The organism is Sphingobacterium sp. GVS05A (assembly GCF_019969845.1).
Taxonomy (GTDB): domain Bacteria; phylum Bacteroidota; class Bacteroidia; order Sphingobacteriales; family Sphingobacteriaceae; genus Sphingobacterium.
On sequence record NZ_JAHXYR010000004.1, the window covers coordinates 576,715 to 633,653 of the forward strand.

Here is a 56,939-nt window from a genome sequence, read left to right on the forward strand (position 1 = left end):
TTTAATCGTTATCAGGCCGGCCATACCGCATTGATGGGCGCCATGAGTACATTTCGGTCGCGTAGTATCCTACGTGAACTCGGTAAGGTATATGGTCTTCCCAAAGCAGAGATCGACCGACTGGTGCACGAGCCGGAGCATATGCTCAATAAAAATGAAGTGACCAATACCATTTTGAGCGTGTATAACCGCATGGCCGATTTTCCTAATCAACGAACCATTCATGCCAGTGGGATACTGATTTCCGAGGAACCGTTGGCATGCTATTCTGCCATGGACAATCCACCCAAAGGACTACCCACCATGCAGTTTGATATGTATGTTGCCGAAGATATCGGTTTTGAAAAATTTGATATCCTTTCCCAGCGCGGTATCGGCCATATTAAAGATTGCCGTACCATCGTTCGGGAGAACCTGGGCGTTGTCATTGACACCGACAATCCAAAGCGCTTTTTCGAGGACGACAATATTGCCGCACAGCTCAGATCCGCCAATACCATCGGCTGCTTCTATGTCGAAAGCCCGGCCATGCGACAGCTCCTCACTAAGCTACGCTGTGACGACTACCTGACCTTGGTGGCAGCCTCATCCATTATCCGGCCTGGTGTAGCCAGTTCAGGCATGATGGGTGAATACATCCGTCGCCATCACGATCCCAGCACGGTAGTCTATCCACATCCTGTATTCAAGGAACAGCTTGAAGAAACCTATGGCGTTATGGTGTATCAGGAGGATGTAATGAAAATCGCCAATGCCTATGGTGGACTTGATATGGCCGATGCGGATGTGCTACGACGTATGATGTCGGGTAAATATCGCAGCAAGGATCATCTGATTGAGATCGAGGACAAGTTCTTTTCCAACTGCAAAACCAAAGGCTATGATGAAAAAATCAGCCGGGAGATCTGGCGGCAGATGGAAAGCTTTGCCGGATACTCGTTTAACAAGGCACACTCGGCATCTTATGCAGTAGAGAGTTACCAGAGCCTGTTTCTCAAGACCTATTATCCCTTGGAGTTTATGGTTGCGGTGCTCAACAATTATGGCGGTTTTTACAATCGTAAGGTCTATGTCAATGAAGCGCGTGTATCCGGTGGAACGATCTGCCTGCCCTGTGTCAATCGGTCGGTTTTCAATACCTCGATTCAGGGAAAGGATATCTATCTCGGTTTTGACTGTTTGCAGAATCTGGAGGGAAAATTAGCCCATAGGATTATCTCCGAGCGCGAGCGCGATGGTATCTATCAGAGTTTGCAAGACTTTGTCAAAAGGACTCACGCGGGACTTGAGCAGGTCGTTATTTTGATCCGTGTCGGTGCTTTGCGGTTTACGGGGATAGGGAAGAAGGAGTTGCTGTGGGAGGCACACTTGTTGATGAGTAGACACAAGCCCGCTGTGGTAGGTATGGCCCTATTTGAGACCGAGAGCCGCAAACCAATTCTTCCTGCTTTGGAAGAAGATATCCTGGAGGACTATTACGATGAGATGGAGCTGATTGGTTTTTGTGTGACGGGGACGCTCTTTGACCTTGCCAAAAGCGATTACCGTGGAGATATGCCATCTAGGGAACTTCATCTTCATGAAGGTCAAATTGTGCGCGTTGTTGGCGATTTTGTCTGTGAGAAATTTGTGAAGACCAAGCATGGCGACCAGATGAAATTCGGAACCTTCCTGGACGCTGGAGGGCATTTCTTTGACACCGTACATTTCCCACAAACGCTTGTAAAATATCCCCTAAGAGGAGCAGGCATCTATCTGGTCGAGGGCAAGGTCATTGTCGAATATGGATGTCCCTCCATTGAAGTTGTCCGCTGTGCGAAGATGCCTTTAAAACCCGATCCGAGGAGTGAGTAAAATAGCTTAGGTTAATTCATTGCTCCCCACCCTAGCGTTTTGTATTTAATACATTTGCGATTTTCTTGTTAATAGCTGATTCCTCTGCCAGATAAAAAATCCTTGTCAAAATTTGAATGACAAGGATTAATTTCTGATCAAATCTTATATTAATCAATGGTAATGTTATTGATTGCTCTTTCGAGTGATGTCTCCATTATTCCGGGAATTGAAAGACCTTCTGCGCGGAAAACACTGATGTCAGAAACACCGTAAAAGCTAAAGATATTTTTTATGTAAGGAATATTGGAATCGTATATTTGGTAAGGGCCTTCCGAATAGATATTTCCAGAGGTAAAAGCAACGTAAAGCTTCTTGTTGTTTAACAAGCCCTTTGGCCCATTTTCATCATATTTGAAGGTATATCCTGCCCTTGAAGTAAAATCGAAATAGGCTCTCAGGGTTGCGGGAACTGAAAAATTGTACATTGGAGAATCAATGACAATAATATCCGCTTCCTTTAATTCCGAAATTAAGCCTTCCGAATATTTGCTGATTGATTGCTGTTCTTCAGAATGATTTTCAGCGGGTGTAAAAAACGTATTTATATGCACCTCTTCTAAAAGTGGAACTTTACTTTTTGTAAGATCGCGTTCTTTTACAATGCTATCCGAATACTTTTCCTGAATTTTTTGAATAACAGCAATTCCTAATTTTCTACTTGCAGATACCTCCGCTCTTGGACTTGAAATAATGTGAAGTATGTTTTTCATTTTTCTTTGTTAAAATTTCTTTAACAAAATTATGTATATTAGCTTATCAAAAGTTAGTAGTAATCAAAAGGTTAGTAGTAACCTTTAGGTTAGTTTAATGTCGAACCCCATGGAAAATACAATTCATTTAGAGGAGCCCATCACAGCTACAAAATGTTCCGAAAATCTTTCCTCTGTTGAGGATGCAATTTATGTTATCGGCGGAAAATGGAAATTAAAGATTATTATTGTTCTGCAGGAAAACGGGAATATCAGATTTAATGAGCTTCAAAGAAATATTAAGGGCATCTCGGCGCGAGTGCTTTCAAATGAACTGAAAGACCTTGAATTAAACGGTTTTGTCAAAAGAGTTGTACATGCTGAGCAAATACCAGTGGTCGTAGAGTATATTTCCACAGATTACAGCAGAACCCTTAAAAGCGTTATTATAGCACTTTCGGATTGGGGAAAAATGCATAAACGAAATATTCGGACAGAAACATTTTTAAGTCAATAAAAATTAAACTGTCAGCTCATGATGAATATTTCTATGATGAAGTTGTTTTTGATTTTTGCTTTTCAAGACCGACCTCCTGTCTGTGAGGCTGTATACGATCCGAAAAGAAAATAGTAATGAGCTTTGACAAGATCATCCTACAGAAACAGGATGCTATATTTTTGTCTGCACAAACTCGCCTTTTTCACTGACAACTTTATTACCCCACTCTGTAATAGCCTCCAAAACCGGAACAAATGATTGACCAAAATCGGTTAATTTATAAATGACTTTTATAGGAGGTTTTTCTCCATATACCTCCCTGGACACTAACCCATCTTTTTCCAGTTGTTTCAACTGCAGGCTCAATGTCATTTCTGTAACGGATGGCATTTCTTTACGAATTTCACTATACCTTTTGGCCTCATCCTTTAAATGATACAGAATAACCGCTTTCCATTTTCCACCCACTAAATCCATTGTCAAACTCACCGTACAAGGGTAGCTCTTCTCATTCAGTTTTACATAATCACTGGTACATTCAATTTTCATTTTGTTTTTTTTTTGCAGCTATCTATTTTGATAGTTATTGCAAATCTACTTTGCTAAAATTAGTTTTGCAACTATAAAAATTATAGTCAATTAAAATTACGAACAATGATATCAAAATTAAAAAGACAAGACGCTTTGGAGCACGATGATCGACCAATAATCACCGTCCTTGGTGTTCTAGGTAAACAAGGTTTGAGCGCCGCTCGTTCACTTGTGGAAAGTGGACTTTATCGGGTACGAGGCATTACCCGCAGGGTCAATTCAGCAGAAGCGATTAAGCTGGCGGAGCAGGGAGTGGAACTAGTGAATCTGCCTCTTGATCTTGGTTATAAAAAGGCTTTTGTAGAAGCATTTAGGGGGTCTTATGGTGTTTTCTTGATGACGCCAAACATTGCCCCACCAGCTACCCACGAATTTGAATTGGGTAAAGAGTTGGCGGATGCTGCTGTGGAAGCTGGTGTACAGCATATCATTTTCAGCAGTTTGGAAAACGTGGATAAAATATCAGACGGAAAATTGTTTGCCCCTCATTTTACAGATAAGGCCAGGGTTGAAGAATATATCCGAACGCTGCCCGTGACAAGCTCGTTTATTTACATGGCTTTCTTTTTTACAAATCTGCTTGAATTTTATACGCCCCAAGTAAAAGGAGATAGCCTTGTGTTCCCGATTTATTTACCCGAAGATTTTCAGGCACCATTTGTTGATCCGCTTACAGCTACCGGAGTAGCAGTTCTGGAAATATTTTCCAATCCTGTTGAATATTCAGGTAAGGCCCTTCCAGTCGTAGGAGATATGATCTCCCCTGGGGAAATAGTGGAAACTTTCACAAAGGTTACAGGCAAAAAAGCTGAGTATGCCTCGGCATATACAAAGGAGGACATGCTTAAGCACTTTCCAGAATTTGGGATAAATGATGATCTGGTGCGAGAGATTTTGGAGATGGCCAGTTACGCTATTGAGTATGGGTATTACGGTAAGGGGCGTGACCTGGAATGGAGTAGACAGGTAAATCCTCAAAGCCTTACTTGGGAGCAGTTTCTTCGCAATACAGGTTGGAAAGGTCAAAAACTTTTATTTTGATAGCCCAACATCTTTTACAGACCTGCTGCTACACATCTTTACGGAAATAGTTATGCATATATTCGCAAGGATATTCCGTTTTTTGCTTAGTAGGGCCGTTTTATGATTTTGAAAAACAATCTATTAATAACAATCCTATGACAAGCTTAAAATCAAAAATTGACTCATCTTGAATGTAGTTTATTTTAGCTGACTAGGACGCATGCCAAATTGTTTTTGAAAGGCAGTTGAAAAAGCTTGTGTGCTACCATATCCATATTTTAACGCAATTGTGCTGATTGAATCAACATTATTCTTCTGCAATTCCTCAAAGGCTTTAGTCAAAACTGATTGATGGTAAAATTTAATAACAGAAATATTATAAATCGCCTGAAATCCTGTTGTCAATTTGAAACGGTTCAAACCAATTGTTTTGCATAGATCGTTAATAGAAAGTTGTAATATCTGATCTAGGTTTTGCAACAGCTTTCTTACTTCCTGTAGTTTTTGAATATCTAATGCGCTAAACTTCAATTCTTGATGCTTAATTGATGAAATAGCATTTAGGTAATGTGCCATTATCTCATATAATTTACATTCCATAAATACCCGTCTAAAATTACCTTTGAGCCTACATTCCAATATTTGTTTGATGATGACAGTTATGTTCTTAGAAATATCAAAGATAATCCCCTTAACAGTTTTGGAAAAGACGGCATCAATACATTTTCTCTTTTCGGTCTTCTGATTTACATCGAAAAATTTGTCAACAACATTCAAAAAGTCCTCTTTGTTGAATATGATGGTTACCTGTTCGAATTTTTTTCCTTTCTCAGCTATGAAAAAAGAGTCTTCCCCCTGTGGATTATACATAAAGCTTTGCTGTGTACTTATTTTGGAGGTCGTTGTATGATCCCATTCATGAGCGATATTTCCCTTTAGACTGATCGTCAGTAAAATATTATTGTTATAATATTGATTGTACTGCATCTTATAGGTCTCCAGTGGAAAACCGGATAAATAGGCTAAAGTAACATTGGGTACAAGAGGAATAAGAGCAGTCTGTCCTTTACCAAGTATGGGGGCTCTAAACTTTAATATTTCGTCTTCGCAATTTTGGCGTATAATCTCTTCAAATGGCTGCTCTCTCAATTCCTTGATAACAATAGGAGCTTTCATATCAATAATTTATTGAATGAAGATACAAAAAAATAATGCGTTTCGATGCAAAAATAATGCGTTTTGATGAACATCTTTCCGATAGTTGCGCTCTAAATTTGCTATGAATAAGGAGAAGTTTCCAATTGTGAATTAAATGATAACGAGTATTTATTCCCGCGATTTTCTGACAGTAAATTTTACCGATAAAATAAAAATTATGAAACATGTTACATTGCAACCAGGTCAAGAATCCGGACTGTTCGGTCCTGGTATTTTAAGGATCGATTTCGATCCAATGGGCGCCGGGCAGACCGGCTATTATGAAATCCACTATTATGGAGATAATGATAAACCGAATGGACAGTATTTAACAGGTAAAGTCAAGGGGAAGTTAGGCTCTGAATATACATTAAATTATAAATTAAAATTCAAAGTAAAAAATACCGGACAAAACACTGTAATTGGCTTTAAATAAGATCTATCATGATCTGAATAGCTCAATTCGAGAAATATAAAAAACTGTTACAAAAAGGGATGCCGAAAACTACATAGAGTAGGCTGAATTTATTAATAAAATAATATGCCAACAAATTTAATTCAGGCTGGTACAGTCAATAAAACCATTGACATCAGCACAAAGAAAAAAGATCAAATGACTGCAGCACTGGTAGAATCAAATACTACTGTGACAACGAAGGTAAATCTTAAATTTTCCGATCATAGCAATAAAAGTACCTACAAAGCTTTTAATCTCACGAAAAATCAGGCGCATTCGGTTGTAGGTATTCCTGTAGGAGCGGTAGCATATAGCGTGACTGTTACTGGTGAAGATATCAATATAGCCTGGGCCTAAGTCGCTCTACTGACCAATGAGAATTTTATAAAGACAATATTTACAAACTAAAAAAGATCATCATGGCAAGAAAAGTAAAAATGACGGTAAATAATAATACCGGTAAGGTGTTGACGTTAAAACCTACTACACCAAAACATGGAAAATTCACCACAGATCCTCCAGGTACAATTGAATCTGCCGGAAGTTGGACCTGTACCACACGAACAGGAGGGACATTTGGCCCCGAAGGTACAGTTATTTATCAGACTGATGGTGGAAAAATAACCATTGAGTTCTATTACAATCATCCTATGAACCACAGTAAGAGCTCATATAGAGTGACGGTAAGTCCGTCTGATTCCATTGGATACGATGTCAAAGGCAGTTTTGAAGGGCATGACCAGGATATAACGTTTGAATTATATCTGATTTGAGCGAATAATCTATAAGGTTATGGAAAGTTTAATCAACAAGATGTCGGAGAGGGATTCAATAAATACAGCTACTTGGATGGAAGGACTCGATCCTAAGCTACTATTGAATGGGATTATCATGCCCGGGAGTCACGATGCAGGGATGTCCCAAACGAATCATTGCGGCGCCGGGGCCGATTTAAGTAAAGGAATAGTACAAACACAAGCATTGGATATGCTAGGGCAATTAGCGGCAGGCGCACGCTACTTGGATGTTCGTGTTGATTATGATCACGGCAGGCTGGTAAGCTATCATAGAACAGGGGATGCTGGATGTAACGGACAGCCGCTAGTCGATATGATAGAACAAGCGATTACTTTTATTGATGCCCACCCCTCGGAAACCTGTATCTTAAAATTTTCTCATATCCGTACGAATCGTAATAATGAGCGGGAAATAAAAGATCGGATAGATCAGTTTTTGGCCAATAGCCAATACCGGAAGTATTTCTATAACAATAGGCATTACGATGTCAATTTAGCACAAATAAGCCTGGGAACATGTAGTGGTAAGATTATCCTGGTCTTTGATTATCCCGAACATATCAGTGCGCGAAGTGGACGGTTTCGCTATTATGATGAAGATAAGAGCATTGATTCAGATCATGGGGAAATCGGTTCTTGTGATCCAAATATTAGGGTATATGATTCGTACTCAAATACAGTCTCACTCGAAAAAATGAAGCAGGATCAGTTGGCTAAATTGATTACTTACGGCGGTCTAAATAAGAATTATCTCTTTTTATTGTCGTGGACATTGACGCCAGATAGTGGCACATTCTTGACTAGTTCTATTAAAAATCTGGCAAAAGAAGCTAATCGAGCCCTGGAGCAGCTTTCCAGCGGATATTTTAGACAAGCCCACATTCCCAAACCCAATATCGCCTACATTGACTATGTGAATGAACAAACAGCGAGAAGCATCATTTCGCTTAATTTTCTTTAAACAGCTATTCTTTAAATATTTAATTGTAAAGGTCTCATGGAAAAATCTGAAACAAGTAATCCCTTGTATGGGGTGACAATTGGCTCAATTATTTATTCTCAAAGTGGGAAATTTAGTCCAAGTGTAATTCGGGCGCCCATCAGTAGAATGATTGCACAGCAGCAGTCCGAAAAATATATGTCTGGTGAAAGTAGTTATTTGTATTCTGAAAGGATGAATCAAGGTGCATTTGGCATTTCTGGTGCATATGGGGCTTCTGGAATGAGTTTGGTCAGATCATCGTTATCTGCTTATGTGGGAGCATCAGCAGCCACTACGGGTAGGTCTGTTGTCGTTCATTATAGTGCGATAGCTATTGGGGGTATAGAATATGTTAATTTTGAGGATCTTACAGCAAGCGATCTTATTGCCAGTCTGAATGGCGCATGTCAGGAAGGTGCGCGAGCGGTATTAACCGCCTATAATAATGTGGTCAAGTATGCCGCAGAATCAAAACGTGATATACGAACAGCATTAAAGGAGACCGATGCGCAATCGTTACAGTTGAAAGAACTGGTCAATATATGGGTTGAAGCCTCAGAAGATTTTGCACATGACTTTGGCGATGGTTTAGTCGTTGGTGTAATCTGGGGTGCGCTCGGAGGAGTAACCATGAAAATGACCTCTCAAAGCGAATCCGAGTCTTGGCAGTACGGTGGTTCTGCTGATTTTTCCTATGCAAATGCATTTGCCTCAGTCGCTGTACAAGCGACTTATGATGGAAGTCAATCGCATGGTAAGGCGAAGGTCGATGTGGTTAGCAAAGGCTTTTCCTGGGGCACCGTCCTCGATGCTCAAGTAAAAGAATGGCTAGATAAAGTGAATGATAAATCATTCAGTGAGCTCGCCGATGTGAATGTTATTGAGAAGGCTCCTAAAATGGAAATTAGTCGTGGTGCACCGACGATACCCGAATTTCACAAACCCGAGGTCGACGAGGAAATTGAAAAGGAGGTGGAGAAGATAGCAAATTTGGATGACCTCAAAGAAATGGCGGAAGCATCAGCTTATAACAAAACATTAAGAACAAATCCAAAGCTCTCCTTTGACGAGTTTATCAATAATGCTGAGAAACTGGCAAATACAGAAAAATTGAAAGACCTTCAACAAAAAATACGGGCAAATGATATTGATACGTTGAATTTTTCCAACAAAAACAAAGCGAAGAAAGCACATTTCATGGCCTCGAATATGTCAAAATCTCCAGATATTTTACATGCTGGCCAGGAGGTGAGTACCGAGGGATACGTTCCTTTAGGTGCCTGGATTAGCCATTGGTCTGAGCTTTTCCCCTGGATGGCACAGGGGTATTATAACAGTATCGATGGCATTGAGGGTGAAGAGGTCATCCGATTACGTGTCATGCTACAGGATTATCAGACGCTTAGTCGCATGTATTACATCGCTCACAATGCTGGCATTGTTGACTTTAAGCGAAAAGATCCTTCCCATGTCAACGTTTCAACTTTGGGCCTCGGAGATGCCTTTGCCAATGCTGCTGCTCAAGTCCAAAAGGCCATAGAAACTTCTGAATTTGGTAATATACAGAAGATCTACACGGACTTAAGCGAGGCCACAAAAAACATTTATAAGCTATGGAATGAGGTGTCATTTCTTAGGAGTTGTGAGTTGGGGCTGGGGCTAATCAAAGATAATAAAACGATAGGTGCTGCGCTGAAAAATACAGATCAGAAAAGCGTGGGCACCCGGCAGGCATATACATTGACTGACTGTGATTTTGAAGGGAAAAACTACACAGCCTTCAGCCGTGCTTATAAAGTACTGCCCTTATTGACCCCCGACGGCGATATTTTGGCTTTCGGCCCCGAGCAAGGCGCTTTAAGCTCGATATATGATAACGAAATTGTTTTTACCAAACCTGGGCGAACAAAATATCTGATATTCAGTTACGATAAAAGTGCTAGAGAATTATTCCATCAGGATTATCATATTAAACTTTATCCAATTCCATTCTCTGCTGCCGAGAATGTTTCAGCATGGAAAGGGATGTCTTTAAGTACTAATGTAGGTTCTATAAGAAGTTTAAACTCGGCGTTAGCTTCATTGAATGATCAATTGGAGAAGCTTCGGGCATGGACCTTCAGTAGCATGAGTTGGAGCAAAAAATGGAATGGCACAAAATTATATAGGCAACACCGTATAAAAAAACAATACCTAGGAATTATTGATGAAATAGAAAACATATTTGACTAGCAGCTCTTTTTTATAAAGCCAATTGGATCAGTCGAAGCTATTAAACGTTATTCACTAAGGATAGGATTCGATTTTTTGAAAAAGAGATTGGGCCGGTTACATGTAAGGGGAAAGCTCCGGTAAATTAAAAACTCAATGGTACAGCCATTGAGTTTTTAATTTTATATATTCTTTTGTCTGTATCTATGTTCACTACAGCCATCAAAGCTTCTGAAAATATACACAGAAAACTGCGAATACCTACGAATGACAACTTATCTCCAGCGAATTATAATTCGTTTAATTTCCTAGAGATTTTACAGCTAAATTTAAGCGTAAAATAAAGTTTGAGTCTTCAATGATTACATTGGCATATTAGAATACGGCAAAACCTGTTTGAAGAAAAATGGCAAGCCTTTAAATGGAAATTATATCATAAAATTTAATCCGGCATTGATGAACAAAAGAACTTGCTTTTCAAAAAAATAAAATGATGAAAAAATGGTAATCTCTATAGTAATAATTTTAGTAGTCTATGTAGCTATACAAACCTGGTCTGTTATTAATTTATCACCAAGTTTATTATGGAATAGAGCCAAGTATAAAAAGTTTGCCGAGTTGCAAGAAAAATTGCAATGGGATAATTTTTTGATGTATAGAGTAACACACGTAGTAACGATGGTATTAGGTGTTTCCCTGAAAGGAATTTTTTTCTTATTTCACGAAAATAAGAAGCAGGGCATGTATATTATTAAAAATATTGGGAATTAATAGCAGTATTTTATGAAAAAATATCTGTTCCTTTTGCTGAAGACATAAAAGAAACCGATTTTTATAAATTGTTGTAAAATCAAATGCATGAAAAAGATTAAAAAGTTCCTTTTACCGGTTATCATCTTATGCCTAATAACCCTCGTTGTTGTTTTGGTAATCAACAGCAATGTAATGGCCGAGACGGAAAAGCTGATTTTCACTGAACTTAAAGATGTGCCAAAAACCAAGGTAGTCATTATTTTTGGCGCGGGAATAAACGGTGATCAGCCAAGTAGGTATTTAAAAGATCGGCTGGATGCTGGGATTTCGCTATACAAAAATAATAAAGTGGATAAAATATTACTATCAGGAGATAATGGGAGGGATGAATACGATGAGCTAACGGTAATGAAGTTATATTGTCAGAAAAACGGGGTCGATACCACAAAAATTTACATTGACTATGCTGGGTTTGATAGCTACTCGACTATGTACCGTGCAAAATATATCTTTCATGTTGATACAGCAATCTTGGTATCTCAGAAATACCACCTAAATAGATGTATTTATCTAGGTGATAAATTTGGTATAAAATCATTTGGTTATAGTGCAGATAGGGGCGTTTATCCGGGTTATAAATACTATGCATTTCGGGAAAAACTATCCGTCACCAAAGCCGTTTTGGATATTATAAGAGGCAGAAAACCAAAGTATCTAGGTGAACCGGTTGATGTAAATGGAAAATCAAATTATACGAAAGAATAGCTTATGAGATACCTTCTTTTCTTCGCATCACTTATGTTTTTAGGTTGTAATCCTATCCCTAAAAAAGATAAACACCCAGATGTGCCTCAACTGATTGAGTTGCTAGAAGATAAAAGCAAGTTCAGAAAAGTTACTGATATGACTGGCTTAAGTAGTCTAGTTTTTTTAAACGACGATAGAATACTTTTAAAGCCCGACAACAGTAACTCGCCCGTAAAGATTATTGATGTAGATAAAAATATACTTTTTGAAAAGATTTACGATTGGGAAAAGCCATTTTACATCGATAAACAAGGAAATCTATATTTCAACGGCAAGAAGTTTTTCTATCCAGATTATGGAAAACAAGAAGATTTTAAAACGGTGGTTATTGCAGATAACCTGCGCAAAAAATCAGAAGAATTGAAAGATCTGAACGATAGCTTGCAGATGAACGCTTTAAATAAATATGAGGTAGAAATGCTGAAACCGTATGGGCTCAAACCTTGTCCCTACACGATCGTGAACACAGAGCACTGCGATGTGTTTAAAGTAATCAACCAGACCTTGGTCGTTAGACAAACAGATCTTTTTAAAAGCGAACTTGATATAGCAAAAACTGAAATCCCTAAATTCGATGACGATGTTTTGATTGGTTGGCGCAATGGCAAACTGCCCAGTCCAGATTATTTGGCTTATTATGAACTGAAAAAACAACGCTTTAAGTGCGATGATATGACAATGCCCAAAACCGTAACATTAAAAGGCAAACAGTACTTTTTTGCTCCTAGTTTGGGTTTGTACCAAATCTTATTTTAATGTAGTCAATTAAAATCAAGTACTATTGAAAGTCTTTGCGACTGACACTATTTCAACTTGTTTACATCAAGAGTTTTGGGTGTTTTTTTCTAATTTATCCAATTCTTCTCTTACACACTTCTTTAATTACTTTCTGTTATGAGCTACATGAAAGTGTAGAGCATCCTGCGGTGTCATCATAGCTGGACGGGCGCTTTACCGAAAATTCCGGAAATAGTTCTTGGTATGGATTTTCTAAAGCCTGAGTTAGTTTGAGTAGCATCTCTGTTTTCCCATTACTAATTTCTTCAATACACTGGTAAAGCAGGTAGTTTCTCAGTATAAATTTAGGATTTGTCGTTTTCATTAATTCCAGGGATTCTTCCTTTGAAATTGTATTTGAATGCAGACGGGATTGGTACTGTTCAATGAAGTCTGCAAGTTTTCCGAGCCTTTCTTCATTTAAAATAGTATACGCTATCGGGCTGAAATGTTCCATTAGATCCGTATCTGGAGTTATTTTTTCTAATTGATTGAAGAATAGAGTATGATCAAATTCCAACTCCTGCATTAAGCCCTGCCAGTTGGTGAAAAAGTCTTCATCCTCTTTTCTGAGCCCATCAAATCCGAATTTTTTGCACAGCATTTTGTCATGGGCCTCCCAAAAATAAACACCAAAATTATTTAGTGTGTTTTCCAGGAATTTTTCATCATTGATTATTGGCTGAAGAGCATTTGCAAGTTTCCAGAGGTTCCAATGTGATATCTGTCCCTGCTTTCCAAATGCATATCTTCTTCCCGGAAGATCCGTTGTATTCGGAGTGAAATTTAAATTATATTCATCCATCATGGAATAGGGACCATAATCAATCGTTAAACCTAAGATCGACATATTGTCTGTGTTCATTACGCCATGAACAAAACCTACTCTGAACCATTCTACCATTAAGTCTGCCGTCCGGGTACATACTTTTTCAAAAAAATCTTTATATTTCTGATGATCGGATGAAACAATTTCGGGGAAGTAATTTTCAATCGTAAAATCAAGCAGATCCTGCAATAGTTTGTGTTCACCTTGAGCAAACATCAATTCAAAATGCCCGAAACGAAGGAAGCTTTCAGCTGTTCTTATGACTACAGCTCCTTTTTCATATTGTGGATTGCCATTATACATGATATCCCGAATAACATCTTCTCCAGTAAAGGCCAGGCTCAAAGCTCTGGTAGTGGGTATGCTTAAGTGATACATGGCTTCACTCATCAGGTATTCGCGTACAGAAGATCGCAATACAGCCCTTCCGTCGGCACGCCTTGAATAGGGAGTTGCACCAGCTCCTTTCCATTGGATCTCTGTTTTCTTACCTGCTGAATTGGTAATTTCCCCAGCGAGAATAGCCCTTCCATCCCCCAGCTGTCCTGCCCAGTTGCCAAATTGATGTCCTGCGTAAGCTGTCGCGTAGGTCTCAATATTGTCGGGAAGCTGAGATCCCACCAGAAAATTAAGATCCTTTTCTTCAAATGTTCCCAGCCCTATTTCCTTAGAAAGAGCCTCGTTAAAAGCAATTAATTGAGGATGATCAAATCCGGCAGGTTTAATCGTAGCAAATAAAACTTTTGGTGTGTTTCTCTGCATAGGATTATTGGAAAAATCTCCGGGAAATTTTTTGAGGAAAGGTTGTCCGATGTGTTCGATATTCATACCCCAAAGATATTAATTATAAAAGATAAGATCCTCCAAATTGTAGAAAGGTGAATTTTTAATATAATAGCCGGCAACCCACCGGCTATTATATTAAAAAATGAATGAGAATGTTTTTCTAAAAATTCTTGTTCGCTACATCCCACCACAGTCGTGTACCACCGTTATCAGGGCCTCCTAATAACTGTATAGCGGCAGTAACGGATTGATTATTACTATCATACTCGCGTTGCGGATAAGGCATACGGCGGATGCCTGGAATTGAAGGTATGGTATTTCCACTGAAATTTACAATGTTAGGAAACAGAATGGGATAACCTGTACGGCGGTATTCTGCCCAGGCTTCATCGCCATCCGGAAACATGGCGATCCATTTTTGTGTTATAATGCGTTCAAGTTTTCTGTTGTTTGAATCTCCGTCCTCCCAGCGGATAGTCATCGTGCTCAAATAAGGAGAGCCAATAGCGACGTTATTTTCACCAGCTTTAATAGCTTTTGGGTCAACATACGCTTTGGGTTTGCTCGTACTGTTATTTTTATAAGCTGTAACCTGGCTGCTTAGTCCATACATTTCGAAGGAACGGTCTATACCTGTTTCATAGTTGGTTTTTGCTGTTCCTGCATTGGACCAGCCGCGCAGTGCTGCTTCTGCTTTCAAAAACCAGCTTTCAGCAGCGATCATTAACTGCATCTGATTCGGAAAAGCCCGGAGCTTGGAATAATTTTCATAACGGCTTTTGCCATCTATATTAATACCTGAGCGGATGCCTTTATACTGCCCAGCTACCAGGGGATCCGCTGCCGGGTCAAATAACTTTGCCATGCGCGGATCATCATAACCACCCAGTATAGATTCTATGGGTGCACTCATGCGTGTATCACCCCATGCGCCAGTGATGGTATTTAAGGGGTGATCCGTACTGAGCCCAATAATGCAGTTGTCGGCGTTTACCTCGAGTAGTCCACCATTGGTAGGATTGAGTGCTTTTTCACCCTCCGTTTTTGCGATATTGGGTGCTATCGCAACGATACGTATGGCCAGCCGTAGACGCAGTGTATTTGCATAGCGTAGCCAGCGCTTATAATTATCCGCGGTATAAGCCATATCAGACTTGGCCATTGCTGCGGATTTTGGATTATTCTGGATATCTTTTAAGATCGTTGTCGCCGTATCTAGGTCTAAAAAGAAGTTTTTGTATGCATTTTCCTGCGAATCGTAATCGATCTGTCCATTTTCATTGAGCACATTATATTTGCTATAAATAATGGGGCCAACTTTGTCACTGGTCCGATGCATAGCGGATACTTTCAAAAGTTTGGCAAAAGCGAAAATATCCTGAAGCCGTTTATCTTGACGGGTGTCGCGTTCTACACGGAAAAGCGGATTCATAGCTTTGATGTAGCGATCTACAAAAATAGCTTGATACCAGCCTGGTACTAGGCTATAGGTGACGTTATTCGCGTTTCCGACGAAGGGAGTTGGGGGAGTAAGGTATCCCGCATAGGTGTCACTGCAGAGGTTATTGGCCAACTGATATTCACCGACGTTTTCGGGAATAATATCACGTTGTGCCTGGGCCAAAAAGGAGGCGACTAGTGCATAGTCAGCATTTGCTTCTTCGTCCGTTACCCCTGCAGGATTCGTGTTTAATTCAGTGAAGTTTTTGGTACAGCCCGTTAGCAAGGAGGTAGCGAGCAAGATGCAGATTAATCTGCTATAAACGAAAAATTTGATTGTGTTGTCCATGATCTACGTTATTAAAAGGATACCTTGAGATTTAAACCATAACTGCGAGTCGTTGGAAGGGCAAAGCTATCGTAGCCCTGGCCTCCGACACCCGTGGTTGTATTGAGTTCAGGATCATAAGGAGCATCGTTGCGAAAGAAAAATAAGTTCCGTCCTGTCAGTGATATGGAGGCTTGCTTGATGCCTTGCCATTTAATCGGAAGCTTGTAACTTAATGCAATTTCACGCATCCGAATATTGGTGGCACTGTAAAGCTGACCTTCGATGATACCATCACGGTTGCCTATGGCACTGTAGTAAGCCTGTGCCGGAAGAAGGCCTTCCCAAGCTGTGCCATCCATTTTAACAGCTGCAATGTCAACACCGCCGCGATCCCTTGCTGCTGCGCTTTCTTCGCTTACACCAAAGGAATTGAGGTAGCCGTCCGTTATACTGATTACTTTTCCGCCGAATCGGCCGTCTATCGTAAAGCTCAGACCAAAATCTTTGTAAGTAACATTATTGGTCCATCCCACAATGGCTTTAGGCGTATTATTGCCGATATATCCCGCAGGAGCGATCTGTGGCCGACCATTGTCATCAACGATAATTGTCCCGTTTTGATCGCGCTTAAACATAGGAGCCCAGAAATCACCAAAGGAACCGCCAAGACGGAGGACATTGAAATTTCCGCCCAAAGGGTACGTATTCCCCAGGTTGGGGGCCAATTTGACTATCTTGTTGCGATTGGCGGTAAAATTAAATCCCGTGTTCCAGTTAAAATGTTCTTTTTTGATAGCAGTCACGCCCAAAGCTGCTTCAATACCTTTATTTTCAACATTTCCAGCATTCAAAAATACGGTCGTGTTAACAACACCCACGGGTCCCTGATACTCAAAATACTGATCTCTGGTATTGGTTTTGTAAAGTGCAATATCCAGATTGACACGGTCTTTCCAAAAGCGGCCTTCATAACCTAATTCGACACTTTTGCTAATTTCTGGTTTCAGTGGTATTCCTCTATAAGGTCCTGATACATTTGGTGTTAAGATGCCTGTGTTTAAGGTGTTTACAGGGATTGTACTATAGGCGGCAACATCGTTCCCCACTTGAGCAAAGGATAGACGGAGCTTACTGTAGGTAATGAAGCTTGGCAATTTGAATAATTCATTCAGTACGGTTGATACACCTGCCGACCAATAAAAATAGCCCTTATGTTCCTGGGGAGTATTAGCCAGTGTAGAAGCCCAGTCATTTCTAGCCGTTAAATCGAGATAAACTTTTTCGTGGTAGCCCAAATTTGCTGAAGCAAATAAAGACTGGATCTGCCGACGTGAAATAGTTTCAGTCGCTGACTGCATAGGAGCATCACGATAGATATTACTCATCAGAAACTTATTGGCTACGGCGAGCCTAGCCAGGTCTAAAACGGTACCATTTGAACGTAAATCATTGATTGAGGTACCCGCTGTAAAATTTAAATCAAGCTGTTCGGCCCATTGTTTATTACCGGTTAGTAATAGATCACCATATAAGGCCGTGCTTTCGCTTCGATCGGTATTGTAACGGCCATTGTCGCCAAGTTTACCATCGATCGGTAGACCTGACAATACGCCCTGTGTTCCCGCATATATGCGGCGTTCCCAATGATCCCAGCGCTTGTTCAAGGTTCCGCGGGCACTTACAGATAGCCAGTCTGTCAAGACATAACGGAATTGCGCCTGTCCAATAATATTATCCCTTTTTTGATCCGTAGGAATGCGATTGAGCACCCAATAAGGATTTTGCTGATGATGTGTTCCGGTCAGTTTAGCGTCTGCATTGATATTCCACCAATCCTGCAAATAGAAGTTGCGGCTTTCGGAGAAATATTCGAAATTTTTGTACTTATCAAAATCCTGTCCTCTCGGAAACAGGTATAAGCCGGCTATCGGGCTGAAGTATAGACCTGAGGAAGGGCGGTTATGTATATTCTGACGCGAATACATCAGACTTCCATCAAAGAAGAGTTTATCGTCAAAGAAATTCATCGAATTTCGAAAGGTGGCGCTGTGCTGCTTAAACGTATTGGTCGGCAAAATTCCCTTGTTGCTTGTATTCGCATATGAAAAATAATTCTGTACGCGATTGGTTCCGCCACTCAGTGCCAAGGTATTGATAAAGGTTGTTCCAGTATTGTAGAAATCTTTTACTGGGTCAGCGAAAGTACCTTTTTCACCCCAGCTTTCCTCGCTCGAAGGAGTGGTCTGCCCATAGCGGTATTGCAATTTGGGTAGGTAAAACGCCTTGTCAGCCGTGAAACCACTGGAGAGATCAATTTTCAAGTTTCCTTCAGCCCCCTTTTTTGTGGTGATCATAATTGCACCATTGGCCCCCTGGCTTCCGTATAATGCAGAGGCCGATGCACCTTTCAGGACATTGATGCTTGCGATGTCATCCGCATTCAAGGTACTCAGGATATCACCACGGTCTGTAGCTCCGCCGAAGGCGCCATCGTTGCCACTACCATTTGTATTTGTGATCGGGAGACCATCAATGACATACAAAGGCTGGTTGTTGCGGTTTGATTTAAATCCGCGCAGCACAATATTCACGGATCCACCCATGCCTGACGAACTGCGGTTGATCTGCACACCCGAGACTTTACCTGTCAGGTTGTTCATGGGATTGACATCCTTTACTTTGGTCAGTTCGTCACCTTTTACGACCTGCGTCGAGTAGGTCAGACTTTTGGCTTTTCGCTGAATACCTAGTGCCGTGACCACGACCGTCTCCAAGGAAGACGATTTGCTCGTCATTTTGATGCTGATGTCGTTTTCTTGTGCCGTTATGGTACGCCTTGCATCTTCATAACCAACCAGTGTAACCAATAGCTTGACTGCTCCCTGTGGTACATTTAACGTAAATTTCCCCTGATCGTCGGTTGAGGTTCCGACGTTGGTCGATTCAAGGCGGACAGTTGCACCTCCCAAGGGTGCATTTGTGGCGAGGTCAACAAGGCTTCCTTTTAGCGTGCGTTGTTGGCCATAGGCTAATGGGATGATCACTAGCCATAAAAGTAAAAAAGACAAGATTTTACTCATAATCATGTAATTAAAAATTGGTTAAAAATTGTGTTTGACCTAAGTAGATGAAGATGCAAACGCCGACAAGCCGAATCAATTTTAGCATTGTTTACATAAATGTAAAGAAAAAGTTACGAAATAAAAAAGACTTTTTTTGAAAAATTTTTACACGTTAAAAGTAATTGATAATCAATTATATATAAGTATTTTTGCTGTTGAGAGCATCCTCTCAAGTAACTAACCCGATATCTTAGGGAGTCTTTCAATGGTAAATTCAGAGGCAAATGCTTGTGCAGAAACCCACAACTATTTCGATTGCCGAAATGAATGGAGATTCAATGTCAGAAGTGGTTCGGGTTAAGCGCCATAAGATTATTGGCGAAATAAATTCGAGCGAAATTATCTAACGGGATTAGACAGCATATATCAGGAATTACGTAAAGTTTAAGAGAGGACTAACTTAAAAACGCCAGGTAAAAAAATAAGACCTTCCAAATTATTGAAAGGTCTTGTATGTTCAGCTTTTCATTGCTATTGCTCTAAATAGCTTGAATTTGTCTAATCATTTGATTGGTAAATCCCCATTCGTTGTCATACCAGGCCATCACTTTCACAAGATCACCATCGACAACTCTTGTCATTTCCAGATCAACTGTCGCTGCAAACGGACTTTTGATGATATCGGTAGACACCAGTGGTTCGTCTGTTACCGTTAGCACCTTTTTATAGCGATCAGTTTTGGATTCATCGATCAAAATTTGGTTTATCTCTTCGATCGTTGTGTTTCTTTCGGCAATAAAAGTAATATCGGATATTGATCCGACCGGGACAGGTACCCGAACAGCTATGCCGTCAAACTTTCCGGCGTATTGCGGAAGTGCTTTTGTAGTCGCTATTGCAGCACCGGTAGCGGCAGGAGCAAGGTTAATTCCCGCAGCCCTTCCCATACGTGGTTCTTTTTTTGAAGGAGCATCTACAAGTGCCTGTGAAGCAGTATAACCGTGTGTGGTATTCAGAATTGCTTTTTTGATTCCTATCTTTCTTCCTAATATTTCGATGATCGGGCTGATATTGTTCGTCGTGCAGCTTGCGCATGAAAAAACAGAAACCTTTCCATCTTCAGTATTTACACCATGGACAACAGTAGGCGTATCTTTGGTTGGGCCTGAGATGACTACAAATTTTGCTCCGGACGTTAAATGTTTTTCAGCATCGGCTTTGTTCGTGAAAATACCCGTACTTTCGATGATGATATCAGCTTGAATATCTTTCCAGGGTAATTTTTCAATTTCTCTTATGCTTGTATATTTAACAGCCTTTCCATCGACTACAAGTATATCTCCCTCGATGCGTACATCTTTTTCATATTTACCATAATTACTGTCATATTTGAGCAGGTAGGCGGCGTTTTCGATACTCATCAGATCATTGATTCCGACAACCTCCAGATCGGCAGTTTCTGTTATTATTTTTAAAGCGGCACGTCCGATGCGGCCAAATCCATTAATAGCTATCTTTTTCATAACATTTCTTTTAATTCTGTTTATATTTTTTTCTATTTGATGTACTGTCTAAGTTCTTCTATTTTCCGATAAAAAAGATTGACATTGGTCAAGAAATTCCCTTTGTTAATGTCACTTAGTAGTTTTTACTGATTATTAAACTGTCCATAGTTTTATGGCTAGGGTGATGGAAGTATTGGAAAGTCGCTGTTCAGGAAAAACCAGATAGCTTCAGCTATTCGCAACTGTGATCTTTCATAATAATGTAAGTTTAAGAAATAAATGGGATGCCGAGAGTATCCGAAGTAGTCATGTATTGCTGTTGATAACCGTACTATTAACCTTAGTGGGTGTTCATTGTTTCAATAATAATTGAAGTTTTTATGTTTTCATCTGCTGAGTTTGTGAAAGAATTAATTAAAAGGTTTCAGCAACCAAAGATGATATGCTTGGTGAAGATTTTGCCTTTTCAATCACCCTACAGATGGGAGGTACAAAGATTTATCCAAAATCTACATAAGCACGGAATATTAGTTAATATTTAATGTCTCTCCATTTAATGCTAATATCGCTATAGAAGCAGTCCCCATCAGCTGCACATTGAGTAAGGATGATATCTCAATACGCGTATGCTTTGACAGGCGATTGATGCTGAATTCGACGACAGCGGCCTGAATCTGAGGTAGCAGTATCTGTCCGATTCTTGCACCATGTCCGCTAATAATTACTTTTTCCGGATTGACAATATGTATTAGAGTAGCAATACCCTTTCCTAGCATATAGCCAATCCGAGAGAAGGAATTAATCGCCAGTTGGTCACCATCTATAGCAGCTTCCATCAATTGGGCAATTGTGATTTTTCGTTCCCGTTGGTACAGCTTGCCAAGTATTGATACCTCTCCGGCATCAAGTTTTAAACTGGCACACTCAATCGCAGCTAGAAGAGATGCTTCAACCTCGAGGCATCCCTTTTTTCCACATGAACACAGTTTATTTTGATCCGACAGCGGAATGTGACTAAACTCTCCAGCGAATCCAACACTACCTCTAAATAGTTCATTTTTTAAAATCATGCCCATGCCGACTCCCCAATTGAGATTGATGACCAATGCGTTTTCAGTATCCTTGGCTTTGCCAAAATTATGCTCCGCAATGGCGATAGCTGCAGAATCATTTTCGATATAAGCAGGACGTTTCAGATGCTGCTGAATTATATCTCTTATATTAAAAAGAGGATGTTGTTCACAATAGGATGTATTTATACCTTTGGCCGAATTAACGAAACCTGGCATAGTAATTCCCACAATTAGTATTCTTGCAGCCAATTGATCCGCTAAATAATGATCAATTCGTTCTAAAATTCTTACATGTAGATTGCTGTCCAATTGTAGGTTTATTGTTTCCTGTGAGGATTCTTTTATGATGTTATTTGAAAGATCCAATAAAGTGATGGTGAAGCTATATTGATCAATGGTAATAGCCAATATAAGAGGTAGATCCCTTCCGTTCAACGAATAATTAGTTGCTCTACGTCCTCCGGTTGATGGTGCAAGGCCTTCACAAGTGATGATTTTTTTTTCAAGAAGATACTGGATACTATTGGTGGTATTAGGTATACTTTTCCCTATTTTTTTGCTGAGTTCAGCGATAGACAGTGTACCTGAAAAATAGAGTGTTTTAACGATGACCTGATATAATGGATTCATATTTAGCTTTAGGTAAGTGACTGTATATTGCATTGAATACCTATATGGTTTGAAATGCGCATGACTATGATTAAATTCTAGTTCGGCGAACAAATTACGCTGTAGGCAATAGTAAATACGAGTCTGTTTATATTCGGTATAACGTAGATCTCATTATGGGAGAAGACAGGTAAGACTATTTTTAGGGGGCTCAGCAACATAAATAAAGTAAGTTTTAGCAGCTTGTTGAACTATTAAAAGAATCCTTCAAACTTATTTTATCCGAGGTCAACTATAATGCCAACGTCAAAAGGCCAATTTAAAGCATGTTTCCTTTATTTTCTCATATAAGATGTCCGAAAACGGACATTAATACTTTTGAATCGTACGATAATGGTACACAACTCCAGGCAATACAATTAATATCAAAGCTAGCCAGTTGTATATTACCAAAAGAGAGGGGAAGCTCAAAAGGCGTTTTAGATCCGAAAAATTTCTAAATGAGAAATTCCCATAATTGTGTACATTGCGTCTTATAACCTATAAAAATCAATAGATGAATTTAAGAGAAGCAAGAGTGTCGGATATTCCACAGATGCAAGTAGTTAGAAATGCTGTAAAGGAAAATCCATTATCGGATCCAGGTCTAGTAACTGATCAGGACTGTGAAGATTTTATAATGAAAAGAGGCAAAGGATGGGTGTTTGAAATTAACAATAACATTGTTGGTTTTTCAATAGTGGATCTGGCTGAGCATAATATTTGGGCATTATTTGTACATCCGGAATATGATAAACGGGGAATAGGGAAACAGCTACACGATATTATGCTGGACTGGTACTTTAATCAAACAGCGCATACAGTATGGCTGGGAACCGCACCCGGTACGCGAGCAGAACGTTTTTACCGAAAAGCCGGGTGGAAGGAAATCGGAACTCATGGTAAAGATGAAATCAAATTCGAAATGCCTTTTGAAAAATGGAAGGATTCGGCGGTTTAAAGGTTTTGGTCAGTTCGTAGCTATTCCAACTCAATGAACAAAAAGCGCCGCTTTAAACCAAGTGGCGCTTTCTATTATTTATTTGAGAAGCTAATCTTCCCTTATCGCAGTTTCGTCTTTTAAGATCAGGTCTGCAATTTCATCTTTCCGTTTGAAGCTTACGCGCTCGTGCTGCTGCATGTAGCGGATAATCTGTTCGATGGTATTCACCATTTGCGGTGTTCCGCCAATTCTGTCATGAAAACTGATCGACAGCTGCCTGCGTTTGGTTTCAGCTTCTTGATAAAGTTGATCAAATTCCATTTTAACCTGCCGTGCAAATTGATCGGTTGAATAATGTTCACCAGCAATCAATTGGATATCGTTGCAGCGAAGTGTGTAAGGTATTACAGCAAAGTCCTTGTCTTTTACTTTGATTATAAAAGGCTCATCCCTGCTCAGATCATCAATATGATATTTGAAACCCAACTCCTGTAGAATATTTAGCGTATTCTCGCCACGTCGCAACCAGTTGGCGTTATAACCCACGGGACGAACTCCAGTTGACTGCATAATGGCTTCTATGCCATCCTGTATAAATTTCTTTTCCTCCTCATAAGGCAGATTATATTGTTTGCTCCAGTTCATCCCATGTGCTGCCGCTTCGTGACCTCTTTCGACAATTTCTTTCGCCAGTTGCGGGTTGTTGAGTACAGCAGAACCGACCATATGTGACGTAACTTTGACTCCAAGCTTGTCCCAGATATCAAGCATTCTGGGAATACCTTCCTTATAGCCGTATTGGTACCAGGTTTCGGCAGGAAGATCTTTAAAGCCCTTGTCCATGTTTTGTGGGAATGGGCTTTCTGCATTGTCGGGCTGTCCGCCAGATTCAAACTGCATGGAAATAGAGACGATCAAGCGGGAACCGTCGGACCATTTGGAATTAGGTTTTACGGGAGATTTGTCTTGGAGATTACCTTGGCTATTTGTAAAGGGCAATATGCTCAACGTACCAAGGGCTCCGGTTTGTTTAATAAATGTGCGTCTTGTGGTCATGGATTAAATTATTATAGATTGAAAAGTTTATCTAAAGCCCAAGAGTTGCTCTGGACAAATTGTAGCAGCAGGGCAAAGAAAGCAAGGTGCAGTAACTGAGAGGGAATGGCTTCCCAGTTCTCAATCATGGCTGTACCAAAAAGCAGGATCAGCAATACTCCTGCTCCCATGATTAGTGCAGGTTTTGTAAACAAACCAATCAATAGACACAGGCCCACTGTGGATTCTGCCACAGGTAACACATAGCTAAACGGTAGTACCATAGCCTTTGGCAAAAGGGATTTTTCAAAACTGGCGATCATCCATTGACTGAAAGTGTTTAATTTCGGCAGCCGTACAAGACCGTGTCCAAACATACTGATGGCAATGCCCAGCCGAAGGAGTAAGAAAACTGTTGTATCCATTATCTTATTTTAATTTGATGATTCAAAATTGCATCAATCTACTGTCTGAAATCGGTATCTTTGGAGGTATTATCGGTAAAAAACTAGGATGAAGTTAAAAACATTGCATAGGCCTTTTGAAATCGAGCTGCTCACATTAGATGAGTATACTGCCGTTCCTCATAAAAATACCTATTTCGAAATGGTTTTTATTTTGGAAGGAAGTGGTGTTCAGATTATCAATGAGCATGAGCTTCCTTATGACAGCGATAAGCTTTTTTTAGTTTTTCCACAGGATTCGCACTCCTTTCGTATAGGATTAACAACGCGCTTCTTCTTTATTCGATTTAATGAAAGCTACTTAAAAACTCAGCATAGAGAATGGGTACAGAAGCTTGAATACATCTTTTACAATCATGACCATTTGCCTGGCTGTATTCTTAAAACAGTTACTGATAAGCCAATGGTAAGAGCCTTGGCTGAGGCCCTGTTAAGGGAACAGCAAAATGGAGGGCCCCATCATCAGGAAGTTATCCAACAGTTGCTGAACACTGTCATCTCCATCGCTGCAAGAAATATTGCATCCGTTCAAACGGCATATCCTTATCAACCATCTCATCCATTGTCAATGCTTGGATATGTACATCAAAATATTAAACGGCCAGAGGCACTAAAGATCGAGGAGCTAGCTTCCTATTTTCATTTGTCGCCAAACTATGTGGGGGAGTATTTTAAAAAGGAGACGGGGGAAAGTCTGCAAAAGTATATCCGCAGTTACAGGCTCCACATGATTGAAGCAGCCCTTATACATACAAACAAGCGAATTAGCGAAATCACGCTAGACTTTGGATTTACGGATACCAGCCACCTCAACAAGATATTCCATCAAGAATATGGGGTAAGTCCCACAACTTTTAGGAAAAGACTACTCGAAAAAAATGGGCATTTATAAATCCATGTGAAACCCTTGCCTTATTGTAGATATCAGACTTTTTGGTCTCTCACGCGTACAGCTTATATCCCTTGTTTTCCTCCGATAGTCTCCTTAGCACCATTCTTTTGCTATAGATATCAAAACAAAAGAATAGAGCAAATCAATAAAATTCCATTGTTCACGTTAGCCTCCCTATTTCAATAAAAAGCCCCATTTGATCATCTCGATAATTAAAAAGTGAAATATAGCCTTATTTAACTGCATGAGATTTAGAGAAGCAAAAATTGAAAATATAGCACTAATTCAGATGGTAAGAAATTCTGTAAAGGAAAATATCAGGCAGCACGGCTAGTGATTTATTGTATTAAATCAGTTTCACAACAGGCCCAAAACATTGAATAAAATGGGATTTTGATCATCAAATCGCCAGTTTAGATAAAGGTTGGTTTCAACCTTGGTCTCAATAAAACGGATTCCAGGAATGGAATGATGAATATAAGAATCCGGCAAAACCGAAATTCCGATACCTTTGCGAACGAGTGCAATGATTGCTGAACCAAATTCGGAATAGACATGGGTATTCGGAACAGCATCAAATGACCTAAATAATTGCTGAACAGTATCACTATAGCTACTGCCTTCATCTTTGATAGGCAGAATGAACTTTTGCGATTCCAGTGATTCTTTGGTTAAATCTTTCAAGTTCCTATAAGGATGATCTTCAGGGACAACTATTGCCAAATGGTCTGTATATATTTGCTTTGATTGAATATTATCAATTTTATTGATATCTCTAGTAATGAGCAGATCGACTTTATAGTTCTTTAAAAGATTTTGTTGGTCTTCATAGCGTACCTGAACCAACTCCACTTTCAATAAGGGAAATGACAAAATGATCTTACTCAGTATTTCTGGCATAATAGAAGCGGAAATTGAGTCCGGGTGAGCAATTACAATTGTTCCCGTTTCTCCTAACTGTATTTGGAGGGCATGCTGATGAAGAAATTCGAGCCTATTGAGCTCAACTTCCCATTTATCTTTTAAAAATTTGCCGGCTGGTGTAAGCTTGACATTTCTTTTGGTACGTTCAAACAATTGGATACCCAGAAGCGTTTCTAAAGACTGAATTTGACGGCTGAGGGCGGATTGGGTGATATTCATAGTTGCTGCTGCATTCCAAAAATGGAGCTCACGGGCTACGGCTAAAAAATACTTTATTTGTTGCAGATCCATAGTAATGCAATTTACGAATTAGTAGATGAGAATATAGCATTTTTTTGCATTAAAATGGCCTTTAATTTTGCAAAACTTAATGGAGGTTATTTAGGTGTGCCGTTTAAGATAAGAAACTAACTATCTATATATTTTAATTACTTGAAAATGGGAATTATTGAAATTAAAAGAGTAACTGTTGATGATATTGCGGAGCTTCAGAAGATTGGGAGAGAGACATTTTTGGAAACCTTTTCCGAAAGCAACAATGAAGAGAATATGGCAAGTTATCTTTCTGAGAGCTTTTCAGAAATAAAGCTGATCAAAGAGCTAAATAATGCAGGGTCAGAATTCTACTTTGCTGTAGATAATAATACTGTAATTGGTTATCTTAAATTAAATACAGGAAAATACCAAACAGAGATTCAAGATGATAAGGCCTTGGAAATAGAAAGGATTTATGTTTTACGTGCATTTCATGGTAAAAAGGTAGGGCAGATACTCTATGAGAAAGCACTTCAAATAGCCGAAGTTTTGGGGCTTTCTTTTATTTGGTTGGGTGTATGGGAAAAAAATCTACGGGCAATACAGTTTTATGAGAAGAACGGATTTGTTGCATTTGACAAGCATATCTTTAAGTTGGGAGATGATGAGCAGACCGATATCATGATGAAAAAGGAACTGATCAAATAATGAATTTTAAAAGTGATATTTTTAAATTCGAAGATCAAAAGGAAAAGTCGTTATTTAAAAAAGGTGATCAGTGTGTAAAAGAAGACTAGACAGACATTCAAGATGAAATTAAAAGAAAGAAAAAATTGCCCAATGATTGATATATTCAAAAATTACCTGTCCTTAACAGGAGCACTCTCAGCAGAGGAGGTTAACTTTTCTGTGAATTTCTTCAAGCCGATCAGCTTGAAGAAGGGCGATTTTTTTATTCGTGAGGGGGATATTTGCCGTTATATTGGATTTATTGCTAGGGGTGCTGTAAAGGCATACGCTATCGACAAAGAAGGAAAAGAAAATATAACCTGTTTCAAGTTTGAAAATGAATTTGCCACCTCGTTTCCGGAATTTGTGGCGCAGGCAAAATCCAGAAGGAGTATCAGGGTTATAGAAGATGGCATAATCTATGGAATAAGCTATCCAGACTATCTGCATCTGCTTGGTGAGGTTGCCACCTGGAATGATATTATAAAATCGGTGATGGAGCGGGAGTATAGTCAAAAGGAGCTCTACCTGCTTAATTATAATAATAAGTCGGCTGTGGATAAATACCGTCATGTCTTGATGAACGAACCGATGCTCGTCCGTCGTATAGCGACACAAGATCTGGCATCGTATCTGAGCATCACGCAACGTTCGCTTACTCGGGCCAAGGGCCAATTGCATAGACACAAGGAATTATAGGACAAATGTCCTTATTCGTTTCTGACCAGCGATGTAGATTTGCACAAAAAAATATGTTACGTCACATTGCTCCCGAGGTGGTTCAGATTCCACTGATGCCACGAAACAGTATTAACTGTTATATTATCGAAGGTGTATTGATAGACTCCGGAATACGGAGCTCGTATACCACTGTAAAGAAAGCCCTTGAGGAAATACCCGTTTACCAGCATCTTCTTACGCATGCGCATGCGGATCACCAGGGCTGTAGCGATCAGATATGCAAAGAGTTCTCTATACCCTTGCTCTGTCATCCCGCCGAAGTTTTTAGGACCGAAACGGGTATGGTAACCAAGGATTATCCAAGGCCACAACATTGGATAGCAAAGCTTCAACAAAAGTATTGGGCGGGTCAGGGACATCAAGTCCAAATGACAATTGTTGAAAATGATAAGATTGGAAACTTTCAGGTCATTGAGACACCCGGACATTCGGCAGGTCACATCTCCTTATTCCGTGAGCGAGATGGTGTACTTATCATTGGAGATGTGGCGACAAATATGAATTTGCTCACAACTGCGACAGGTCTACGGCTTCCGCCAAATCTATTCACCACAGATCAGCAGCGCAACATCAAATCGCTCCAGAAGCTGGCAAAACTGAATCCTTCCATTATCTGTTTCGGTCACGGACCGGTTATGCGCAATATAGATCGGAAGTTTGAGCAATTTGTGGCTAAATGCAGTAAGCTTTAATGTCAAATTCGTTGGTGAAAAAATTGCAAATCGTATCGAATTTTAAGAAATACAAATTCTCAAAAAGAATGTAATCTGCATATTGTTTACATTCTTCAATTGGGTTACCCGTTTAGTAAACTTCATCATAAGCATTTAATTTCATCATTTATCATTCAATAACTTTACTGAGAGGACTTTTTGGCATCTCCAACATACCACTTGTTTTCCTCAGATAGCGCCATCGTCAACGATGCTTTTGCTATACACATAAAATCAAAAAAATATGGCAAATCAATTTTTAATTAAAGAGACGATGGAAGTTATGGGCGACCTATCCATTATTGAAATCAATGGATTAACGTTATCTGTCGTATCTGTGCTTGGATTTTAGTTCAGATATTTTTTCGGCCGAAACCTCAAGATCACCCAGTGATTTATAACAATCTTTTTCTTTGGCGGGATCATTCAATATTCTGGCAAGTTCGGCCCTTATGATAAAGGCTTCCGCGTACTGTATGCCTTTATCTTCTTGATTTAGGTGTTTTTTAAGAGCATTATCGAGTGTCTTGGCAGCCGCCAGGTAGTCTTCTTTAAAATCCTTCAGTTTTAGTGCAATGGCAATTGACTTTCCCAACTCAGTTGCGTCCTTTTGTCTAGTAAATTCATAATCGGCTTCATCTTCGGGCCCCTGTTGTATAAATATTACAGAATTCCCGGAAGGATCAGTTACAGTAAAACGTGTTCCCGCAGGTTTCATTCTTGAAATCCTAGGTAGATCCGTTGAAGGAATACGTCCAAGATGACGATTAAAGGCTCCGCAAAACTCCTGATAAACTTTCTGAACATCGTTTATGATAATAAGACAACCGTTACCTGGCGTCGAAATCTCTATATTCTTACTATAATGGAAATGCAGATGGGATCCCTCGCGTTCCAAAACCGCATATTTATACGGACGATCCTGTCTAAACGTAATTTTAAATCCTAGTGTTTCCCAAAAGGTAAGTGTTGCGTCTATAAAGACATATTTCAATATCGGGATCGCCGCCCATGTACTGTGTTTCATTGCTTTTAGTTTAGGTTTCAAAAGTATAAGTATAAAATGACTTCTTTCTTTTACATACTTTTTTCACAGTAAAGGACAGATGACTGTTGTTTAAAATATATTGGATAAATTTGATTTATGCGGGAATTTACACACGACAGGAAACTTTATTATAGTCCGGTTGAATTTACCTTTTCACATATTGGAGGTACCTGGAAGATACCTATACTGCTAAGTCTAGTGCATGGCCCCCTGAGATATGGGGACCTAAAGAGCACGATCCCACGCATAACAGATAAGATGCTGCATACCCAGCTGAGAGAGTTGGAACAAAAAAAGATGATCAGCCGGACAGTATTTCGCGAAAAACCTCCGCGGGTAGAATATACATTAACAGATCGTTCCCGCCATGCATTACCTGTAATTCAGATCCTGAAGGAATATGGCGAATTATTGATTTCACTGGAAGCGGACAATATCTATTGGTAGTCTTATATGTAAAATTCCACTTTTGTTAGGCATGGTCATAAGCTATGTTCAAGCGCCTTTCTTCCACTTAATTTCAACGCCCTCAATCATTCCAATATATTTCTCGATATGATCCTTAGTCAGTGGCGTATTGTCGTCTAGGTGATATTCAATTTTTTTGCAAACTGGTCAGTGGATAGATGCAGCATAACAAGTGTTGACAAAAATATGCCAAATACCATCTTTCTTTACGCTTACATGAATAAGGGCGTCGATGCAGAGCTTTTAATTACTCCGTGTGCTAATTCCCAATCGCCCTGTGATCGCCTAAAAAACACCTTTTATCATATATCCTGCCTAAACGTAAAATTTTACAAATATTGCTCACATAAATACAATACCATAAACTCATATTTTCGAAAAGAAGCTATTTCAGTGAATTAGAGATAGCTTCTTTGCTTTAAAGTTGCGCAATGCTGATTTGATTTTCATGGACAGGAATAGTCCGCCCTTTTAAAAAGTTAGTATTGCTGCTGAATTTCTCAAATTCAGGATTTTTATGAAAACTGGAAACTTATCATTTCCATAAAGCCGCTAGTTGGGTGGACGTAAATTTCGTTTTCTCCATATAATTTTTTCTCCATTTCCTGTGTCGAATCAGAGGTTATTATATCGCCTTTAAAAATTGGATTAATCCGGTGATATCAAATTTATGATAGACCATGATTGGCCAGCCTAAGCCTTGTTCTAGGGAACGGAGCATGAGGCGGGATTTCTCCCGATTGCTTTCATGAATGGTTTCAAATGGTAAAACGTAATCTAGTATGACCACTTTCTTTCCATCAGCAGCGGCTAATTTTTCAAGCAGTGTACTGAACTTATCCCGGCTGATGTAATAGACAAAACCTTCCAATAGGAATATTGTTGGACTTGATGAATGATGGCCCAATCTTTTTAATTCATCCAACAAGGAGTCAATATCGGTAGCATCATGAGTGATCAGCTTCACTTTATCCCGATCACCAATCAGTTCTGTTTAGAGCGATCTTTTTTCATCCATAAATTCAATATCAACTTCAAAGATCGTTTCAATTTGGTGGCCGTATTGCTCTAGTAGATAGAGTGAAATAGGGTCAAGACCTGCGCCTAAAATGCGTTGAAGGATATCCAAAGAATATTAAAATATCCAAATGAATTCGAAGTTTAAGAGATGTCTGTTAGATTGTTGGAAGTGTTCCGCCATCAATGACAAATTCAGTTCCCGTCAAATAGCTAGCTCTGGGTGAAACCAGAAACCCTACCAATTCAGCAACCTCTTCCGGAAAGGCTGGTCTGCCGTAAGGAATTCCTCCTAGGGCATTTTTATCCGGTTCTTCCAGTGGATTTCTTGGCGTAATGATCACCTTTGCGCCAGCGTATTTTAAACGTTCGGCTATAGCTTTTCCAGCTCCCTTTGTACCCTGTTACCACTGCCACCTTATCAATAAGCTCGTTCTGATAATCTAAATTGTTACTCATCTTTTTCTTATTTTGTTGTTTGTCTATTCAATCCGTTATTGGCGAAAATATCTATTTCCTTGTACAAATTTGCGGAGTATCATATGATCTCACAAGTACGGAGTTACGATTCAAATAGGGATAAATTATTCCCCTATTGTACATATGCGGGCAGTGATATACCTTTGTTTTATGTATGAGAGAAAAACTATGCCCAATCTTACATGTGGACTAGACCTTATTGGTGAGGTTTTATATGGTAAGTGGAAAATGCGATTGCTTTGGTTCATTAACCAAGGCCACCTACGTCCGAGCGCACTTCAGCGCAAAATACCGGACGCATCTCGACGAGTGCTCAATATTCAACTTAAAGAACTTGAAGAACATGAACTTATTTCGAGAACGGTTTATCCTGTAGTTCCTCCCAAGGTAGAATACAAGTTGACTGAATTTGGTCAGTCTTTAATTCCTATAATTGGTGCTTTAGGAATGTGGGGAGATAAATATGAAGAAAAATTGCGGACTGTAATCATTCGCACATTGAAAAGTGTGTAAATTTTTATCTTTCATCTGTTTTCCACTCCAACTTAAATTTAAATCAGCATATCTTATTTCATTTTAAATTCCGTAGGTCTCATGTTGGTCAGCAGATAAAAGTTATTGCTAAAAGCAGATATATTTGAATAGCCAATCTCGTACGCAATCTCGGTCATATTCAAATCTGTATCGTTGATTAATTCCATCGCCTTAATAATCCGTAGCATTTTTAAGTACTGAACAAATGTAATGTGCAGTTTGGTTTGGAATAATCGGGTCAAACTACGCACACTCATTCCCGATTGCTGAGCAATAATATCTAAGCTTAGATTTTCATTTAACCTATTTCTAAAACTGTCGATTATGGCATTGAGCCTTTGATCGTCTGTTGTAGGAAGTTGTATGGAAAATTTTTTGAGATTTTCTTTTGATAATATGCCTTTAAGCGTGCTTAAAAATTCAAATTCCCATGAACCTTTGCAATAATCACCTTGCCACTTCTCACTAAATGAGAGCATTTCTGCCAAAAGCTTGCTCACCGGATAAATGCCCAATTCCTCATAAAAATTACCAGCTCTTTCTTCCGGAAAATAGATATTGATAATATATAGATCCTGCGTGTTGAACATCAGGTTGTGCCGATAACTTTTTGGTATCCAGATATAATGATTAGACGGAATATATAAATCCTTTTCGTCTGTCTGCAAATAAGCAATCCCGCCATAAACCAATAACAACTGAGCTTTATTGTGCTGATGAGCAGGCAAACGCTGTTCCATCTGCTGTCGCATCACCAGTATTGAATCGGGATTTTGATCAACAATATTTATTAACCGGCTAAGAATTTCCATATGGCCAAATTTAACAAATATTAGGCTAATTATATAAAACATCAGCTTGCTATGATGGATAATTTTGCCATGTAAATAATAGTAAAGTCATTATGAAACATAATATCATAAAACCTGACAAAGATTTTGAACTTGAAACACAAGCCAAAAAATCTGATAATAAATCATATCATTCAGATGAAGAAATTGATCGAGCTAACATCTTCTGGTTTGCTTATGGGTATAACTATGCTTTTATGCCAATGGTAGATTTAACCTTTGCCTTTGATGAATTGAAAAAGATAGTAGAACCATGGCTAGCAAAAAGAAAGAAATATATAAAGAAAACTGATGAAACAATATAAAATGGCTCCGATTTTGGGCTTATTGTTAGCCCTATTGATACAGTCTCTCTATGCCCAGCAAGCAGCTAATGCACACGTATTAAGCTTGGAAGAAATTTGGAAAGTTGCCGAAACAAATAACCATCAACTGAAACTATCCGACCTAAATCTTCAGCAAAGTAGTTTAGAAATATTGGAGGCAAAAGACCGTTTGTTGCCGGAACTTTCTGTTGGTGGAGATGTAAAAATCAATTCCAAATTCTTGATCTATGACAATGGACTATTCTCTTCTCCACAGGATGTGCCTGTAAAAGGTTATGGGTACGGAGTGGGCTACAACTTGAGCTTCAATCTTTACAATGGTGGTAAGGACAAAAGAAACATTGTCATAAAAAAGGAAGAAGAGATACGCACGCAATATGAAGTTGATCTACAAAAGCACAGCGTAAAATACAATGTTGCAGTTGCATATTTTGATTTGTACAAGTTTCTGCATTTCCATGATTTTCTTGATGCAGAAATTGAAGCAGAAAAGAAACAATTGGAACTCGTGGAAAGCCTGCATAAAAACGGCACTGTGCTAAAAAGTGATGTACTGAGAACCTCTGTAAAATTATCGCGACTGGAGCTCAGCCTTTCTGATGTTGCGAAGAAGATTGAAATCGCTAAGCAACGGCTCAATATCCTGATGGGGCGCGAAAATGATGCTGAGCTGGCAATAAAACACCAAGATACAATTGAATTAAAAGCTATCACAGAAGGCGACTACTACGATTATGTAGATATCGCTTTCAACAAATCGCCAGAGTACAAGATAATCCATAGTGATATTAAATTGAGCGAGCTGAACATCAAGCAGATAAAAGCCACACGATGGCCCAAAGTCTCCTTGTATTCGAATTACAATTACACTTATCCGCAGATTTCATTCTATCCGTATTCGAATGATTTATGGGGATTTGGTCAGACAGGGATTAAAGTCCAGTTTTCTATCGATAATCTATACAAAAGCAAACATTCTATCGCTCATGCCCAAGTGGTCAGCAATCAGGTAAAAGAAAAAGCAAACATTAAAAAAGATGAAATCTATCTTCAGGTTAAAGAAGCTTATTTGCTGCAGCAACAGGCTTTGGAGAGCATGGAAACAGCGGAGCAAAATATCATTAAAACCGCCGAAACTGTTCGTGTTATCAGAAGTAGCTACTTAAACCAAGAATCACTTCTTACCGATCTTTTGGAAGCCGAAAATGCTTTATTGGAAGCTAAATTTAATCTGACAACAGCACAAACAAACGTCAAACTTACGCATATCAGGCTATTTGCAATTATCGGGATTCTTTAATACAAAATATCATGAACAAAAATAAAACAGATAAAATTGTTGTAAGCCTAACCCAATGGTTTGGTATCGCATTATTCATCGGAATCATTATTTGGGGAGCTAGTTATTTCTTAAAAGGATATCGCTATGAACAGACCAACGACGCCCAGATTGATGCCTATCTTTCCCCCATAAATGCAAAAGTAGGGGGCTATATCCGTAAAATATATTATAAGGACAATCAGCAGGTCAAAAAAGGCGATACCCTTGTGGTGATTGAATTGGATGAGTACGGGCTGAAAAAAAATGCTGCGTCGGCAGAACTCATGAGCTCACAGGTCAAATTACCGATCTTGGCTGCCAGCGAAGAAACGCAGATTAAAAGCATTGAAGTCATAAAGGCCAAATTGATAGGTGCTAAAGCGAGATTGAACCAGCAACAAAAAGAATTCGACCGGTATAAAAATCTACTGGCAGACGAATCTACCACACAACAAAAATTTGACAACGTCAGTGCTTCTTTATCCATCACACAATCAGATTATGATCAGACAAAAGCTTCTTTACAAGTCGCCGAATCCAAACTAAAGGATTTCAAGGTACAGCGTGATGCCATACAGGCAGAAATAAAGATCAAAGAAATACTTCTTGAAAGACAGGACTTGGACATTAGATATACCGTTATCACTGCACCTTTTGATGGACAAATTGGTAAAAAGACCATTCAGGCGGGACAACTGATACAACCCGGACAGACATTGGCCTTCTTGCTGAACAAAACCGAAGAAAAATGGGTAATGGCAAATTTTAAGGAAACACAGATTGGTAAATTCAAAATCGGGCAAGCGGTATCTATTGAAGTCGATGCCTTTTCGAATGAAAAATTTACGGGTACAATCGAGTCCCTTTCGCCAACCACAGGTTCCCGTTATTCGCTACTTCCACCAGATAATGCTACAGGTAATTTTGTAAAAATCATCCAACGTATTCCTGTTCGGATTAAACTTACCGATACGCCCGAAAAATTAACTAAGCTCTCTGCCGGAATGAATGCAAATGTTTACGTTTTAAAAGATTAATGATGCAAGCACATAAAATACCAATTTTCAAATCCTGGGTATCAGAATGGATGGCCAGATCCATCATATTTGCTATCCTGATGACCTCCCTGTTTAGTTTTGCTTTTTACGGAAGTCCGGTTGCTACAATGGGCTTTTACGGAATACAACCTACCGATGTACAATATGGTATGGTCGTTATTTACGGTTCTACAGTAGCTTTCCTGGCACTGGATTTTAGAATCGTAAAATATTTTGCAGCAAGGGAATATCTACTGCTAGCATTTGCAGTAAATGCAATATGTTCTGTGGCCTGTTTTTACTTCAGAGATTGGACATTATTTGTTTTCTGCCAGTTTTTGCAGGGTATTACCTGTGCGTTGATGTCGGGAATTGTTTTGCAGCTTATTTTTCCACGGTTACAGTCTGTACGTGCCCGTGTGATTGCTTATAGCCTTCTTTATGGCAGTATACAAATAGCTGTGCCATTTTACTCCATCTATACCAATGTAGTCATTTATTTCTTTGATTTCAACTGGGTATTCTTCGGATTTATTATCGTAGTCATTATGCTGACAAGTGTTGTTTTACTTTCCATGAACAGTAGAGCCCGGTTTACCAAAAAGATACCACTTTATCAGGTGGATTGGATGGGCTATTTATTTTATGTGTCTTTTATCTTGATATTAGGATACATCCTTGTGTATGGACGACAATTGGGATGGTTTGATAGTTCACTGATCATTACTCTAAGTTTAGTTAATCTAATCATTCTTTCTCTTTTTATTATCAGAGCATTAAAACTTAAACGACCATTAATCAATTTACAGATCTTTGAGGCAAAGAATTTTGTTATAGGGCTTTTGCTTCTTTTTACCTTTTATATCCTTAAAGGAAGTACAGGGCTAGCCTATGGTTATCTTGAAGCGATTTTAGGAAACCATCCACTGAGTACCATTCCGGTATGGACAGCTGTAATTTTTGGAACTACACTAAGTATGTTTATTACTTCCCGATTTGTATTGATGGGTTATAACCTGATCAGGATGATTATTGTTGGTTTTGGGTTGATGGCAGTATATTATGCCTACATGATACTATTTGTGTCTGTACAGGGCGAAACAATCGATTTCCTTCTACCTATGTTTATTTATGGCGTGGCAACAGGTGTATTGTTTGTTCCGATTGTTTCATTTACTGCATCATCAGCACCGCCTCAAATAGCTTTAAATGCTTCACTTGTAGGGATATTAGCTAGGTTCACTGGATTTACAGCTAGTCTGGCACTTAATAACGAACTTCAATTATTTGCAAAATCATCAGTAAGGGAAAAGGTTCGGGAATCACTCACCGAAACGAACTCTCAATTGCCTGTCACGTTACTGGATATTCAAAACCAATACATAAATGTAGGTAGTGATATTTATACATCAAAAACAGTATCCTCAGACTATTTTAATCAAATGGTAGGCCATCAAATACTGGCTCGTGCTACTAGAGATTATTATGATTTGATGTTAACAGGTTTGATTTTTGTCATCATTATTTTATTCCTCCTGCCTCAAATTCAACATGTTGTTTTGAGATTAAGGAAAGCAAATATTCCTTATTAAAGTTTCAATTTGACACTTTTTGAATTGAAAAGCACTACTTTTTATAATCATTTCGGACGGTAAGAATATTAGGTAAATAAAAAAATGGCGATAGAATTACATCGCTGTTACACACAAGATTACGCAACCGATTTCGTTTGAAAGAAATTTTCTGATCTCAAATTTTATGAATAATTTGTTGCAATGATGCATTTTAACAGCAGTCAGACTTGTAAACTAATTTTTACTATAACCAGTAATTATGATAAAAGCCACATTATGTGCGACCTTATTGAGTATCCTATTAAGCAGCTCCTGTTCTAAAAGTACCAGACCCGATTTAAAACTGAGGCCATACCGCAGCCAAGTACAAAGCGACAAAGATTTGCCCAATTTGAGCTTGTCGGGAAGTAATGCTGCACCGTCGCAACACCTAGTTTATAGGTTTAAGAATGACGCTGTTTTGAAGATGCATAAGATTAAAATCACCAATACTGCGAAGACCGAATACTTTTCCGTACACAATTATCACGGAGGGTATGCTGGATTGCAAGATACACCCGATCAGAATACACCCACACCGTATACTTTGATCGCATCATTATGGGATCTCAATACCAGTGCTGCTAACTATGCTTTTTATTCTTACAAAGCACCGACAACGGTGGTAAGTCGCTTTGGTGGAGAAGGAGATGGACAGAAAACCGTCAACCCTTACGGATGGGAATTAAACACCTGGTATAACGTTGTTCTACGATCATGGAAGGATAATGGAAAGATTTACATTGCTAACTTCATCCATAATGAAGCGACAGGTAAGTGGTTTCATACTTCTACGATTGGACGACAAGCAGAATCCGGATTTTTGGGAGTTGGCAATGGTGCGTTTCTTGAAAACTGGGTAGGAGACAATCCTTCATGGGATGGTAGATTTCATCGCAAAGCATTTTTTAAAGATTGTTGGAACTTAGGTGTAGATAACGTTTGGGAAAAATCTACGAGTCGATATTTTTCAGCGAATGCCAATGACGCCGGTCGTAATGGTTATTTCGACCGTGCCTTTAATGCCGGATATGATGCTACAGAAAATGCATATTTTATGGAGCATGGTGGTTCCATAACACCAAATGCCGCCTTTGGAACAGGCCGTACTTTAGAATTGCCGGAGCAAGCCAACCAAGGGTCTACTCCAACGTTAACGACACTTAGCAGTAGCAATGAATCTGCAAAATACCAAAGTAATAAAGTCATTGTATCCTGGGCGGTTAGTGATACCGGTTCGCCACAGTTAAGCTATAAAATTGAACTACTCGATCCTAATGGGGTGGTACTTGCAAATAAAGAATTGATTAGGCCAGAGAAACGCGCCGATACGTTGAACAACACCTTAGTCACAGGCAACTACAATGTTCGTTTGACCATTACAGACATTTTCAATAAGCAATCCACTGCGAAAACAGTTCGCGTGGTGAAATAGTGCAACTTGCTAAAAAACAGAAAAGCTGTAGGATCCTACAGCTTTTTTATACTAAATGCTAATAGATATGGCATAAATATATCTTATTTAATAAGAAGTTTTAAGTAGTTTAATATTATTCCACTGTGCTCGGCTTCGTGAAAGTTAGCAGCTTGAAGTGCTTGAATGTGATTATTTATAAAGATGCCAATCGGTAAGCTAAAGGGTTGATATTTAACAAATATACCCGATTCTAGATCTTTGTTAAGTTGATTTACTGTATAAAGTAATAAATGTTTTATTTCATCAATGTCTGGAATACTCTTCCAAGTATGTGGGGAAGTTCCAATTTTGAACATTTCCATAAATTCCTGTGATATATGCATTGGTAAACCACTACGCATATACATATGCCGCTGCTGAGATGTGATACAGTGACCAATTTGCCAAACTATATTATTGTTAAAGTTTTCTGGAATTTTAAATAATATTTTGTTATCAACTGTTTCTACTAATTGTAATAACCTAGTTCTGCTAGCTTTTAAGATTTCAAATTCAAATAGTTCATTAGCCATATTATTGATGAAGATTTTAAATCAATTTAATAAACCTAATATATAATGTTTGTTTTAAGTTTAAAATTGTGTGAAACACAATTTATAGCTTGACCACTGCATCGTCAATGATTTTCATTAACGATTCTATATTAGAAGCTATTTCTTCCTTTGGCAGCATCATCGGCTTTATATTGGTTGTAGGGAAATTGACTTTACCGACAAAATCGGGCAATAGGATTTTCATATGTTCGTCATTCAAGTTTCCGTAATCTAAAAATTTCCAGCCGTCAATATGCGGCTCTTTAAAAGCTAGTAAAGTCGCGTAAGCTATCATTTTATTACTTGAATCGGGTATGGTCAGTACGATTAGTTGAGGAAAGAAACAGTATTCGATATCATCTAATGGATGAGTATCTAGATCAAGATAATGGATGACCGTGTCAATTTTTAATCCCTGGTTGCCCAGTTATAAATAACCCTCTTTGATCAATTTAAATGCACTCTCATTTCCACCCATCTGTTTAATTAGCCGTGGTGAGGTCAGATTCACGGTAGCTTGCGCATCGCTTGAGATAGATGCCGCCGTCATTTTTGCTAGTGCATTTTTAAGTGCAGGATCTTTCTGGGCGTAGCTATGCGTAAAATTGACAATGATGGTTATTACAATTAATAAAAATGATCTCATGGCGTTATTATGTGAAAATACTCCTGCAATTCAAAACTAGGGAGCGCGCTAGTTTGTGTTATAATTAGGGAAAGATACGCTTTTCTCTTATGTTTTATGTTCTTAATAAATGATTGTTATCCAGTTTCCAATTAAGTCCCGATCCGCGGGGTGAGTAGGATAGGGCCATTTTTAAGCTGATCATTAAGTTATATGCATGGATAGGATTATTGTATATATTTGAGTACTAAAAAGTTTAAGATGATAAAATCAATGAGACGACAAGTTATTACCATAGGAATAATAACAGTGATTTTTAATTTGTTTGGCTGTTCTGAAACTACTAAGCAAAACCATAGTAAGCCATCAATCGAGACCTCATTAACCGAACAAATTATTGATACGACTTCAGATGATTTGTTATTAGACGTCGTCTATGATAATCTCTATCGTAAGTTATCGGCAACACAAGATAAAGAATATGAAATTGTCTTGTCTTGGAACAAATCTAGACAAGCAATATATATGATCAGCCAATTACAAACAGAAGTAAATAATGGAGGTTATAATCAATTTTATTTCAATTCAAGCGGTCAATTTGCTGCCGCACTGCCAGAAGCGTTGAAATTGGTCGGCGCTACTAAATTTGCTGACCTGACCGAGCGAGCAAACCGCACGTTTGAAAAAGAGAAATCGAAAATAACTAAAGATCAGGATGGCACGGTAGAAGGTTTTAGTAAATCCTACGAAAACAATCCGTTGAACAAATTTGACGAGGAATTCTACAAACTTAATGAAACCAAAAACTTACAAAAAATTCAGGTTGACTACATCCGAAAGAACAAGAAAGAGTTTACTGATTAAACGCGAGTCTTGTAACTACAGATGGCCCATTCGCATTGAAGATTTAATACCTTTAAAATACAAGTTGCTATGATAAAAAATGTACATAATCAAATATTGGAAAATCATTTTAAAAGGGTAATCGATTCCTATCACAGCTGTATCGAACTAGAGGAGAATTCTTACTTATTTAATGAAATAACTTCATTCGCTAGCGATGTTCAGCTTGAAAGGGATTCCATAAAATTTTTATATAACGATATGCGTAGTGAGAACTATGTCATCGAAGTTTGCTTGAAGTTGTTGTCAAAAGGGGCCAATGTCGGCTATTATACATTGATCCTAAATGAAGAAAATCAGGAATTGGACGATTACCTAGTTTTCAATGAGGAAGAGTAGCAGATTGACTAATTAGAATAGAAAGTAGAGAGTAGAAAGAAGGCATCGCACGATAGTACTTATAGTCATCGGATTCCATGACATCGTCGTCAAACCATTCATTATTCAGATACTTGTACAGATCATTTGGGTCAGCTAGGTCTTGATTTATCTGACAACAGGGGTTGAACCAAATCCAAAATCCCTCTTGTTTATTGTAAGGATGGGGTTTAGGCACGATCATAGTACCTTGGAATAGATCTCAGAATATTTTTCGCTAAGATTTTTTAAATTTATACTCGTGAAATAAAAAGTAGGATTATATTTTTGTCATTGATTATATAGATAATATTCTTGGTTACACGTTTTGGGCCTCTTTACTGCATGTGTCGTAGTAAATTTCATAGGAAAAGCTATTACATAAGAATTGACTGAAATAATGGAAAGTGGATTAAAATATAAAGTAATAAAACCAGACAAATCGCTTGCGGACTTTGTTGAAAGTTTTTGGCTTTTACAAAACCAATCAGACCTTGACAAAGAGGTTGTTGTATTGCCAGACGGAAGAGTTGATCTATTTTTTACGCAATCTGCAACAGAGCCTTTCCACATTACGCTTTTGGGAATCGAAACGCAACCAGGCCAAGCGACCATTACGCCTTTACGACAAACTTATGCTATAAGTTTTAAACCGCTTGCAATAAAATATATTTTTCAAACCAACATCGCCAGCTTGGCGGACAAGGGAACAATCTTGCCACCTAATTTTTGGAACTTTAGTGCGGACGACCTCAATGACTTTGATTTATTCTGCGAGAAAGCGATAAAAAAAATACAGTCACTTTTGCCAAGTGAAATAGACAACAGGAAACGAAAACTGTTTGAACTCATTTATTCATCAAACGGAGTGATTACAATCAAAGAACTTTCAGAAAAATCGTTTTGGAGTAGGCAACAGATCAATCGTTATTTCCATCAGCAATTCGGACTCACAGCAAAAGCATATTGTAATATTATCCGCTTCCGTGCATCCTTTCAACACATCAAAGAAGGCAAATTGTTTCCACAACAAAACTTTGCCGACCAATCCCATTTCATTAAAGAAGTCAAGAAACTTTCTGGTGTTTCACCAAAAGAATTGTTGAAGAACCAAAATGAGCGTTTTATACAATTTTCAACGCTCGAGTCAAAGTAAATTTGTTCAGTCAAAAAATAAATTGTACTGGATATGAAATTACAAGGCAAGAAAATCGCAATCGTTGGCGGCGGTCCTGGCGGACTCACGTTAGCCAAACTCTTACAATTAAAAGGAGCAAATGTAACAGTATATGAACGTGATATAAACAAAGAAGTTCGCCAACAGGGAGCAACACTGGACCTGCACCAAGAAAGTGGTTTGGAAGCTCTTCGTAGAGCAAATTTGATGAACGAATTTAAGGCCAGCTTTCGACCAGAGGCCGGACGCTTAAGAGTGTTAGACGACCAAGCCATTATCAAAATGGATGACCACGAGATTCAACATGATTATCAGGAAGATCGTCCTGAAATTGATCGTGCCCCTTTGCGCGATATTTTAATCAACTCATTGCATGAAAATACCATTATTTGGGACAGTCAGTTCATTTCAATGGAAAAACAGGAGAATGGCTGGCTTTTGCATTTCAAAAACGGAAAATCTTCTTACGCTGACCTTGTCGTTGCAGCGGATGGTGCAAACTCAAAAATCCGTGTTCACATTACCGACATTAAGCCGATTTATTCTGGCGTTACGATTGTTGAAGGTAATATTTACAACGCCGAAAAAAACGCTCCGAAACTTTGGGAAATCACAAAAGGCGGAAAAGTTTTTGCTCTTGGAAACGGGCAATCAATTATCTTAAGTACAAAAGGAGAGGGCAGTTTATCGTTTTATACCGGTTGTAAAGTTCCCGAAAATTGGGTGCAGGAAAGCGGCATTGACTTCAATAATAAACAACAGGTTTTTGATTGGTTTAAAATCGCGTTCTCGTCATGGAGTGAACAATGGCAAGAACTTTTTGCAAGTAATGAAATTTGGTTTATGCCACGTCCGCAATATCATTTTCCATTAGACCAAACTTGGCCAACATTACCAAACTTGACAATGCTTGGCGATGCTGCTCATCGGATGCCACCATACGCAGGTGAGGGGGTAAATCAAGCCATGCAAGACGCCTTTGAATTGGCAGAAAATTTGACAAGTGACAATTTTCCAGACATTCAGACTGCAATTTCACATTACGAAAAACAAATGCAGGCAAGAGCAGCAGCAGTAACAAAAGATACCTTAGAAAACACTGAAATATTACACACTGAAAGCGGACTTAACGCATTGCTGGCTATGTTCCTGTAAAGTTTAGGAGTTGGATTTACACATATCGTTTCACTTATTTAACTGATAGTCAGTTTAATAGTTTTGATCTCTAATTCGTTCTCTGCTTGGGTCGTACATGTCATCGACTTCCTCCTATAGTGGAGTTTTATTTGATAAAGCATTAATTACCTGAATTGGGGTACGGCCCGTTAGAGAACTGTGGGATCTAAGCCAATTATAATAAAATTGCCATTGTGATTGTAGGTTTGGTAGGTCGGGATCTTTGATATCAACTGTGGAATAAAATTCATCAAGATCCGTTCGTTGTGTTCTTTCTACCTTTCCATTGAGATGTGGAGAGCCTGGTTTAATAGGCCGAATTTTAATACCCCATTCCATTAATCTATCTTGAACGGAATAAGCAAAAAACTATTTTCCTCTATCAGTTTGAATGTACTGTATCGCAAACGGCATTTGTTCCAGCACTGTATCAAGAAATTTCAGGGTATTAATAGCAGTACGCCTTGGAAATAATTGAAGTACTTTAAATCTGCTGCAATCATCTATGGCAGTGTATTGATAGATGCGTGGAGCTATTTTACAGACGTCCATTTGTACGCGATCAACCGGTATTGGTCGGTTATATCGAGTTTGTCTTTTACGGTAGTATCGCTTAAGTTTTAAATACTGTTTATTAGTCTTCTTAAGAATCTTGTGAACAGTTGCAGTTGAGATTGAGACCCCATATAAATGTCTCATCTCATTAGCGATACTACGATGCCCTAAATTGCGGTTTGTCCTTAACTCAAGAATTCGACGCTCATCTTCTTGAGTTATTTTACTGTGGATTTTATGCGGCCTCCTACTAAGTTCAAATAGGCCGTCAATTCCGGATTCTTGATATCGTTTAAACCATTTTCTCAGTGCCGGTCTAGTTATACCACACCGTAAATATACAATACCTGCATTACCGACAGACTCGTAAAGCTTTACCCATTCAAGACGCTTTTTACCTCATTGTTCATGTTGTTGATTATGTTAGAATGTAGTAAAACTACCGGTTCTACCATCATTTTAACATAAAGTTATTAAAAGGATCTATGTGAATCCCACAGCTCTATGATTATCAACCAGCTGTCATCATGCGCTTGTTGTCGGATGATTTTGTTCGTTTTTTCAATCTCCCAGTCTTTAGAGTTTAGATTCAATGGTTGTTTTAGTTCAAGATTGAAAAAAATTACCACTCCATTTTTTCTAAACTCACAGTTCCGCTCATATTAACATTTGATAGGTGGGTATAAGAGCAATCTAACTGTTTAAGTTCTCTTAATCCATACACATTAAGATCAACCAACGGATTATCCCTCAGAGACAGTTCTTCAAGATTGGTAAATTTACTAAAATCCAATTTCGACAATTGATTCTCGTCTAACCTGATCAGCTTTACTGCAGGGCATCCGGTTACATTAAACTCTGTGAGCATGTTTTTCTGAAACTCGATATGTATAAGATTTGGAAGATTGGAAATGTTCACTTTGCTGACTGTATTCTGTAGCATTTTTATCTCTTCAAGCTTTTGCAGTCCTGTTAAATCTATGGTGCTAATTTTATTCTGGTGAATGTGTAAAGTCCGGAGGTTTGTCAGCCCCTTAAGGTTGATGCTTTGGATCTGGTTATCGTATCCAAATATCTCTTCCAGATTTTTCATGCCTTCTAAGTCTAATACTTTTACCTGATTGTTCCAAAAGCTCAGCTCTTTTAAGTTAGTGAAATTTTTAATGCCCACCAAGGAACTAATATTTGCTTTATCAAGACTTAGCTTCGTTACTTTCTGTGCCTCAGATAGCTGGATTTCTTGATCTCCATTAAGATCAATACCCGTAGTAACCAATTGCTTTTTGAAATTAGGATCGGGTATTTTTATAGTTTGAGCTAGACTAGCGAAAGATACCGACATCCCAACGATGATAATGTATAAATACCAATGTTTTTTCATGATTTTCTCTTATTTTTAATTACTCACCATTACATTTACAACTGCGCCAGCTTCATTGACTTCAACAAATCCACTTACTTCATTCTCTATAAAAACGTCGTAATGGTAATCCTCATAAATTGGCGAAGATCCTAAAGCATATCCGTAAACATTATAAGAGGTGCTCGTTCCTGTTTGCACGGCAACGGTTTTTTGCCTGGCAAATGCAATCCAACTAATGATATAATATTTCCCAGGTTTCAGGTTTGTAAACTGAAAAGTACCTTTATCATCCAAAAATCTGCCTTCTATCCGATAAGTAAATGCAACAGGGCTCATTGTAGCCTGCTTTTTACGATTATTAAATTTTTTCTTTAACTCCAGAAACTCGGTGAAATAGGGTGTTACCGGGAATAGTAGGATCTGGCTTCCTTTAACTCCAAAATTATCTTTCCCCTTTTTCTTAAGTGTAGCGGTGCCTTCTATCGTAGCGCTTCCTCTTTCCATCAATCTTGCTGTCTCCGCTTCATTAAAAGGCGTAGTGGGAAGAACCCATTGAGGAGCTTTTTGTGCATAAGCAATGCTGCAACATAAAAAAAGCAACAAATTAATCGATAATATCTTTGGTAATGTTTTCATATTTTTATTGCTTCAATTTTTGTGCATTTAAAATTTAGTAGAACTTATGGCTTATTAATAACTTCGGATTCGTTTTTTGAGCTCAAAAGTTGTGCCATCAGTTGCGGTTAAGGTGATTTTAAGTTTCTTATAGTAGTTATAATCGCAAGCTAATCTCCCTAATCTATGGGAGGTTTTTTTTAGTGTCCTTCTTCGTTTCTATCGCTAACCGTTAACTCTGCCTACTTTTCGGTAGCTCCCCGATACCGCTTAAGAGGGTTTCATTTTGACGGTAAAAGCATAGGCTTATTGGCAAGGTAATTGTTTAAATAGCTGAAAATTTTCATCATCAAAGCAAACTATTGTAATTATTTTGATTGTTGTATTTGATTCAAGAAAATGATTTATCGCGTTAATCGATATTTGGGCAGCTAATTTCTTTGGGAACCTGTATATACCTGTGCTGATATTCGGAAAAGCAATTGTTGTACAGCTATTATCCACAGCCAGTTTAAGGGAGTTGAAGTAACAATTTGCCAGGAGGTTCTCTTCATTCTTTTGGCCGCCATTCCAAACAGGACCGACGGTGTGGATAACATATTTAGCGTGTAGTTTGCCAGCTGTGGTGATAACAGCTTCACCCGTTTTACAGCCCCCTTGTCTAGCTACTATCATTCGGCATTCTTCCAGAATAGCTGGACCACCTGCTCGGTGAATGGCACCATCTACACCGCCACCACCAAGTAAGGAGCTATTTGCAGCGTTTACGATTGCATCGACTTCAATCTTAGTGATATCTGCTTTAATAACGTTTATTATTTTGTTCATCGGGTATGGAATAATATTAGGGCATTTGCATAGCCGATGGCAATAATATTTTAAATTTAATAAATTTTACCCATTAAAGCTTCCCTTATCAGCTTAACACAAGTTATTGGTTTATTCTTTCGGACTCCATGACATCATCGTCAAATCATTCATTATCCAGACACTTACATCTTCATCCCCCTTTAATAAGTACATTAAATCGCTAAATTTTATACTTTCCTCTTCTGTTTCTAAATTCCAAACTTTTTCGAGTTCTATACTCCAAGTTTCAAAGTTTTTAGTCTTCATTTGTCGATCTTAGTTAGCTGTTTTAAGTAGAACACACCGTTTCTGGGCTTACAAAAGTTGGTTTTAGCAAAACCCGTCCCGATCTTATTTCGTTGAGTCCGCAGGCACGGTTGGCACAACCTTAATAAGCACTTTTCATATTTACCACTATTATTTACTCCTTATTAAAAGCCAAACCGTACCGGCTATTAAAAAAATGCCGGAAATAAAAATGGTTACCCTGAATGCTTTGCGTCCCAGCCAATAACCAAGGGGGTTTTTTACCGAATTGTAAGGTGGGTTGTACAATCAGTTCCAATTACCAATTGCCGACCACGTAAAGAAAATCCCCAGCACAAGCATAAAATATTCGAAGCCGTGCTTTTGGCCAGAAATGTACTGTTGTGCCTGTTCTAAATAATCCATTTGGTTTATTTATTTACGCTCCACGATTATCGTACCAATCGCTATTGCTGTTAATTCCCAATTCAAATTTTTCTTTATCGATATTTGCCGTTTGAACGATTTTTTGCAATGCATTTTCCTTGCTGTCAAAACTTATGGCACTCACTTTTGCATCTTTATCAATCCAAATGCTGGCTGTATAAATAATAAAGTTTGGATGCTCTTCATTCATTCTTTTGATAGCTTTTTCTAGCATTGCGTTTAGCTCTGTAATAATCGAAAATTACGCTAATTCTTTTTCCATTTTTATACAGGAAATAGTCACTGAACATTGCTTCAATAATTAAGTTATCTATGCTTTTGATTTTCTTACGAAATTCTTCTTTGAATTTTTTGGTTGTCATATCTTGTTCTGATTAGTTTGTCTGTATTAAGTACAACGTTTCGGGGCTTTGCGATGGTAGGACAATCGAAGCACAAAAGCTTGTTTTATTACTAATGTTCAATTAAAAGAACTGCTGTTCAGTTTGAGCTTCAGCCCGCCTGACGCAAAACCCTTGTTACCAGCAGTATTACTTTTCTGTAAGTCTGTTTAATAATTCTTGTTCTTTTTTTCCTAATGTTCGTATTTGTTCAGCACTTTTTAAACAATCAATTGCTTTGTTTATACTTGTCAATTTAGATTTTTCGGTTTTGTCGGATTTTGACTTTACAACAAGTTTATTAGCTTGTCCAATAAACTTTTGATAGTTTTTCCAATCTTTTTCGGTCAGATGTGCAAAAGGGTCAACTTTTGCTTGTTTTGGTTTTATATAATCCGATGCAAAATCAATTTCCTGCTGTGTTGCTATTTTGGAATTAAATTCTCTGAAATTTACGAACTCTGGCAAATTTTCTTCAAACCATTTTTTTGCCTTTTCAGTAAGATAAATATGTCCGGCACTTTTGCTAATAAAAATATCGTTACCTGTCCAAGAGTTTTCAATAATGAAGAGCTCATCTCTTCCAGACACGTTCTTTTGCTTTCTTCCAATTAAAGTTTCTTTATCTAATTTCAAACACCAGATTGCTTCCATTTTTTCGGCAATTTCAGCATTATGCTTTCTTGTGGAAATATAATTTTCCGGCTCGCCTCCAGCTGGATAAATCTTGGGCTTATCTGCCTCCAAATCCCAATTTTGCCAATCGATATCTACTATTTTTTTGAAAGTTGTATTGATGAATTGAATTCCTTTCAAATCAGATTTTTCTAATTTTTGCCTGGTACTTTCAGAAACTAAAATCATATCCCACTTTTTATAAATTGCAGGAACAAAAGGACCTGCACGTTCTATACATATGATTTCGTCATTATTTTCATCAGGGTATGCAAACCCTGTAAACAAGGTATTTCCATAATCGCCCCAGGGCATTTTTTTGTTTTCAAATGTGTAAAAGTTCATAGTTTCTTTGTCAGTCATTGGTTTGGAAATATTGCTGTTAACGTTTCAGGGCTTGGCGATGGCGGTCAATCGAAGCACAAATATTCAATTTTGTGCAAAAGTTCACGTGAATACCCGTCGCAGATAAACTTTACAAAAATGCGAAATCAAACTGGTTCATCCGGCTTGTGGTAATGCCTTGTTGGCAAAATTTTTTTTAATTGCCTTTGGTCGGTTGAACACCATTAGCATCAGCTTTGGAACTTTTTGCGAGATAGTTTAATATATCACGTTTAAAATTCTCTGTTACAAATATCTGTTGAATTGTATAGTTGAAATTTTTATCAATTCCTTTGGAAAAATTGCTGATAAATTTTTGTTTATGTTTCTTATCAAATGAGTCAAATATAAATGTCAATTTTGCTGAATTTTCGTCTAATGTTTCAATATTAATTTTCCATTTAAGTGTTCCCTCCTTAGAAAAAGACTCGTTAATAACTGGTTTTATTGGATGTTTAAGTGTCTCAGCACTAAATTCCCCTTTGAATAACATTAATAAGTTGGTCTCAAAAGATTTCTCTTTGATTGTTTTCTGATATTTATTCAAATTTGTTACGATTATAGCAGATTTGTAATTTTTGTTTTCGGTAAAATAAAGTGTGGTAATATTATTATTTTGAGTGATAGAATCTATTTTAGTTTCTGTCAGATCATAGTCAGTCAGATAATGATGGTTAAAATTATCAAAATATCTTACAATTTTTTTTACAGGAAATTGTATTGTTTCTGTTTGATTGTTATTGCGAATTTCCTGTCCGTACGAAAATGAACTTGAGAAAACCATTAGTAGAGCAATTGATGATTTAAAAATAAAATTTGAATTGTTTTTCATTTTTTTAGTGTTTGGATAAAATTTCTGCCAACGTTTTAGGCTTGCCGAAGGCGGGCAAATCGAAGTACAAATCTACAATTTTGTACAAAAGTTCAATTGAAAAACTACCGTTGAATTTTGCAATCGCGATATGAAATCCTTGTTAGCTACAATATTTTTAAATCTTTTGCTATTTCTATTCTCCAATTTTCTATATTTTCTGATTTTGAATTATAGTCATGAATGGGCAAATTTCTTAAATGAAATAAATCTGCTGATTTATCAAATCCAATTCTTGAACCTATAGAAATATATTTTTCCAAATCAATTTCATCGTCAAAATGGTCGTCAAAATAGTCAATCATTATGTCCATTAACATCAAGTCCACGCTATTTCCATAATCTTTGTAAACTTGGTCATTTTCAAGTTCAAATTCTATTATTTGTTCAATTTCGCTGTCAATAAGCAGAACAGTAAAACTTTCCCCACAATCAAAAATAGGAACAATACGTTTTCCATGTAGTATTTTATAATTCAATATAGTTGGCAAATAGAAGTATGCGCCGTCTACATTTTCAATTCGATATTTTAATTCTGGAATGTTTCCAATATTTTCTAAAAATACTTTTGATAGTCCAAAATTCAATAGTTCTTTTATACGTTCTTCTTTTGCAATAATTTCGGTCATAATATTGTAGCTAACGTTTCTGGGCTTTGCGTTCGGGCGGGGTACTTTTGTTGAATTACAAAAGTGTTTCTGTAGTCTTCAAAACCATAATCTCCAATACCTAAATTTCTACCTTCATAAGATAGCTCTAAGGTCTTATTTAGAGTTTCTAAGACAAATTTGTCATTTCCGTTTATTTCTTGATTCCCTTTATTTTTATTATTTAAAGCTTCAATGCAAAAGTTAATAAATTCTTCAAGTTCTTGTTTCATTCTCATTTTGGTTGTTATCACAAGCTGTCACCTAAGGTCTGTTTATTGGTTTTATACTGATAGCTAACGTTTCGGGCTTTGCGATGGCGGGCAAACCGAAGCCGAAACCTTCAACTAATATAAAAGATTGCACGATTTTAAATTTTCACATTTCTACCAACGCTATTAAAAATGAACAAACATTCACCTATATAAGCACTTTGATTTAAGATGTATTGGCAATTGTTCAAATGTAAAAATATTAATTTTTGCAGAGTAGACTATTTACAATTCGCCGAGGATCGTCTAAAATTCGTTAAAAAGAATGTGATTCAATTCGTTTGGATACCCCAGCGCCGATTATCTACCACTACATTGATCTATTAAATGAGCCCGATCCTGGCACAGATGATGGTGGTAGTATCGTTGAAATTAGCGGTGTAAAACTCGACCATCGTTTTGGCGGGATGGTTTCATTGAAATACTTTGGTAACTATGATGGAAGCGCTAATGATACCGTTAACAATGCAGTATCAGCTGCTGAGCGGTATCAGGCAAAAAGATATATCGTGCCCTACACGACAAACCCTATCAACCTACCTGTTTTGCCAACTCTTGATAATACCATGCGGTTGAGTTTTTAGAAGCATTTTTCATATCGGTCTTTGTATTTATCATAGATTTTTTAGACTCCTCCCTGATTATTATGCATTGTAAAAGGCCCGACCAATTTTGATCTAGCCCAAAAGCTATTGCCTAAAGTCACTATTACATTTTGCTTTCTTTTGGTTTCGCCTTTTATTTTTATGAATTTGCTTTATACATGTCAACAATAGCTGCATTTTTAGCTTATGGATTAACTTTCTTATGGTTGGCAATTGTGTGGTTTTTCCTACGACCCAGACAAATCAGAGAGCAGAACCAAAAGATATCAAAGATTATTGATTCTTTGGAAACAATTGAAAAGGATTTAGTGGAATAACTGTGTTTGACCTCTCCCAAAAAAGCTTTTTGGCAACTGCGGGATTTATATCAGTGTCGACATTACCCATTGATATCTATAAACATTCCATTAATATGTCCTTTATACGCATTCAGGGTTTGGCGACAGGAAGCGCGGAAAGTTTTTCAAAAATGAACCGTGCCATTGAGATAAATGACATTCATCCCATTATTGATAAGGTTTATAAAATTGAAAAGATCAAAGAAGCCTATAAAAGGATAGAAAATGGAGATATGGTAGGTAAAATCGTTATTTCTCTCTAATTAGCATTCTTGAATTTTATAAAGATTGTTTGGCGCTTCTTTTGTTTATGAAGGTGAAGTGGATGTATTTACGAATATCAGAGTCATTCTTCTTCTCATAAATTATCTATTGAAATTAAAGTGGCACCTTAAAATATTTTGTTACTTAATCTTTATTGATTTACTTCTCAACAATAGTGATAAGCTTAACCATCATCTCGATCACTTTTTCCTTGGTCAGAGGAATAACATTATTTACAATAGTGTAACCTTCCACAAAGGGAATAAGAAAACTTACGATCTCATTAGGCTTTTTACAAAATAAAGAGACCAGATCTATCAACCATAAGCAGTAGGTCTTATAATAGGTTTCTACAGCATTTTGCAGTTCCTTATTTCTGGATGCCAAAGTCCATATTTCCTGGAACATTAAAATTTGGTGGCTGGATCTGCCATCTATCAGTAACATACTCAATACCTTTTCCAAAAAAGCATCTTTATTCGACGTGGTGTCAGCTGTTAAAAGATTTATGGCTTTAGTAAGCTCTTTTTTGCAGCTTTCAAAATAAAATTCTACCGTGGCAATCAGCAGCAGGTCTTTATCTTTATAGTAATACTGGAGATTACTTAAAGATAAATTGGCATTTTTCGCTACTTTTCTCATAGAAAGATTTTCTGCTCCTTCTTTAGTAAGTATCGTTATGGTTGCTGATAAGATATGATGTAACCGCTCTTCTTTTTTGTCCATTCGGTAAATTTAAAAATAAAATATTAAAAGTTTGGATGTTTAGGTCAAATGACCTAGATTTGTGATAGGTCATTTGACCTAAATTAAATTTTTAAAATATTTTATATGGAATCACAGGAAAAACGAATTTTAATAGTAGGAGGTTATGGACAGGTTGGTAGTAACTTAGCACGTTTGATCAGAAAAGCAGATGGTGCCATTGAACTTATTCTTGCAGGAAGAAACCCTCAAAATGGGGAAGTGCTAGCAAAGGAATTAACCAATGCTGGAACCGCCTATGTCAATCTTGAAGAAGGTTTTGATTTATCTCAATTTGGGAAAATTCATCTTATTATATCCGCATTAGGTGACCACAGCAATATTTTAAGGGAAACTGCTATTTTGAATGGAATTGCCTGTATTACGGTAAGTGAATTGGCTGATCAGATCTCTCCTACGGCGTTTTTAAGCCTTCATAAAACGATTTCTGCCCCGATAGTATTTGCCGGGCACTGGCAGGCTGGATTATTGACGCTTGTTGTTAAGCAGTTAGCAGCTAAATTCAGCCGTATTATACGTATAGAAACCGTGGGATTATATGACGAGAAAGATCCCGTAGGACCATTGGTTACAAACGAGGTAACAGGTTTTGTAGGTCAGGCATTAATTCGTCACGAAGGGAAGTGGCTATCTGTTGAAGCAAAAAATAATGCAAGAGCGATCGACTTGTACAATCATTCCTCGACAGCGGGCTATCCGATGAGCACCTTGGATGTTCCCAGTATTGCTGCTTTTACAGGTGCTAGCAATGTCCGGTTTGATTTTGCTGTAGGAGAATCGATAGGTAGTAGCAAAGGTTTGGAAGCCTCACACGATTTGTACATTGAAATTGAAGGCGTTTTATTATCTGGTGAAAAGTCGAAACTTCGTACAATAGTTTCAGGGCCAAGAGGAAATTCTCATCTTACTGCTGTCGGCGTATATTTAATAACGGAAAATATATTGGGTCTGAACGGACGGTCTGCACAGAAAAAGGGAGGTCTCTATCTTCCTGAAACTATTGTATCAACGGACAACATTATCAATCGTTTAAAAGAATTCGGAATCGATACCTTTGAAGAGATCAATTAAAGTTTAATGTAAAAATCTATTCAATACAACTTTTTACTATGAAAAGATCATTGATCATTATCCTACTATTTCTTGCTACATTCAATGTTACCGCACAAACAAAAAATAGCAATATAAAACATCAGACAGAAATGAATAACACAACAATCCTACACACTGCCAATGAATTTGTATCAAAAGGCGATTATGAAAGTTTTTTAGCTTACTGTACTCCTGACACCAAATGGGTTTTTGTAGGCGAGCGTATCCTTAATGGGAAAGAAGACGTCCGTGCTTATATGAAAGAGTTCTATAAAGAACCACCGGTGTTCAGTGTCGAAAAAGCTATCGAAGATGGCGATTTTGTTATGGTGACGGGGGAAATCCGATTAAAAAATAAAGCCGGAAAATATGAACATTTTGATTATTGTGATATCTGGCGATTCGAAGATGGCAAAATAGCAGAACTAAAAGCATTCGTTATAGAGAAGAAACCTTAACGGATCATCAAATACATTAAAATTTGTAAGAAATACAAAATTTAATGTATTTTTTTATGGAGGATATACTTGAATTTATCAGACAACATTTTATAAAAATATCTATTTTGCTACTCTTCTACTATTAATGCCACAAATGTTATTCCGGAATGAAAATTATTAATAGCAGGTAAGATTTGAACAGCTAAAATCCAAAGTAGTATATCTAACTTTGATCCGAGGAGTGAGTAGGATGGATCTTCTCATCGCTTTCTTAAACGAGCTCTTTAGAGGTCGCAAGGTTATTGCTAACCTGTATTATAACAAAAATGAACATGTCGGGGATACAGAAGATATCGGTACTGTTATTTTTACTCATCTATTCGCCGGAAAGAAAAAGGAGGGAGCAGGAACACAAAAAAAGTTGAACATTATTGCAAATAAATACCTTACTAAAACGAATTATAAATCATGCCTCTCGAATATAAGATTGTCATTCGTTGTGATGAGAAAATACTTTAGATTTAAGTCGAATTTATTTTTTGACGATCAGAAAAATCATGCTGTTTCAATAAAAAAGATTGAAGACAATAGCACCAGAACTTTAAAGTTAGTAGAACAGTAAAAATGAAACAAATTATTATACTTGTCATCCTGTTTTTTCTTGGTATTTCAGCCTACGGGCAAGATTTGAAAAAACTTGATGATAGCTATTTTTTGGATTTAGAGAAATTTGAAAAAGGTTTTGGTATTTTGGAAATAAAAGTAAATACAGAAAATCTTGAAAAGGAGGTGGTTACACTCGAAAAAGGAGCCTATTTTTTGGAGAATAGAAATCAGAAGTTTTGCTTTACAATAAACGAGAAACATGAATTTACCGAAACCGCCAAAGCCCAAATAACCAAAGGAAAGAAATTATACACTTTGTATTTTACTTTTGAAAATGGGCAGGCAATTGAAACAGATCTAAAGGATACTTCAGGACATCTTATCAGCCGTTTTGAAACAAAAGACTCCGCTTTTGTAGTCAAACATTTTCGTCGAACGGGGAAATTAGACAAAAAAATCGTTTTAAAAATTGGGGGAGGTATCTCTGATGCTGTTGAGACAACCTACTATGAGAATGGGAATGTAAAATCGGAAAACGACCATATAAATAAAACGACAAGATTATTTTATGAAAATGGGAAAGCAGAATATTTTTATCATTCCGGTACAGAAGAAAAAATTTATTTTAATGAAAATGGACAGAAAACAACACATAGCTACCACTCCAAAGATAAGGCATGGTGTACTGAACATTTTGAGAATGGAACTATTGTAAGCAAAAATTGCAATAGCGCAGATCATTCACGAAAGGTGCAATATTACTACAAAAATGGGCAACTAGATTATTACGAGGTCGAGCTGTTTTCAACTGGTGAAATAAAAAAATATGATAACAACGACAAGTTAGTAGAAAGCAGAAAAGCGACGTATCCTAACATGGCACCCAACTCAAAAAAAACTGAATAATTTTCTTAAAATGAACTATAGTGCCAAAGCCAAATTATTTTTTTTAGCGTAAAAAAGGAAATAGCCAACATCTTATCGGCAATAGGCAACTCACAGCTTTGGAGCAGGATTTATCCCTTTTTAGAATAGAGGTAAGGCCTGCTCTTATCAGTTTGCTTGCGTTCTGCTTTTGGTATTATTTTTTTCTCCAATATTTCCTGGCCGACATATTTCTTGAGCATAATACTGAGACGCCCAGGACTGATTACAATTTGATGCATTGTTTCGAAATCAGCCGACATTTGTTCAACGGTACGTGCTACTGAAAAGTATTCGGTGGCATAGATCATTTGAGCCAGAAAATCTCGCTCATGCTTAAGTACCGCATTAACACCTTTTTTAAGTAGTTTCTTGCTTATGATGTCTCGCTGCTGCTTACGTAAAGGTGAAGATTCCTTTTTGAACAGGCTCAATTCCTCGAGATTTTTACAGTCAATAGAAAGCACTTTCTGGGGATCGAAAAAATCTGAAAGAGCGATTTTGAATGGCGAACAAAGACGAGCGAAACTATCGAGTGAAATAGATAAAGATGCTTTGGAAATGCTTCTTAGGGTCGAATAAGACACCCCAGTAAAGATGGCCAACCGA

General features: G+C 37.9%; 62 protein-coding genes and 1 pseudogene (2 of these 63 only partly in view). 31 read left to right on the plus strand and 32 right to left on the minus strand.

The window, feature by feature from the left end:
• Positions 1-1,854 carry the 3' portion of a DNA polymerase III subunit alpha gene (locus tag LC454_RS12955; protein ID WP_223582909.1) on the plus strand. 1,083 nt of this gene lie to the left of the window's left edge, so only the last 1,854 of its 2,937 coding nucleotides appear in the window; the start codon falls outside the window, past its left edge; the stop codon is at positions 1,852-1,854.
• A gap of 149 nt (positions 1,855-2,003) precedes the next feature.
• Here LC454_RS12955 and LC454_RS12960 read toward each other — a convergent pair whose 3' ends face one another.
• On the minus strand, positions 2,004-2,606 hold the full coding sequence (locus tag LC454_RS12960) for an FMN-dependent NADH-azoreductase (RefSeq protein ID WP_223582910.1): 603 nt from the start codon (positions 2,604-2,606) through the stop codon (positions 2,004-2,006).
• Between the two features lie 109 nt (positions 2,607-2,715).
• Here LC454_RS12960 and LC454_RS12965 point away from each other — a divergent pair, with 109 nt between their 5' ends.
• Positions 2,716-3,102, plus strand: a complete 387-nt coding sequence (locus tag LC454_RS12965; protein WP_223582911.1) for a winged helix-turn-helix transcriptional regulator — start codon at positions 2,716-2,718, stop codon at positions 3,100-3,102.
• Between the two features lie 153 nt (positions 3,103-3,255).
• On the opposite strand, the gene LC454_RS12970 is transcribed toward LC454_RS12965, so the two are convergent.
• On the minus strand, positions 3,256-3,633 hold the full coding sequence (locus LC454_RS12970; protein WP_223582912.1) for a winged helix-turn-helix transcriptional regulator: 378 nt from the start codon (positions 3,631-3,633) through the stop codon (positions 3,256-3,258).
• Between the two features lie 105 nt (positions 3,634-3,738).
• Here LC454_RS12970 and LC454_RS12975 point away from each other — a divergent pair, with 105 nt between their 5' ends.
• Positions 3,739-4,716: an NmrA/HSCARG family protein gene (locus LC454_RS12975; RefSeq protein WP_223582913.1), complete on the plus strand. Its 978-nt coding sequence runs from the start codon at positions 3,739-3,741 to the stop codon at positions 4,714-4,716.
• Positions 4,717-4,896: 180 nt separating this feature from the next.
• Here the strand turns inward: LC454_RS12975 and LC454_RS12980 are convergent, their stop codons facing one another.
• Entirely contained in the window at positions 4,897-5,874 is a 978-nt protein-coding gene (locus LC454_RS12980) for a helix-turn-helix transcriptional regulator (RefSeq protein WP_223582914.1), read from the minus strand.
• A 199-nt stretch (positions 5,875-6,073) separates the two neighbouring features.
• On the opposite strand from LC454_RS12980, the gene LC454_RS12985 reads away from it, so the two are divergent.
• From LC454_RS12985 to LC454_RS13015, 7 genes are all read left to right on the plus strand, one after another.
• Positions 6,074-6,331, plus strand: coding sequence for a hypothetical protein (locus LC454_RS12985; RefSeq protein ID WP_223582915.1), 258 nt, complete (start codon positions 6,074-6,076; stop codon positions 6,329-6,331).
• 105 nt (positions 6,332-6,436) lie between these two features.
• On the plus strand, positions 6,437-6,709 hold the full coding sequence (locus LC454_RS12990) for a hypothetical protein (protein WP_223582916.1): 273 nt from the start codon (positions 6,437-6,439) through the stop codon (positions 6,707-6,709).
• A 62-nt stretch (positions 6,710-6,771) separates the two neighbouring features.
• Positions 6,772-7,125, plus strand: coding sequence for a hypothetical protein (locus LC454_RS12995; RefSeq protein WP_223582917.1), 354 nt, complete (start codon positions 6,772-6,774; stop codon positions 7,123-7,125).
• Positions 7,126-7,144: 19 nt separating this feature from the next.
• Complete coding sequence (locus LC454_RS13000; protein WP_223582918.1) at positions 7,145-8,110, plus strand: hypothetical protein; 966 nt, start codon at positions 7,145-7,147, stop codon at positions 8,108-8,110.
• A gap of 36 nt (positions 8,111-8,146) precedes the next feature.
• Positions 8,147-10,363, plus strand: coding sequence for a hypothetical protein (locus LC454_RS13005; protein ID WP_223582919.1), 2,217 nt, complete (start codon positions 8,147-8,149; stop codon positions 10,361-10,363).
• A gap of 837 nt (positions 10,364-11,200) precedes the next feature.
• A complete protein-coding gene (locus LC454_RS13010) occupies positions 11,201-11,860 on the plus strand; it encodes a vancomycin high temperature exclusion protein (RefSeq protein ID WP_223582920.1) in 660 nt (219 codons plus the stop codon).
• A 3-nt stretch (positions 11,861-11,863) separates the two neighbouring features.
• Positions 11,864-12,658 (plus strand): hypothetical protein, encoded by a 795-nt coding sequence (locus tag LC454_RS13015; RefSeq protein WP_223582921.1) that lies wholly within the window; start codon positions 11,864-11,866, stop codon positions 12,656-12,658.
• 136 nt (positions 12,659-12,794) lie between these two features.
• Here LC454_RS13015 and LC454_RS13020 read toward each other — a convergent pair whose 3' ends face one another.
• The 5 genes from LC454_RS13020 to LC454_RS13040 form a co-directional block, all read right to left on the minus strand.
• Positions 12,795-14,336, minus strand: a complete 1,542-nt coding sequence (locus tag LC454_RS13020; protein WP_223582922.1) for a protein adenylyltransferase SelO — start codon at positions 14,334-14,336, stop codon at positions 12,795-12,797.
• Positions 14,337-14,454: 118 nt separating this feature from the next.
• Positions 14,455-16,083 carry a SusD/RagB family nutrient-binding outer membrane lipoprotein gene (locus LC454_RS13025; protein ID WP_223582923.1) on the minus strand — a complete coding sequence of 543 codons (1,629 nt, stop codon included), beginning with the start codon at positions 16,081-16,083 and terminating at the stop codon, positions 14,455-14,457.
• A gap of 11 nt (positions 16,084-16,094) precedes the next feature.
• Positions 16,095-19,145: a SusC/RagA family TonB-linked outer membrane protein gene (locus LC454_RS13030; RefSeq protein ID WP_223582924.1), complete on the minus strand. Its 3,051-nt coding sequence runs from the start codon at positions 19,143-19,145 to the stop codon at positions 16,095-16,097.
• Positions 19,146-19,666: 521 nt separating this feature from the next.
• On the minus strand, positions 19,667-20,650 hold the full coding sequence (locus tag LC454_RS13035) for a type I glyceraldehyde-3-phosphate dehydrogenase (RefSeq protein WP_223582925.1): 984 nt from the start codon (positions 20,648-20,650) through the stop codon (positions 19,667-19,669).
• A gap of 509 nt (positions 20,651-21,159) precedes the next feature.
• Positions 21,160-22,335: an ROK family protein gene (locus LC454_RS13040; protein ID WP_223582926.1), complete on the minus strand. Its 1,176-nt coding sequence runs from the start codon at positions 22,333-22,335 to the stop codon at positions 21,160-21,162.
• Positions 22,336-22,870: 535 nt separating this feature from the next.
• Here LC454_RS13040 and LC454_RS13045 point away from each other — a divergent pair.
• Entirely contained in the window at positions 22,871-23,314 is a 444-nt protein-coding gene (locus LC454_RS13045; RefSeq protein WP_223582927.1) for a GNAT family N-acetyltransferase, read from the plus strand.
• Between the two features lie 90 nt (positions 23,315-23,404).
• Here LC454_RS13045 and LC454_RS13050 read toward each other — a convergent pair whose 3' ends face one another.
• Both LC454_RS13050 and LC454_RS13055 read right to left on the minus strand, forming a co-directional pair.
• A complete protein-coding gene (locus LC454_RS13050; protein WP_223582928.1) occupies positions 23,405-24,352 on the minus strand; it encodes a polysaccharide deacetylase family protein in 948 nt (315 codons plus the stop codon).
• Positions 24,353-24,363: 11 nt separating this feature from the next.
• Positions 24,364-24,756 (minus strand): DoxX family membrane protein, encoded by a 393-nt coding sequence (locus LC454_RS13055; protein ID WP_223582929.1) that lies wholly within the window; start codon positions 24,754-24,756, stop codon positions 24,364-24,366.
• An 88-nt stretch (positions 24,757-24,844) separates the two neighbouring features.
• On the opposite strand from LC454_RS13055, the gene LC454_RS13060 reads away from it, so the two are divergent.
• Positions 24,845-25,687 carry an AraC family transcriptional regulator gene (locus LC454_RS13060; RefSeq protein ID WP_223582930.1) on the plus strand — a complete coding sequence of 281 codons (843 nt, stop codon included), beginning with the start codon at positions 24,845-24,847 and terminating at the stop codon, positions 25,685-25,687.
• 357 nt (positions 25,688-26,044) lie between these two features.
• Here the strand turns inward: LC454_RS13060 and LC454_RS13065 are convergent, their stop codons facing one another.
• Entirely contained in the window at positions 26,045-26,902 is an 858-nt protein-coding gene (locus tag LC454_RS13065) for a LysR family transcriptional regulator (protein WP_223582931.1), read from the minus strand.
• 147 nt (positions 26,903-27,049) lie between these two features.
• Here LC454_RS13065 and LC454_RS13070 point away from each other — a divergent pair, with 147 nt between their 5' ends.
• From LC454_RS13070 to LC454_RS13080, 3 genes are all read left to right on the plus strand, one after another.
• Positions 27,050-27,574 carry a GNAT family N-acetyltransferase gene (locus tag LC454_RS13070; protein WP_223582932.1) on the plus strand — a complete coding sequence of 175 codons (525 nt, stop codon included), beginning with the start codon at positions 27,050-27,052 and terminating at the stop codon, positions 27,572-27,574.
• A gap of 132 nt (positions 27,575-27,706) precedes the next feature.
• A complete protein-coding gene (locus LC454_RS13075) occupies positions 27,707-28,294 on the plus strand; it encodes a Crp/Fnr family transcriptional regulator (protein ID WP_223582933.1) in 588 nt (195 codons plus the stop codon).
• Positions 28,295-28,347: 53 nt separating this feature from the next.
• Positions 28,348-29,028, plus strand: coding sequence for an MBL fold metallo-hydrolase (locus tag LC454_RS13080; RefSeq protein WP_223582934.1), 681 nt, complete (start codon positions 28,348-28,350; stop codon positions 29,026-29,028).
• Here LC454_RS13080 and LC454_RS26635 read toward each other — a convergent pair.
• Both LC454_RS26635 and LC454_RS13090 read right to left on the minus strand, forming a co-directional pair.
• Entirely contained in the window at positions 29,009-29,128 is a 120-nt protein-coding gene (locus LC454_RS26635) for a DUF1896 domain-containing protein (RefSeq protein WP_223583003.1), read from the minus strand. The genes LC454_RS13080 and LC454_RS26635 overlap by 20 nt on opposite strands.
• A 243-nt stretch (positions 29,129-29,371) precedes the next feature.
• The gene (locus LC454_RS13090) at positions 29,372-30,076 is read right to left on the minus strand and encodes a hypothetical protein (RefSeq protein WP_223582935.1); all 705 of its coding nucleotides are present in this window, start codon (positions 30,074-30,076) and stop codon (positions 29,372-29,374) included.
• A gap of 117 nt (positions 30,077-30,193) precedes the next feature.
• Here LC454_RS13090 and LC454_RS13095 point away from each other — a divergent pair, with 117 nt between their 5' ends.
• Positions 30,194-30,544: a winged helix-turn-helix transcriptional regulator gene (locus LC454_RS13095; protein WP_223582936.1), complete on the plus strand. Its 351-nt coding sequence runs from the start codon at positions 30,194-30,196 to the stop codon at positions 30,542-30,544.
• A gap of 646 nt (positions 30,545-31,190) precedes the next feature.
• Here the strand turns inward: LC454_RS13095 and LC454_RS13100 are convergent.
• The 3 genes from LC454_RS13100 to LC454_RS13110 form a co-directional block, all read right to left on the minus strand.
• Entirely contained in the window at positions 31,191-31,532 is a 342-nt protein-coding gene (locus LC454_RS13100) for a class I SAM-dependent methyltransferase (RefSeq protein ID WP_223582937.1), read from the minus strand.
• Between the two features lie 208 nt (positions 31,533-31,740).
• Entirely contained in the window at positions 31,741-31,926 is a 186-nt protein-coding gene (locus LC454_RS26540; protein ID WP_223582938.1) for an SDR family oxidoreductase, read from the minus strand.
• Positions 31,886-32,041, minus strand: a complete 156-nt coding sequence (locus LC454_RS13110) for a hypothetical protein (protein ID WP_223582939.1) — start codon at positions 32,039-32,041, stop codon at positions 31,886-31,888. Before LC454_RS13110 ends, LC454_RS26540 begins: the two co-directional genes overlap by 41 nt.
• A gap of 171 nt (positions 32,042-32,212) precedes the next feature.
• Between LC454_RS13110 and LC454_RS13115 the strand changes: the two genes are divergently transcribed.
• Entirely contained in the window at positions 32,213-32,575 is a 363-nt protein-coding gene (locus LC454_RS13115) for a winged helix-turn-helix transcriptional regulator (protein ID WP_223582940.1), read from the plus strand.
• Positions 32,576-32,628: 53 nt separating this feature from the next.
• On the opposite strand, the gene LC454_RS13120 is transcribed toward LC454_RS13115, so the two are convergent.
• The gene (locus tag LC454_RS13120; RefSeq protein WP_223582941.1) at positions 32,629-33,408 is read right to left on the minus strand and encodes a helix-turn-helix domain-containing protein; all 780 of its coding nucleotides are present in this window, start codon (positions 33,406-33,408) and stop codon (positions 32,629-32,631) included.
• Positions 33,409-33,500: 92 nt separating this feature from the next.
• On the opposite strand from LC454_RS13120, the gene LC454_RS13125 reads away from it, so the two are divergent.
• The 5 genes from LC454_RS13125 to LC454_RS13145 all read left to right on the plus strand — a co-directional run bounded on the left by LC454_RS13125 (position 33,501) and on the right by LC454_RS13145 (position 39,179).
• Positions 33,501-33,752 carry a hypothetical protein gene (locus LC454_RS13125; RefSeq protein ID WP_223582942.1) on the plus strand — a complete coding sequence of 84 codons (252 nt, stop codon included), beginning with the start codon at positions 33,501-33,503 and terminating at the stop codon, positions 33,750-33,752.
• Positions 33,739-35,073, plus strand: a complete 1,335-nt coding sequence (locus LC454_RS13130; RefSeq protein ID WP_223582943.1) for a TolC family protein — start codon at positions 33,739-33,741, stop codon at positions 35,071-35,073. Before LC454_RS13125 ends, LC454_RS13130 begins: the two co-directional genes overlap by 14 nt.
• A gap of 11 nt (positions 35,074-35,084) precedes the next feature.
• Positions 35,085-36,131, plus strand: coding sequence for an HlyD family secretion protein (locus tag LC454_RS13135; RefSeq protein WP_223582944.1), 1,047 nt, complete (start codon positions 35,085-35,087; stop codon positions 36,129-36,131).
• The gene (locus LC454_RS13140) at positions 36,131-37,723 is read left to right on the plus strand and encodes an MFS transporter (protein WP_223582945.1); all 1,593 of its coding nucleotides are present in this window, start codon (positions 36,131-36,133) and stop codon (positions 37,721-37,723) included. Before LC454_RS13135 ends, LC454_RS13140 begins: the two co-directional genes overlap by 1 nt.
• 241 nt (positions 37,724-37,964) lie before the next feature.
• Positions 37,965-39,179, plus strand: coding sequence for a DUF3472 domain-containing protein (locus tag LC454_RS13145; protein ID WP_223582946.1), 1,215 nt, complete (start codon positions 37,965-37,967; stop codon positions 39,177-39,179).
• An 83-nt stretch (positions 39,180-39,262) separates the two neighbouring features.
• Here the strand turns inward: LC454_RS13145 and LC454_RS13150 are convergent, their stop codons facing one another.
• The 3 genes from LC454_RS13150 to LC454_RS13160 all read right to left on the minus strand — a co-directional run bounded on the left by LC454_RS13150 (position 39,263) and on the right by LC454_RS13160 (position 40,400).
• Entirely contained in the window at positions 39,263-39,733 is a 471-nt protein-coding gene (locus LC454_RS13150; protein ID WP_223582947.1) for a DinB family protein, read from the minus strand.
• Between the two features lie 82 nt (positions 39,734-39,815).
• Entirely contained in the window at positions 39,816-40,049 is a 234-nt protein-coding gene (locus tag LC454_RS13155; RefSeq protein ID WP_223582948.1) for a hypothetical protein, read from the minus strand.
• A gap of 132 nt (positions 40,050-40,181) precedes the next feature.
• A complete protein-coding gene (locus LC454_RS13160) occupies positions 40,182-40,400 on the minus strand; it encodes a hypothetical protein (protein WP_223582949.1) in 219 nt (72 codons plus the stop codon).
• Between the two features lie 240 nt (positions 40,401-40,640).
• Between LC454_RS13160 and LC454_RS13165 the strand changes: the two genes are divergently transcribed.
• The 4 genes from LC454_RS13165 to LC454_RS13180 all read left to right on the plus strand — a co-directional run bounded on the left by LC454_RS13165 (position 40,641) and on the right by LC454_RS13180 (position 43,971).
• A complete protein-coding gene (locus LC454_RS13165) occupies positions 40,641-41,243 on the plus strand; it encodes a DUF4375 domain-containing protein (RefSeq protein WP_223582950.1) in 603 nt (200 codons plus the stop codon).
• Between the two features lie 69 nt (positions 41,244-41,312).
• Complete coding sequence (locus LC454_RS13170) at positions 41,313-41,621, plus strand: hypothetical protein (RefSeq protein WP_223582951.1); 309 nt, start codon at positions 41,313-41,315, stop codon at positions 41,619-41,621.
• A gap of 418 nt (positions 41,622-42,039) precedes the next feature.
• On the plus strand, positions 42,040-42,795 hold the full coding sequence (locus tag LC454_RS13175; protein ID WP_223582952.1) for a helix-turn-helix domain-containing protein: 756 nt from the start codon (positions 42,040-42,042) through the stop codon (positions 42,793-42,795).
• Between the two features lie 33 nt (positions 42,796-42,828).
• On the plus strand, positions 42,829-43,971 hold the full coding sequence (locus LC454_RS13180; protein WP_223582953.1) for an FAD-dependent oxidoreductase: 1,143 nt from the start codon (positions 42,829-42,831) through the stop codon (positions 43,969-43,971).
• A 117-nt stretch (positions 43,972-44,088) separates the two neighbouring features.
• On the opposite strand, the pseudogene LC454_RS13185 reads toward LC454_RS13180, so the two are convergent.
• The 10 genes and pseudogenes from LC454_RS13185 to LC454_RS13230 all read right to left on the minus strand — a co-directional run.
• A pseudogene (locus LC454_RS13185) lies at positions 44,089-44,943 on the minus strand (IS481 family transposase); the annotation flags it as partial.
• A gap of 226 nt (positions 44,944-45,169) precedes the next feature.
• Entirely contained in the window at positions 45,170-45,928 is a 759-nt protein-coding gene (locus LC454_RS13190) for a leucine-rich repeat domain-containing protein (RefSeq protein WP_223582954.1), read from the minus strand.
• Between the two features lie 15 nt (positions 45,929-45,943).
• Complete coding sequence (locus LC454_RS13195; RefSeq protein ID WP_223582955.1) at positions 45,944-46,546, minus strand: carboxypeptidase-like regulatory domain-containing protein; 603 nt, start codon at positions 46,544-46,546, stop codon at positions 45,944-45,946.
• A 285-nt stretch (positions 46,547-46,831) separates the two neighbouring features.
• The gene (locus tag LC454_RS13200) at positions 46,832-47,353 is read right to left on the minus strand and encodes an O-acetyl-ADP-ribose deacetylase (protein WP_223582956.1); all 522 of its coding nucleotides are present in this window, start codon (positions 47,351-47,353) and stop codon (positions 46,832-46,834) included.
• A 111-nt stretch (positions 47,354-47,464) separates the two neighbouring features.
• On the minus strand, positions 47,465-47,641 hold the full coding sequence (locus LC454_RS13205) for a hypothetical protein (protein WP_223582957.1): 177 nt from the start codon (positions 47,639-47,641) through the stop codon (positions 47,465-47,467).
• A gap of 418 nt (positions 47,642-48,059) precedes the next feature.
• Entirely contained in the window at positions 48,060-48,281 is a 222-nt protein-coding gene (locus LC454_RS13210) for a hypothetical protein (protein ID WP_223582958.1), read from the minus strand.
• Positions 48,282-48,597: 316 nt separating this feature from the next.
• Positions 48,598-49,485: a hypothetical protein gene (locus LC454_RS13215; protein WP_223582959.1), complete on the minus strand. Its 888-nt coding sequence runs from the start codon at positions 49,483-49,485 to the stop codon at positions 48,598-48,600.
• A 178-nt stretch (positions 49,486-49,663) separates the two neighbouring features.
• Positions 49,664-50,338: a hypothetical protein gene (locus LC454_RS13220; RefSeq protein WP_223582960.1), complete on the minus strand. Its 675-nt coding sequence runs from the start codon at positions 50,336-50,338 to the stop codon at positions 49,664-49,666.
• Between the two features lie 146 nt (positions 50,339-50,484).
• Complete coding sequence (locus LC454_RS13225; protein WP_223582961.1) at positions 50,485-51,006, minus strand: hypothetical protein; 522 nt, start codon at positions 51,004-51,006, stop codon at positions 50,485-50,487.
• Positions 51,003-51,257 carry a hypothetical protein gene (locus LC454_RS13230; RefSeq protein WP_223582962.1) on the minus strand — a complete coding sequence of 85 codons (255 nt, stop codon included), beginning with the start codon at positions 51,255-51,257 and terminating at the stop codon, positions 51,003-51,005. Before LC454_RS13230 ends, LC454_RS13225 begins: the two co-directional genes overlap by 4 nt.
• A 320-nt stretch (positions 51,258-51,577) precedes the next feature.
• Here LC454_RS13230 and LC454_RS13235 point away from each other — a divergent pair, with 320 nt between their 5' ends.
• Positions 51,578-51,880: a hypothetical protein gene (locus LC454_RS13235; RefSeq protein ID WP_223582963.1), complete on the plus strand. Its 303-nt coding sequence runs from the start codon at positions 51,578-51,580 to the stop codon at positions 51,878-51,880.
• Between the two features lie 433 nt (positions 51,881-52,313).
• The gene (locus LC454_RS13240; protein WP_223582964.1) at positions 52,314-52,502 is read left to right on the plus strand and encodes a zinc-binding dehydrogenase; all 189 of its coding nucleotides are present in this window, start codon (positions 52,314-52,316) and stop codon (positions 52,500-52,502) included.
• A 160-nt stretch (positions 52,503-52,662) separates the two neighbouring features.
• On the opposite strand, the gene LC454_RS13245 is transcribed toward LC454_RS13240, so the two are convergent.
• The gene (locus LC454_RS13245) at positions 52,663-53,229 is read right to left on the minus strand and encodes a TetR/AcrR family transcriptional regulator (RefSeq protein WP_223582965.1); all 567 of its coding nucleotides are present in this window, start codon (positions 53,227-53,229) and stop codon (positions 52,663-52,665) included.
• A 105-nt stretch (positions 53,230-53,334) separates the two neighbouring features.
• Between LC454_RS13245 and LC454_RS13250 the strand changes: the two genes are divergently transcribed.
• The 3 genes from LC454_RS13250 to LC454_RS13260 all read left to right on the plus strand — a co-directional run bounded on the left by LC454_RS13250 (position 53,335) and on the right by LC454_RS13260 (position 56,312).
• The gene (locus tag LC454_RS13250; protein WP_223582966.1) at positions 53,335-54,339 is read left to right on the plus strand and encodes a hypothetical protein; all 1,005 of its coding nucleotides are present in this window, start codon (positions 53,335-53,337) and stop codon (positions 54,337-54,339) included.
• 38 nt (positions 54,340-54,377) lie between these two features.
• Positions 54,378-54,818: a nuclear transport factor 2 family protein gene (locus tag LC454_RS13255; RefSeq protein WP_223582967.1), complete on the plus strand. Its 441-nt coding sequence runs from the start codon at positions 54,378-54,380 to the stop codon at positions 54,816-54,818.
• A gap of 606 nt (positions 54,819-55,424) precedes the next feature.
• The gene (locus LC454_RS13260; RefSeq protein WP_223582968.1) at positions 55,425-56,312 is read left to right on the plus strand and encodes a hypothetical protein; all 888 of its coding nucleotides are present in this window, start codon (positions 55,425-55,427) and stop codon (positions 56,310-56,312) included.
• A 110-nt stretch (positions 56,313-56,422) separates the two neighbouring features.
• Here the strand turns inward: LC454_RS13260 and LC454_RS13265 are convergent, their stop codons facing one another.
• Positions 56,423-56,939 carry the 3' portion of a hypothetical protein gene (locus LC454_RS13265; protein WP_223582969.1) on the minus strand. The gene runs 119 nt beyond the window's last position, so 517 of the gene's 636 nt are visible here — the last part of the coding sequence; its start codon lies beyond the right edge, outside the window; it ends in the stop codon at positions 56,423-56,425.

Excerpts from the sequence above, each read along its gene's own strand:
- LC454_RS13200 (WP_223582956.1), bottom strand. The coding sequence starts at position 47,353 with ATGAACAAAATAATAAACGTTATTAAAGCAGATATCACTAAGATTGAA.
- LC454_RS13070 (WP_223582932.1), top strand. The coding sequence starts at position 27,050 with ATGGGAATTATTGAAATTAAAAGAGTAACTGTTGATGATATTGCGGAG.
- LC454_RS13025 (WP_223582923.1), bottom strand. The coding sequence starts at position 16,083 with ATGGACAACACAATCAAATTTTTCGTTTATAGCAGATTAATCTGCATC.
- LC454_RS13170 (WP_223582951.1), top strand. The coding sequence starts at position 41,313 with ATGATAAAAAATGTACATAATCAAATATTGGAAAATCATTTTAAAAGG.
- LC454_RS13060 (WP_223582930.1), top strand. The coding sequence starts at position 24,845 with ATGAAGTTAAAAACATTGCATAGGCCTTTTGAAATCGAGCTGCTCACA.
- LC454_RS13030 (WP_223582924.1), bottom strand. The coding sequence starts at position 19,145 with ATGAGTAAAATCTTGTCTTTTTTACTTTTATGGCTAGTGATCATCCCA.
- LC454_RS13115 (WP_223582940.1), top strand. The coding sequence starts at position 32,213 with ATGTATGAGAGAAAAACTATGCCCAATCTTACATGTGGACTAGACCTT.
- LC454_RS12965 (WP_223582911.1), top strand. The coding sequence starts at position 2,716 with ATGGAAAATACAATTCATTTAGAGGAGCCCATCACAGCTACAAAATGT.
- LC454_RS13245 (WP_223582965.1), bottom strand. The coding sequence starts at position 53,229 with ATGGACAAAAAAGAAGAGCGGTTACATCATATCTTATCAGCAACCATA.
- LC454_RS13010 (WP_223582920.1), top strand. The coding sequence starts at position 11,201 with ATGAAAAAGATTAAAAAGTTCCTTTTACCGGTTATCATCTTATGCCTA.
- LC454_RS13205 (WP_223582957.1), bottom strand. The coding sequence starts at position 47,641 with ATGAAGACTAAAAACTTTGAAACTTGGAGTATAGAACTCGAAAAAGTT.
- LC454_RS13055 (WP_223582929.1), bottom strand. The coding sequence starts at position 24,756 with ATGGATACAACAGTTTTCTTACTCCTTCGGCTGGGCATTGCCATCAGT.
- LC454_RS13240 (WP_223582964.1), top strand. The coding sequence starts at position 52,314 with ATGTCCTTTATACGCATTCAGGGTTTGGCGACAGGAAGCGCGGAAAGT.
- LC454_RS13180 (WP_223582953.1), top strand. The coding sequence starts at position 42,829 with ATGAAATTACAAGGCAAGAAAATCGCAATCGTTGGCGGCGGTCCTGGC.
- LC454_RS13225 (WP_223582961.1), bottom strand. The coding sequence starts at position 51,006 with ATGACCGAAATTATTGCAAAAGAAGAACGTATAAAAGAACTATTGAAT.
- LC454_RS12985 (WP_223582915.1), top strand. The coding sequence starts at position 6,074 with ATGAAACATGTTACATTGCAACCAGGTCAAGAATCCGGACTGTTCGGT.
- LC454_RS13175 (WP_223582952.1), top strand. The coding sequence starts at position 42,040 with ATGGAAAGTGGATTAAAATATAAAGTAATAAAACCAGACAAATCGCTT.
- LC454_RS13065 (WP_223582931.1), bottom strand. The coding sequence starts at position 26,902 with ATGGATCTGCAACAAATAAAGTATTTTTTAGCCGTAGCCCGTGAGCTC.
- LC454_RS13080 (WP_223582934.1), top strand. The coding sequence starts at position 28,348 with ATGTTACGTCACATTGCTCCCGAGGTGGTTCAGATTCCACTGATGCCA.
- LC454_RS12975 (WP_223582913.1), top strand. The coding sequence starts at position 3,739 with ATGATATCAAAATTAAAAAGACAAGACGCTTTGGAGCACGATGATCGA.
- LC454_RS13110 (WP_223582939.1), bottom strand. The coding sequence starts at position 32,041 with ATGAGTAACAATTTAGATTATCAGAACGAGCTTATTGATAAGGTGGCA.
- LC454_RS13035 (WP_223582925.1), bottom strand. The coding sequence starts at position 20,650 with ATGAAAAAGATAGCTATTAATGGATTTGGCCGCATCGGACGTGCCGCT.
- LC454_RS13230 (WP_223582962.1), bottom strand. The coding sequence starts at position 51,257 with ATGAAACAAGAACTTGAAGAATTTATTAACTTTTGCATTGAAGCTTTA.
- LC454_RS13040 (WP_223582926.1), bottom strand. The coding sequence starts at position 22,335 with ATGAATCCATTATATCAGGTCATCGTTAAAACACTCTATTTTTCAGGT.
- LC454_RS13135 (WP_223582944.1), top strand. The coding sequence starts at position 35,085 with ATGAACAAAAATAAAACAGATAAAATTGTTGTAAGCCTAACCCAATGG.
- LC454_RS12980 (WP_223582914.1), bottom strand. The coding sequence starts at position 5,874 with ATGAAAGCTCCTATTGTTATCAAGGAATTGAGAGAGCAGCCATTTGAA.
- LC454_RS13050 (WP_223582928.1), bottom strand. The coding sequence starts at position 24,352 with ATGACCACAAGACGCACATTTATTAAACAAACCGGAGCCCTTGGTACG.
- LC454_RS13075 (WP_223582933.1), top strand. The coding sequence starts at position 27,707 with ATGATTGATATATTCAAAAATTACCTGTCCTTAACAGGAGCACTCTCA.
- LC454_RS13125 (WP_223582942.1), top strand. The coding sequence starts at position 33,501 with ATGAAACATAATATCATAAAACCTGACAAAGATTTTGAACTTGAAACA.
- LC454_RS13215 (WP_223582959.1), bottom strand. The coding sequence starts at position 49,485 with ATGACTGACAAAGAAACTATGAACTTTTACACATTTGAAAACAAAAAA.
- LC454_RS13165 (WP_223582950.1), top strand. The coding sequence starts at position 40,641 with ATGATAAAATCAATGAGACGACAAGTTATTACCATAGGAATAATAACA.
- LC454_RS13000 (WP_223582918.1), top strand. The coding sequence starts at position 7,145 with ATGGAAAGTTTAATCAACAAGATGTCGGAGAGGGATTCAATAAATACA.
- LC454_RS12990 (WP_223582916.1), top strand. The coding sequence starts at position 6,437 with ATGCCAACAAATTTAATTCAGGCTGGTACAGTCAATAAAACCATTGAC.
- LC454_RS12970 (WP_223582912.1), bottom strand. The coding sequence starts at position 3,633 with ATGAAAATTGAATGTACCAGTGATTATGTAAAACTGAATGAGAAGAGC.
- LC454_RS13130 (WP_223582943.1), top strand. The coding sequence starts at position 33,739 with ATGAAACAATATAAAATGGCTCCGATTTTGGGCTTATTGTTAGCCCTA.
- LC454_RS13095 (WP_223582936.1), top strand. The coding sequence starts at position 30,194 with ATGCGGGAATTTACACACGACAGGAAACTTTATTATAGTCCGGTTGAA.
- LC454_RS12960 (WP_223582910.1), bottom strand. The coding sequence starts at position 2,606 with ATGAAAAACATACTTCACATTATTTCAAGTCCAAGAGCGGAGGTATCT.
- LC454_RS13190 (WP_223582954.1), bottom strand. The coding sequence starts at position 45,928 with ATGAAAAAACATTGGTATTTATACATTATCATCGTTGGGATGTCGGTA.
- LC454_RS13150 (WP_223582947.1), bottom strand. The coding sequence starts at position 39,733 with ATGGCTAATGAACTATTTGAATTTGAAATCTTAAAAGCTAGCAGAACT.
- LC454_RS13155 (WP_223582948.1), bottom strand. The coding sequence starts at position 40,049 with ATGATAGCTTACGCGACTTTACTAGCTTTTAAAGAGCCGCATATTGAC.
- LC454_RS13255 (WP_223582967.1), top strand. The coding sequence starts at position 54,378 with ATGAAAAGATCATTGATCATTATCCTACTATTTCTTGCTACATTCAAT.
- LC454_RS13195 (WP_223582955.1), bottom strand. The coding sequence starts at position 46,546 with ATGAAAACATTACCAAAGATATTATCGATTAATTTGTTGCTTTTTTTA.
- LC454_RS13015 (WP_223582921.1), top strand. The coding sequence starts at position 11,864 with ATGAGATACCTTCTTTTCTTCGCATCACTTATGTTTTTAGGTTGTAAT.
- LC454_RS13210 (WP_223582958.1), bottom strand. The coding sequence starts at position 48,281 with ATGCTAGAAAAAGCTATCAAAAGAATGAATGAAGAGCATCCAAACTTT.
- LC454_RS13120 (WP_223582941.1), bottom strand. The coding sequence starts at position 33,408 with ATGGAAATTCTTAGCCGGTTAATAAATATTGTTGATCAAAATCCCGAT.
- LC454_RS13140 (WP_223582945.1), top strand. The coding sequence starts at position 36,131 with ATGATGCAAGCACATAAAATACCAATTTTCAAATCCTGGGTATCAGAA.
- LC454_RS13145 (WP_223582946.1), top strand. The coding sequence starts at position 37,965 with ATGATAAAAGCCACATTATGTGCGACCTTATTGAGTATCCTATTAAGC.
- LC454_RS13260 (WP_223582968.1), top strand. The coding sequence starts at position 55,425 with ATGAAACAAATTATTATACTTGTCATCCTGTTTTTTCTTGGTATTTCA.
- LC454_RS13020 (WP_223582922.1), bottom strand. The coding sequence starts at position 14,336 with ATGAATATCGAACACATCGGACAACCTTTCCTCAAAAAATTTCCCGGA.
- LC454_RS12995 (WP_223582917.1), top strand. The coding sequence starts at position 6,772 with ATGGCAAGAAAAGTAAAAATGACGGTAAATAATAATACCGGTAAGGTG.
- LC454_RS13220 (WP_223582960.1), bottom strand. The coding sequence starts at position 50,338 with ATGAAAAACAATTCAAATTTTATTTTTAAATCATCAATTGCTCTACTA.
- LC454_RS13045 (WP_223582927.1), top strand. The coding sequence starts at position 22,871 with ATGAATTTAAGAGAAGCAAGAGTGTCGGATATTCCACAGATGCAAGTA.
- LC454_RS13160 (WP_223582949.1), bottom strand. The coding sequence starts at position 40,400 with ATGAGATCATTTTTATTAATTGTAATAACCATCATTGTCAATTTTACG.
- LC454_RS13090 (WP_223582935.1), bottom strand. The coding sequence starts at position 30,076 with ATGAAACACAGTACATGGGCGGCGATCCCGATATTGAAATATGTCTTT.
- LC454_RS13005 (WP_223582919.1), top strand. The coding sequence starts at position 8,147 with ATGGAAAAATCTGAAACAAGTAATCCCTTGTATGGGGTGACAATTGGC.
- LC454_RS13250 (WP_223582966.1), top strand. The coding sequence starts at position 53,335 with ATGGAATCACAGGAAAAACGAATTTTAATAGTAGGAGGTTATGGACAG.